Raw genomic sequence first — 57671 nt, forward strand, 5'->3', positions numbered from 1 at the left:
CTGCCATTTTGTGTTTTAAGCACCCGACATAAAGTCGGTGCGACCGAATTGTGGATACTGTAGCAGCGATTTCACATCGCGTATTTTTATCTTAATTTTTAGACTTTAAACGTCAGTAACAAACCAGATATTTTGTTGGCACTTTCTACCAACTTAGCTGCATCTTCCGCGACTTTATAACTTAAGGTTAAATTCTCGCTGCCGTGATGGGTGATGGTGGTGATGTTGTCGTTAATCTCCACACTCACCATTTGTTGTTGCTCTGCAGCAGTTGAAATACCTTGCGCAGCATTAGCTATTTCACTGATCTGCTCAAAAATCACTTCTAAGGCCTGTTGGCTGGTTTGGCTTGCATCGGCGCAGTTAGATGCCCTGTCTTTGGTACTTTGCATCACTTCGGACCATTTATACAAAGTATCTTGTATCTCTTTAATTGATGCATAAATATGGCTGGTGGCACTTTGTGTCCGAGATGACAGAGCACGCACCTCATCGGCAACCACAGCAAAGCCTCGGCCATGCTCACCCGCTCGAGCAGCCTCAATCGCTGCATTCAGTGCTAGTAAGTTAGTTTGCTCCGCAATACCTTCGATTTCAGTCATGACTTGGCCAATTTTATCGGCTTCTTGAGCCAGAGAGTTTGCTGTTTGTGCAGCTTCATCTACTTGCGTGGCAAGCGAGCTGACCATATCAACGTTTTCGAGCATGGTATTTTTAATTTCTAAACAATGATGCTGCGTACTATCGACTTTGTTGGCGGTATCGGCGGTATTGTTTGAAATCTCACCAATGGTTTGGCTCATTTGTGACATCGCTGCAGCCATAGAACGCAAGCGTTCACTTTGCGCTTCAATCCCCTTTTCTGTATCGGAAGACTTTTCATCAAGTCCGGTTGCGATATTTTTGAAAGTAGACGCAGAATCTTGCATACGGCCTAAAACAGTTCGAAGCTTGGCTTGTAGCATACCCAAATTAAATTCAGCGATAGAAAAGGGCGTCGCTTCGCAGTAGACATAGCGAGAGACCGAATCGAATTGCTGTTGCTGTAATTTGAGCTTGGCAGGTACCACAAGCAGTTCATCATAGTTAATGAACAAAATTGCCAACATGGTGACCATCGCTGCAATACCGAGTTGCCAACCGGCAAAAACAAAGCAAGCGAGGGTAAGCAATAACGCAATAATCGTTGAAAGGGTTTGCCTCAGCGCAATTTTTTCACGCCAGTGCCACACCTTTTTACCTTGATTTATTGCATCATAAAGAGATTGCGCTCTTTTCTTAAGTTGTTCAGACGGCTTAACTCTCACCGATTGATAGCCAACGAGCTGACCATGCTCAAAAATAGGTGTGACAAATGCATCTACCCAGTAATAGCGGCCGTCTTTACAGCGGTTTTTTACCACCCCACGCCAAGAGTGGCCTTGTTCTAACTTATCCCAAAGTTCTTTAAACGCCGCTTTTGGCATATCAGGATGGCGTACAATATTGTGGTTTTTCCCTACTAGCTCTTCGGCACTAAACCCTGAAACTGCACAAAATGCTGCATTTGCATACGTAGTGACACCGCGTAAATCGGTAGTAGAGACAAGCTGTTGCGAGTCATCAAAGGTGACTTCTTCATTGATAATTGATTGGCCACGACGCATGATTTTCTCCATAGGGTTCAGTGTAAAACTGTGTTAGATTATAAGGCTATAATGCTTTGTGTAATAGTAGGAATATAGTATGCCTGTGCAAGCAATTAAATATGGAATAGATGAGTTTGGTGCTGCGGATAAAATTCAGGCAAAAACATGTGTTCTACCTGAGTTAAATGACACTCAAGTGCTTATTAAAGTATATAGCAGTGCAATTAATCCTATCGATTTGAAAACGCGTGCAGGTTTAGGTTTTGTTGCTCAAGCAAAAGAAGCTGATGAGTTTTTATCTTTAGGCTATGACGTATACGGTGTTGTAGAGCAGTGTGGCGTTCAAGTCTCTGACCTACATGTGGGGCAATTTGTCGCAGGTATGGTGGGATTTGCCAAACAGCCGGGCTGTTACGCTGATTATGTTATTGCTGAAGCAAACGAATTAATTGCATTTGATGTGCAACAAAAATCAGAAGTAGCAGGTCTATGTTTAGCAGGTTTAACTGCAATTCAGGCCCTGAAAAAGTTTTCAAGCTCACAGTCAACCCTTTACATAAATGCACCTACAGGTGGTGTGGGTCATTTAGCAACCCAACTAGCCCAATTACAAGGTAAAGAAGTGGTTGCAGTAAGCAATCGTCCTTCACATGAACTGTTACAAAAGTTAGCTGTAAAGGTTGTTGATTATGAGACATTCTTTTCACAAAAGCGCCAAGCACAACTACTCGATTTAGTCGGTGGTGAAATCGGCGAGAGAATGGTCGCGAATTTAAACTCAGGCAGTGAAGTAGTGACTGTACCAACCATCAGTGCCCAGCAGATCGTTGCAGCTGCACAGCAAAGTGACATAACGGTCTCTGGTATTGTAGTTGAAAAGAATAAAGCTGATCTAAATGAACTGATGACTGCGTATCGTGGTGGCGATTTATTTATCCATGTCGATTCGACTTTTGCGTTGCAAGACATCCAGCAAGCGCATGAATATATGGAAGCGGGGCAGCATGCCGGCAAGATAATTATGAGTCATAGTTAATAAATATTGCTTGAGTATTGGGGATGTGCCCCCATTGATTGAACATTGCCTATTGGCTTGAGGATAATTTTTTGAATACACCAGAATTAAAGACTCGCTTAGAAGCACTCTCTGCAGCAGAACACCAGCAAGCCATTAAGGGCATCAAGCGTGGTATTGAGCGAGAAGCATTAAGGATCAACCCAAATGGCTCTATCGCTAAAACGCCTCATCCACAAAACGCTGGGCATCCGTTAACGAACTCGCATATCACCACTGACTTTTCAGAATCATTACTCGAGTTCATTACCCCTGTCAGTGAAGATCCAAAAGAGACGCTAGCGCAACTGCAAGACTTACAGAAATACACCCTGAGTAAAATGGGCGACGAGCTATTGTGGCCTATGAGTATGCCTTGCTTCATTGAAAACCAAGATGATATTGCCCTAGCGTATTTTGGCGAATCAAACATTGGTAAAATGAAAACTCTGTATCGCGAAGGTCTAAAAAACCGTTATGGCAGTATGATGCAGGCTATCGCCGGTGTTCATTTTAATATTTCATTCCCAGATACCTTGTGGGATAGCCTACAAAAAATTGAACAAAGCACAGCTGAGAAACAAGCCTTTATTTCTGAGAAATATTTAGGCCTTATTCGAAACTTTAAGCGTGAGCTTTGGTTAATCAGCTATTTATTTGGCGCTTCTCCAGCGCTGTGTAAATCATTCTTGCAGGGTAATAAAAGTGATCTTCCGTTTGAAACTTTGGGTAAAGGCACGCTTTACTTAGAGCACGGTACGGCATTACGACTAGGTGATTTAGGGTATACCAACAGTGCTCAGTCGTCTTTAAAAGTGACCTATAATAATTTAGATGAGTATATTGCGGGCTTACGCGAAGCAATTGGCTGTCACTCTGACTTGTACGGTAATTTAGCTGACTATAAAGCAGAAACGCCGCAGCAGCTAAATAAAAACATACTGCAAATCGAAAATGAGTTTTACTCGCCGATCAGACCAAAGCGTAATGCACAGAGCGGGGAGACTCCGACTCAAGCTTTAGCAAGAGCAGGTATTGAATATGTCGAGATCCGCGCTTTAGATGTTAATCCTTTTTCACAGACGGGGATCAGTCTAGAACAAATTCATTTCTTAGATGTGTTTTTAACCTATTGTCTGCTGAAAGACGCACCAGCATTAAGCTGTGAAGATCAAAGGTCAACAGAAGCCAATTTACAAGCTGTGGTGAACTTCGGCCGTAAGTCGGACCTTGAGCTGCAACGTGACGGTTCACCTGTTTCTTTGCAAACATGGGCAGACGAGATTTTTGCAGAGTTAGTGCATGTGGCTCAGTATATGGACAATGCAAATGACTCGAATGTCTATCAAAATGCAATCAAACTATGGCGTGAATGCATTTCTGATCCGAATAAGACACTTTCAGGTCAGTTCTTATTTCAGCTTAAGCAAAACCAACAAGATGGTGGAAGCTATGCAATAGAGTTGGCGAATGAGTATAAGTTAGCGCATCAGTCTCAGACATTTGTAACCTACTCAAACTCAAGTCTAGATGCAGATGCAGACGCTTCTCACGAAGCACAGCTGCAAAAAGTGGCAGAAGATGATTTGACTTTTGTGGCATTCTTAGATGATTATTTTGCCAACGCTTAGGCAAAAAAAAGCGCAGCTAAATTAGCTGCGCAAATATTAAATCAGGGATGAAACAATGCTAAACCACTGCATTCATAAACTAAGACTTGTGAAATCTAGATAAGTTCACTAAAAAATGAAAAAAATAAAAAAAAGTTTTCTCACCTTATCTTTTGCTGCTGTTTTGAGCGGTTGTGCTACTGCGCCTCCGAAACAACCAGACAATATTTGTAAGATCTTCGAAGAAAAAGAAGATTGGTATTACGATGCGCGAGATGCCCAAGATAAATGGGGCTCACCTAAGCATGTTCTGATGGCAATGATGTATCAAGAGAGCTCGTTTCGACATGATGCAGCGCCACCAATGGAATACTTTTTAGGATTTATTCCAATTGGCCGAGCAAGCTCTGCATATGGTTATTCTCAAGCTAAAACGCCCACATGGCAAGATTACATTCGAGAAACAGGTAATTCAGGCGCTGACAGAGATGACTTCGAGGATGCCATTGATTTTATGGCTTGGTTTGTTTACAAAACACATAAAGTGAATGGTATTTCTAAATGGGATGCCTATGCGCAGTATCTTAACTACCATGAAGGATGGGGTGGATATAAGCGTGGTACTTATCGAAAGAAAAAGTGGTTGATGGCTGTAGCAAACAAAGTGAAGCATCGTGCTGGACGCTATGGTGCGCAATTAAAAAGATGTGAAGCTGAATTAGATAAGTCTTGGTTTGAAAGGCTATTTAGCTAAATTAGTAAAAGAATTAATAAATTAAAAAAGCCGCGAATGCGGCTTTTTTAATTTTTAAAATTTATAAAATCAAAGTTGTCATTTTCTTTGTTCAGGAAACACCTTAACCTGCTTTATCATGTTTTCTTTGATTTCGATAATTTCAATCGGGTAGCCTGCAATCCTCATTCCCTGAGGTTTTTGAGGAATATCTTCTAAATACTCAACAATTAAACCACTGAGTGTTTTAGGGCCTTCTGTTGGTAACTCCCAATTCATTTCTTTGTTGATATCACGTATGTTTGCAGTACCATCAACCAATACTGAGCCGTCAGACTGTACGTCAACTTCTTCACTCGGCGCTCGGGTTTGTGTTGTTGTGAAGTCTCCCACCACTTCCTCTAAGATATCTTCAAGTGTAACTAAGCCTTGAATATCACCATACTCATCCACAACTAAGCCAATACGTTCTTTGCTTTGCTGAAACTTTAACAGCTGGGTATTTAATGAAGTACCTTCTGGGATATAGTAAATTTCGCGAACGGCGCGCAATAAAGAGGGTTTGTTGAACTGCTCTTTAGTCAGTAGACGCAGTGCATCACGAGAGTGGATAAAACCAACGGCATCATCAATCTGGTCACGATACAGTAATACTCGAGTGTGCTGTGCATTGGTCAAATGTTTAGAGATGTCTTTCCAATCGTCATTAATGTCAATGGCGTTGATTTCATTACGCGGGATCATAATGTCTTCAACTGTGACATGATCTAAATCGAGAATAGACGTCAGCATGTTTTGGTGATTGCTAGGCAGTAATGCACTGGACTCATTTACCACGGTTTTAAGTTCTTCTTTACTTAAACTGTGCTCTTCAATGTCTTGGTTTGAAATGCCAAACAGTTTAAGAATGCCATTGGTGATCCAGTTTAATCCAATTACAAATGGGAACATCAACTTTAAGAGACCTTTCAATATTACAGAACTAGGAAAGGCAACTTTCTCTGGATGCAATGCTGCAAGTGTTTTGGGAGTGACTTCAGCAAAGATTAGAATTACGAACGTGAGCGCTATAGTATTGACAAGAGGGCCCCAAACATCGCCGAAGTACCTTTCTGTAATAATGGCAGCAACTGTAGCAGCAGCAATATTAACGAGGTTATTACCAATTAGGATGACACCAATTAATCTATCAGGACGTTGTAGCAAGCCACTTACGCGTTTAGCACCTTTGTGGTTTTCTTTTTCTAAGTGTCTTAGTCGATATTTATTTATCGACATCATGCCAGTCTCTGAGCTTGAGAAATAAGCTGAGAGCAAAATGAGTAAGCCCAAAATTGCAAAGAGCGTACCGGTTGATATGTCGTCCAAAAGAGGATCCCTTTTCTAATATTGAATAGGTATTAAGCGTTACTGAAAGTACTGAGTCAAGTTAAAACTTTACTAGAATCACTTCTTGTATGAATCTGCTACCAAAGTAGGCCAAAGTCACTAAACCAGAGGCACCTATAATAGCAAAAACCACAGGCTTTCCACGCCAACCAAAGCGATGATGACCTAGGGTTACAATTGCAAAAACTAACCAAGCGATAATAGACAGAACGGTTTTGTGGATGACTTCTTTAGCAAACATGCCTTCAAGAAAGATAAATCCAGACATAAGCGCCAATGAAAAAATACCTGTGCCCACAGTTAGCAGTTGGTAAAGTTGTCTCTCTACTAACATAAGTGGCGGTAGATGACTGTTCATAATGGCTAGGTCTTTCTCTTTAAGACGTTTATCTATATAAAAGAATTGTACCGCATAAAGTGTGGCAATGATTAAAATACAATAAGCGAGCAGTGATAGTGAGATATGTACAACCAGCCCTAAATCCACATTAATACTTTGCATAATAATATGATGTGGAATGAATAGACTGGCGATTAATAAAATAGCAGCAAAGCCATAGACAACAGGGAGCAGTAAAGTTGCAGGGAACTTCAATGATACAGTTGTGACACTCACGACAATCACCCAGCAAGTTAATAACGCTACATTAACGGTACTTAAATCCTGGCCTTCTTGCGTAAACACCGAATTCACGAGCACCAGCATGTGCGCCAAGATTGCGCCTGTGCTGAGCAAGACAGTTAGCTTGTGACTAGGACCTTCTTTATGAAATAGACGTGACAATACATGCCCAGTGGCAAGAACATATAAAAGACTGGCAAGTAAAGACAAGCTAATGATCAACATATTAAATATGGTCCAGAGGTTAGAATCCTTGTTACAGGCTATTGTATTTTAAGCCACCGTTCTTGCAAAGAGGTTATAAAAAGAAACTTTGTCTTTACTTGAATACTGTATTAGTCGCCTGCATATCAGTATAATGCGCTTAATTACGACTTATTGGAACCTAATACATGTTTGAAAATCTCCAAGAACGCTTAGGTAAAACGTTAAAAAACATCAGTGGCCGCGGCCGACTTACCGAAGACAATATTAAAGAAACCCTCCGTGAAGTGCGTATGGCACTGCTTGAGGCTGATGTTGCATTACCGGTTGTTCGTGAGTTTGTTAAACAAGTAAAGGAACGTGCGGTTGGTGTTGAAGTAACGAAGAGCTTAAGTCCGGGACAAGTCTTCATCAAAATAGTACGTGAAGAACTTGAAAAGGCTATGGGTGAAGCCAATGAAGAGCTTAACCTAGCTGCGCAGCCGCCAGCGGTATTAATGATGGCAGGTTTACAAGGTGCGGGTAAAACCACCAGTGTTGGTAAACTGTCTAAGTTCTTAAAAGAGCGTAAAAAGAAATCTGTACTTGTGGTGAGTGCGGACGTTTATCGTCCTGCGGCGATTAAACAGCTTGAAACGCTAGCTAACGAAGTTGATGTTGAGTTTTTCCCAAGTGATATTTCACAGAAGCCAGTTGATATCGCCACCAATGCTATTAGTCATGCGAAGAAGAAATTCATTGATGTTGTGATTGTCGATACTGCAGGTCGTTTGCACGTAGATAGCGACATGATGGACGAGATCAAAGATCTTCATGCAGCAATTAACCCAGTTGAAACCTTATTCGTTGTTGACTCTATGACGGGTCAAGATGCGGCGAACACAGCAAAAGCTTTCGATGAAGCGTTACCACTAACTGGTGTTATTCTGACTAAGACCGATGGTGATGCGCGTGGTGGTGCGGCATTATCAATTCGTCATATTACGGGTAAACCAATTAAATTTATCGGTGTGGGTGAGCGCACTGATGCACTAGAACCTTTCCACCCAGATCGTGTTGCTTCACGTATTCTAGGCATGGGTGACGTACTTTCATTAATTGAAGAAGTTGAAATGAAAGTCGATAAAGACAAAGCAGCAAAAGTTGCTGAAAAGGTCTTTAAAGGTGACGGCTTCACGTTAGAAGATTTTGCAGAGCAGCTTCGTCAAATGAAGAACATGGGTGGCATGATGGGGATGCTTGATAAGCTACCTGGTATGTCTAACCTACCAGATGCAGTTAAAGATCAGGTAGGTGACAAAACTTTCAATCAAATGGAAGCGATCATCAACTCAATGACACCGAAAGAGCGTGCTCGTCCTGACTTAATCAAAGGGTCTCGTAAAAAGCGTATTGCAGCAGGTTCTGGTACTCAGGTACAAGACGTCAATAAACTGCTTAAGCAATTTACCCAGATGCAAAAGATGATGAAGAAGATGAAGGGTAAAGGCGGCATGATGAAAATGATGCGCAATATGAAGGGGATGATGCCACCAGGCATGATGGGTGGTGGCCCTAAGTTTTAATTAAAACTTTCTAATTGTATTAAAAAAGGAAGCGACGAGAGGCGCTTCCTTTTTTTAAGCTTGCAGGGCGTAACTAGGCGCTTACAGCTTCTGCTTGTGATCTTGCTGCGTTTGTTAATCTCACTAGCTCTTTACGTACTGACATACCATCATGACATGGTGTTTCAAATTGAATGAAATAGTTTTTCTCATTTGCTCTTAGGTAACAGCCATCCGATACGAGCGTTGTCATCACAACATCATCGGCTTCAATATTATGCATGAGCTTAAGAATGAGTTGGTTGGCATCGCGGTGATCTTCATTCATGTGCTCTACCATGCGAGCTTCGTCTTCAAGCGAAAATTGTGGCGCTTCTAGTTGCCATTCATTTTGTTCAATCCAGAAGATATGGCCAAAACCCCCGATGTAGCGAACACGCTTTACTTCCATTCTCCAAAGCTGAAAATCATGAGCTTGTCGGTACGATATGGCTTCTGGATATTGTCGTTCGTATCTCGCCAGTAGCAATTCAGATTCTTCTGTTGGTACTGGGGCTGCATCACCGACCACTGTAACGCGGGCATGAGCATTCTGATCACCTTGTTCTGCAGCATCAAATACAGTGGCACACATTCTACTATCTTCACTTAAGTTTCGTGAGTGTTGCGCAATCCCTGCAATATAAAAAATAAGCCTACCTTGATTGTCTGTCATGAATGGTGATACAGACCCAAAAGGATAACCTTGCAGGTTTTTTGAAATTGTTGAGATCACACAAACATGTGACTGTCTGACTAAAGTGCGTGCTTCAAAAGCTGCCTGTTCACGCATTTTGGGCTCCTGTAAGAGGTTCTGAAAAAATCATAGGAATTGAAAAGCTGGGATGTTGGTTAATTTGCATGCCAGCTCTATATATAGGTTGTAGTATGTCTGTTTTAAGGACATGTTGCGGACTACCATCTTGATGGATATATCCATCGTGCAGTAATAAAACCCTATCCGCATATAATGACGCGAGGTTTAAGTCATGCAATACAGCAATGACGGTATTGCCTTGCTGTGCAAATGCTTTCGCTTTACCTAACGTACAATGTTGACGGTGTAAATCTAATGCAGAGGTCGGTTCGTCAAGCAACATGAGTTTGCCTTTGGTATCCGTTTTATGTGCGTTGAGTTGCGCCAAGCATCGTGCAAATTGCACTCGTTGAAATTCTCCACCCGATAACACAGTGACATCTCTATTTGCTAAATGAGCCAAAGAGAGCATCTCAATGATTTGACTTACGGTGTCGGCCTGCTCTTTGGTACTTTCTTGATACGGGTAGCGGCCCATGGCAATCAATTCGGCTGCACTAAACGCAAAATTGACGCGATTATTTTGCAATAGCATCGCTCTTTGTTTTGCCAATGTATTTGGGTCAAAGTCAGATAACAGCTGATTGTATAAGGTCACCTGACCAGTAAAAGATAAATCATCACAAATTGCACTCAACAGTGTTGATTTTCCTGCGCCATTTTCACCCAGTAATACAATAAATTCGCCTTGCTTTGCGTTAAACGACAAGTTCTTAATAATATGTTTATTGCCGCGTGTAACATTAAGGTTATGACATTCAAGCATGCATACCTCGTTTTTGTTTAATTAATTGATAAATGAAAAAAGGTGCGCCAAATAATGCGGTCACAATGCCGATTGGTAACTCAGACGGAGCAACAATTAAACGTGCTATCCAATCAGCCAGTAGCATTAACAAACAACCTAGCAGCATACTCAGTGGCAGCATTTTTCTGAGATCTGGACCAACTAGTAGTCTTGCGATATGCGGCACTACCAGACCAACAAAACCAATCATGCCACCCATAGCAACAGCACCACCAACGCCGAGTGCTACGAAAAAGACGACTTCTGTTTTCAGACGTTTTACATTGACGCCCAAATGTCTTGCGTCACGTTCGCCCAGCATAAGGGCATTAATTTGTCTTTTTTTCATAAGTAAACAGAGTGTGCTTACTATAATAAGTGGTGCACCATAGGTAATGGCTGACCAGCTCGCACCACCTAGAGAACCCATTTGCCAATACGTCATCAATCGCAGTGCACTGTCATCGGCAAAGAAACTAAAGAGTCCAATTATCGCCATGGCTATCGCATTGATGGCAACGCCGGCAAGTAGTAGTGTTGTTATTTGTACTTGCCCTTGGTGGTTTGCCAGGCGGTAAATAATACTTGTAATCGTCAATGCTCCGATAAATGCAGCTGGCGCAATCATGGCTTCATTAATGAAACTGACCTTTGGCGCGAGTGCAATGACGGCAATCGCTGCGACAGCCGCACCGCCAGTCACCCCCATTAGACTCGGATCTGCGAGTGGGTTTCTACATAAGGCTTGCGTAGCGGCCCCACTGCAAGCTAAAACCGAGCCGATCAGAATGGCCAGAATAAGCCTTGGTAAGCGAATTTGCGATACTACGCTAAGTTGTAATGTGTTGATGTCGGTTACAAAACTATCGGGCATTAACCAAGCAATTGGCATTTTCCAATCCCAACCCACTGGCCCCGTGCTTAATGAAAGCCAAGCCAAAAAAAAGAGTGAGATGGCACTGAGCCAATACCATTTTAAGTGCTGGTTAGAGTGTAGTGTAGGGAGCGCAAGACCGGTCATAGTGCATTTTTAAGGTGAAATTTATTTAATGTCGCGATGGCTTCAGGTAAGCGTGTTGTCATACCCAGTGCCATTAAAGAATCCATGATAAGAAGCCGACATGCTTTTGCTGCAGGAATTAACGCAAGAGCAGCCTGTTGGCAGAACTTTTCAGCGCCGCCCGCCCCATTTACAACATGGCTAGGTGCTACCAAGAAGTCAGGGTTACTCACTACTAAAGATTCGCGGTTAAAAGGTTTAAAACCTTCGTGTTGAGCTAGATTACGCACGCCTGTATAACTAAAAAGTAAATCAGGCACCGTTTCTTTACCTGCGACCATCAATCCTCGTTCACCAGCTGAAAGAATAAATAATGCTTTAGATTCAGAAATGGGGGCTTTGACTGGCAATGCTTTTTTTAGTTGTGCAATAAGCTTTTGCGCGCTTTCTTGTTGGTTTAAATCAGCGGCGACTTGAGAGATTAATTGAAAAAGCCCATCTACATGCTTAGGTTTGTTATAAAGCTTAAGTGCAACACCTGTACTCTTTAATTGCGTAAGTACTTCGGGGCGACCTGTACCTTCTAAGGCCAGTATAATTGTTGGTTGTTTTGATAAAACGCCTTCGGCAGCCAGATCTCGATAATAACCTACTTTAGGTAAAGCAACTGCTTTAGGTGGCCAAGTACTTGACGTATCTACAGCGACGACTTTCTCTCCAGCGCCAAGTGCATAGACAATATCTGTGATGGTGCCACCTGCAGTTACAATTCTTTGTGCTGAGCTATTAAAGCTAATGGTTAAAAGCAGTAAACCAATAGAAATAATGTGTTTCATTGTTTTCTCTTGTTTATAAATTTTAATAGCACTCATAGCCATAGCTTTGGCTCTATGAGCAAATTGCTAAATCCCTCTACGTTACTTCATCCTCGTTTGCTGATAATACCTATCAGAATTCTTAAAATCTATATAATAATAAAAACAATTATCATTTGTGATCAATTTAAAATGTGATTATAGTGCTCTCGAAATTGATTCGTTCTTCCTGTTTGAGGTAAAAAAATGTTTAAGAAGACACCCATTTCGATCAGTATTACTGCAGCTGTATTAACTGCATCATGTTCGTTTATTACTGCGGCTGAAGAAGCTCGGTTTGAAAAGCAAAGTGAAGTTATTGTTGTATCAGGCTCTCGAATTGAGCAAAAACTGGTTGATGTTGCGGGCTCAGTGAATGTCGTTACTGAACAAGAAATTGAACGTGAGTTGGCAGTGGACTTAAATACCGCATTTAAGTATCAAACAGGGATTACAACATCGGGCTCTACAGGTGAAGCTCAAGCGCTCAATATTCGAGGTATCGGTGGAAACCGTGTGGTATATATCAAAGATGGCCGTCGTGTAAATGATGCTTATGTAGGTGGAGCTGGCTTACTTATTGGCCGTGGATACTTTGATATCGATAATGTTCAACAAATTGAAGTTGCCAAAGGTGCCGCGTCCTCTTTATATGGTTCTGATGCGCTTGGCGGTATTGTTGTTATCTCAACCAAAGACCCATCAGATTATTTGGCGAATGACACCGCATATGCGCAATTAGGGTTGGGTTATTATGGCGTTAATTCTGAAAAGAGTTTTTCAGCTACGTATTCTCAGAAAGTAGGTGAGATGAATGCGACATCAATTCAATTAACGAGAAGAGATGGTAAAGAAGCGCAAAATTACCAAGAAAATCTACCTGGCTTTGATTACACCTCGAATGCTGTGTTGATCAAATCAGAATTTGATATTTCAGACAACGAACGTTTATTGGCAACGGTTGACTTTTTTGACCAAGAAACAAAGCAAGTAATAGCAGCCACAATTAATGAGACAACGGATCAGAATGAAAGCCTATCTGTGTCTTTAGCATTTGATAGCGCGAGTGCGACTGCTTTTTACGATAATTTAAAGGCACAAGTCTATTACACCGACTTTGAGCAGAAGAGTGACCAATTGCGCGCAAATGACGGCAGCCGCAGTAGAACAGGTCCTTATACCGATTACAATGACTATCGATTCGAGCAGTCTATTTTGGGGGCTCGAGTTGTATTAGATAAAAACTTAGAAGTAGCAGGGCTAAACCACCAATTCGTTTATGGTTTTGATTACGATAGTTACGAGACAGCTAGACCACGATATAAAACACGACTTGATGCGCAAGGGAACAAACTACTTGATAAAGAAGGACAGAAAACCTTCCCTGGTGCAGATACAAGTATGCTCGGGATATTTGTTCAGGACAACATAACGCTTATACCTGATTCTTTAGACCTTAATGCGGGTATTCGTGTAGACAGATATGACATGACGCCTAAAAAAGATGCCTTGTATGAGGGGGCTGAGTTTTCTGATATTACAGAAACGGCCTTATCACCAAAACTTGGTTTAGTTTATGCTTTTTCTGACAACCTTAATCTTGTTGCACAATACGCTCGAGGTTTTAAAATTCCACCGCATGACCTTGCATATCAAAGCCATGGTGTTGAGCCGTTTTACCAGATTTTACCAAATTCAGATCTAAACCCTGAAACCAGTGACAGTGTTGAGTTTGGCGTTAAAGGTGATTTTGAATCACATGGCTTTACTATTACCTTGTTCAATACAAAATTCGAGGACTTCATAGGTAATAAGGTTGTGCGTGTGGAACCAAGTACCATTCCAAACATGCCACCAAAAACGTATTACCAATATCAAAATATCAGTGAAGTTGAAATAAAAGGGGTTGAGACAACTTATACAGTGTGGGTTAACGATAATGTCTCGTTTGATACAGGCCTTACTTTTATAAATGGTAAAGATAAAGAAACCAATGAGTACTTAAATTCAATTAGTCCGCTAAATGGCTTTGTAAAAGCACGTTATGAACAAGGCGATTGGTCAGTTACGGGAGCATTTAAGTTTGCCAAGCGTATGACAAAGGTACCAAATAACGACATGGTTCAAACGTCAGGGTGGGGGACCGTTGATTTATTTGCTGATTATGACTTTGGTGTAGTGAAGTTGAATGCCGGCATATTCAATTTATTTGATAAAGCATACACCCCTTATGAAAGTGTTGCAGGTCAAGCTGCAGACGCTGATTTAACACAATTTACGCAGCCGGGAAGAAACTTTGCTCTCAATGCAAAAATGACATTTTAAGGCTGCTCTTCGTCACTAGATTTAAAAAACGGATGTGAGTTTTTACATCCGTTTTTTGTTCGTATGACAAATTTATTAAGCTTTTCAACTACCAAGCAATTACAGGGAAGGTGCCTAAGAGAATAAAATCCAAAACAAACTTGCATTGTTGAAAAAAACTCGTACAATTCCCCAGCTTCCCAAATTGGGAAGCAAATCTTATTAATGAAAACAGTCAACTAATTGAGGACGGTATGGTAACTATTCGTTTGCAACGTGGCGGCGCTAAAAAGCGTCCATTCTATCAAATCGTGGTTGCGGATAGCCGTTTCTCACGTGACGGTCGTTTCATCGAGAAAGTAGGTTTCTTTAACCCAATCGCTGCGGGTCAAGAAGAGAAATTACGTTTAGATTTATCACGTGTTGAACACTGGGTAGGTCAAGGCGCATCTCTTTCAGATCGCGTAGCTAAGTTAGTTAAAGACGCTCGTAAAGCGGCTTAATAGGCGTAAGTGTAACCATGAGTCAAGAAAACACCTCGATTATTGTAGTAGGTAAGCTTGGTGCCCCTTATGGTATTAAGGGCTGGCTTAAGGTGCATTCATTTACTGATGATCCCCAAGGGATCTTCGAATTCAGCCCATGGTTGATAGGGCAACAAGGTAAATGGCAATCTCTTGAAGTGAGTGACTGGCGTCGCCACAACAAGGGCTTTATCGCCAAGTTTGCGCAAGTAAACGACCGAGATGAAGCAATGGCTTTGACCAATGTGGAAATTTCAGTTGATTCGGCGCAACTTCCTGAACTCCCTGAAGGTGAGTTCTATTGGCGAGATCTTATCGGCATGTCTGTTGTAACTGATAAAGGTTATAACTTAGGCACAGTCGATGACTTGATGGAGACTGGTTCAAACGACGTTTTAGTTGTGAAAGCAAATAAAAAAGATGCGTTTGGCCAATCAGAACGATTAATTCCGTTTTTAACTGATTCAGTTATCAAGGGTGTTAATCATGAAGAAAAAGTAATTACTGTAGACTGGGATCCAGGCTTTTAAATGAGCCAGCAAAAACCATTATGGGTCGGTGTTATTTCACTGTTTCCCGAAATGTTTGATGCGATTACCCAGCAAGGCGTAACGGGACGCGCTGTTAAAAACGGTTTAATCGAGTTTAACAGTTGGAATCCTCGTGACTATGCAACTGATAAGCATAGAACCGTAGATGACAGACCTTATGGTGGCGGTCCGGGCATGTTGATGATGGTTAATCCATTAAAACAAGCCATTCTTGATGCCAAAGCGGCAGCAGGAGAAAACGCTAAGGTAATTTATATGTCCCCTCAAGGGCGAAAACTAGATCAGCAAGGTGCAGCTGAATTAGCAGCATCAGAAAAGTTGATATTAGTTGCGGGTCGTTATGAAGGTATTGATGAGCGGATCATTGAGTCTTATGTAGACGAAGAATGGTCCATCGGCGATTTTATTCTCAGTGGTGGTGAACTACCAGCCATGACACTAATCGACGCAGTTGCGCGTTTGGTGCCAGGTGTTTTAGGTCACAACCAATCAGCTGAGCAAGACTCCTTTTCGGATGGCTTGTTAGATTGTCCTCATTATACACGGCCAGAAACATTGGATGGCAAGCAGGTGCCTGCTGTATTACTCAGCGGAAACCATAAAGAGATAGCCAAATGGCGGCTTAAGCAGTCATTAGGCAGAACTTGGCTTAGACGTCCTGACTTGTTGCGTAACCTAGCTCTGACTGAGGAGCAAGCCATGTTACTTGCTGAATTTCAGCGAGAACATGAACAAGCTTGTGGCTAGAAGACAGTTACACCTAGGAATGTGAGAAATAAAATGGCAAAAGTAAACCAAAATATTATTAAAGAGCTTGAAGCTGAACAGCTTAAGCAAGACGTACCTGCGTTCGGCGCTGGTGATACAGTTGTTGTACAGGTACGCGTTAAAGAAGGTAACAAAGAGCGTCTACAGGCCTTTGAAGGTGTTGTTATCGCTAAGCGTAACCGTGGTCTACACTCAGCTTTCACAGTTCGTAAAATCTCGAGCGGTGAAGGTGTTGAGCGTGTATTCCAAACGCACAGCCCACTAGTAGATAGCATCACAGTTAAGCGTCGCGGTGCAGTTCGTCGCGCTAAGCTTTACTACCTACGTGAGCGTTCAGGTAAATCAGCACGTATTAAAGAAAAACTTAACTAATACGCGCGTTTTACTACGCTTTAAAAACAGGCCACTCTTTGAGTGGCCTGTTTTGGTTTATATACCCAAAAAAACCATATCGCACTTTGTGATGTCATAGTCTAAATTTAATTCATCCCTTCACTTTTATCTGTCATACCATCCTGTTAGACTAGTTGTAATTATTTATTTACTGGTGTTTATAAAAGTTTACAGTTATGACGGGTGAGCAAACATTAGCACAACTTCGAGCCGGCATTGATGAATGCGACAGTCAGCTCGTACAACTTCTTGCTAAACGCAACGCATTAACATCTCAAATCGGTGCTATCAAACAAGAGATAGGTGCACCTTTACACGCCCCTGACAGAGAAAGCCTTTTGATCGAAGCGAGAAGACAGCAGGCTGAAGAGCACAACGTAAACCCAGATCTAGTTGAAGATATGCTTAGGCGCATGATGCGTGAAGCATACGAAAATCAGCAAAGTAAGTTAGCCTGTAAAGCGCCTGAGTTATCTCCTGTCGTGATTGTCGGTGGTGAAGGGGCGATGGGCCAGTTATTCGCTAAGCAGCTTACTCGCTCAGGGTATGAGATTCGTATTTTGGACCGAGCGCAACAAGCCGATGCCGAAACAATATTAACTGGGGCTAAATTGGTGCTTGTGAGTGTGCCAATCAATGCCTTAGAAGAAGTGGTTTCGTCATTGCCAGCTTTACCTGATGACTGTGTCTTAGTTGATATTACCTCCGTTAAGCAAGCACCTTTGAAGGTTCTTATGGATAAGCATACTGGTCCTGTTGTTGGTCTTCACCCAATGTTTGGCCCTGATATTTCTCATTGGGTAAAGCAAACTGTTGTGGTCTGTGAAGGGCGAATGCCAGAAGCATGTTCAGATCTACTAGAGCAGTTAAAAGTATGGGGTTGCCAGCTAGTCGAAATGGATGCGAAAAAGCATGACCAAGCCATGCAGATTATTCAGGTGATGCGTCACTTAACCACGTTCGTCTATGGCCAGTTTTTGGCGAAGCAATGCCATACATTAGAAGAACTTCGAAGCTGTTCTTCACCTATCTATCAGCTTGAGTTAATGATGGTTGGCAGGCTATTTGCTCAGTCTCCTGAGTTATATTCAGACATTATGTTAGCGCAATTTAATGATGTAGAAGGGTTATTAGCGAGTTACCAAGAAACCTTTGAATTGACACTGGATAAACTGAAAGCGGGTGACAAAGCGGCATTGATTGATTCGTTCTCAGAGGCAAAACATTATTTCTCGGGCTGTGCAGAGCAGTTCTTAAAGCAAAGTCGTGGTTTGCTTAATAAAGCGAATGATGCAAAGGTGTTAGATATATAGCGCTTAGATGATAGTTCCTTTATAACGATTAAGATATAAAAAAGGCACTTCAAAAAAGTGCCTTTTTCAGTTAACTTAATCGTTTAATTTTAAACTTCAACGGCTTGCATAGACTCGCTTTGATAGCATCCTAAAATACGCACAAATTGAGTATGATCTTTAAGCTCTTCTAAGGCATTTTGCACATGCTTTTCTGCCGTATTGGCAAGTAAGTCAACATAGAACACTTCTTCCCAAGGGTTGCCAGGCACAGGGCGTGATTCTAACTTCACCATATTGATGTTATGGGCTTTGAAAACCATTAGTGCATCGGCCAATGAACCAACTTGCTGCTTGGTTGCCATAATCAGGCTTGTTTTGGTTGGGATCTGAGTTGATACTTGCAATGCTTTACGCGCCACAACAATGAAGCGACTGTGGTTTTCTGTTTGATTGGCAAGTCCTGTTTTGATTACTTCTAGGCCGACATTTTTACCGGCTTGTGCGGAGCCAATGGCAGCGCCATTTGGTGTTTCTGATGCTTGCTTTAAGGCACTTGATGTCGAATCACATGTTTCATGCAATACATTATCTAGTCCTTGAATGAAGCGGCTGCATTGCGCAAATGGCTGAGGGTGAGCAAAGATTTTTTGAATGTCGCTGAGTTCAGTACCTGGTGCTGCCAATAAGCAATGTTCAACTGAGTGAGTTACTTCACCGACTATGGTGACTTGCGCGTGTTGAAGTAAGTCGAATACTTCGTTGATACTGCCTGAACTGGTGTTTTCAATTGGCAGCAGACCATAGTCAGCTTGGCCTTTCTCAACATGTTGAGTGATTTGTTCAAAGCTCTGGCAGCCCATTTCAACTAACTTACCAGGGCGGCGGCTGAAGTATTTATGACAAGCAAGTTGGCTATAAGAGCCTTGCCCGCCCAGATAAGCAACACGATGCGTGTCACTCAATGAATCGGGGTTCAGGCTCTTTTGTAATAACGCCTGTTGATTTAAAACTGAATCTTCTAAGATAGTTTGAAAAACACTGTTTACATAAAACGCATCAAGACCGAGCGATTTACCATAGTTAATCAGTTTTTCTAGCAAAGCTTGTTCGCGCTCTTCGTCACGAACCGGTTTATTGTTCGCAATTTTATATTCCAAAACGCTATGGCTAATGCGACGGCGTTTTGCTAATAACACCATTAAGTCTGAATCGATTTCATTTATATCTTTGCGTAAAGCATTTAAAGTATTTTCTGTCATAGGTCCTCACTCCCAGCGGCAAAAAAAAACCTCCCAGTTGGGAGGCTTATCTATTCGTAATCACGCGCAAACAGGTAAGCCTCTTCATCTAAAAAAGAAGCTAAAAAAGAAATAAGTTTTGCGAGTAATAGAATTTGTCATTGTTTAATTAAGAATTACTTAATAGATTGAATACATTATTAACACAGGGGGTAAGTGCATACAAGCACTACCTTAGTCTTTACTGGTAATTTTTTCTCATTTGTTGCGAGATTGTAGGCCCCTAACTTGGCGAAAAGGAAAACATTCTGATATATTGGGGAAACGATATCGATATAAAAATAACAATTTTAATAAGGGTTTAGCAGTGGTCAATCGTCGACCCCCTTCAAGGTTTGGTTTTAATTCTTTAAGCGTCAAACTATCGATTTTAATTTCGGCGGTGTGTTTGGTTGCGGGAATTTTTGCTGCTGCTTTCATGTTAAAGTCAGAAGAAAAGCAGCTTGTATTTGAAGAATATGCAGATCTAAAGCGCTTTAGTACCCAAGTCATAAATCAATTCTCTAACTATCTTGAATTAAAAAAGAGTCTGTCTGAACAAACTGGTGCTGTTGTAACTAAACATCTTTTTTATGATGAACAGACCATTCAAAATCATTCACCATCTCCAATACAATTTAGAGACGGTGCTTATCGAAGCACAGCGTCAAATGGTTTAACGGCTGCCTATTTTACCGGAGAGTCTTTAGATGAAGCGCATAAGCAGTTTTTTGCTCGCTCAGAAGCACTATGGGATATTATTGCGCCGCCGTTATTACAAGACTTTTTTAACTTTTACATGGTGACGAACAATCAGTTTGTCAGAATATCTCCACCTAATACGCTATTGAACGCGGCCCCTAAAAAAGGCTTGTTCGATGGCCAAACTATTGCTCAACTTAAACAAGAGCTAAACCCGACACGAGAAGCGGTTTGGTCAAAAGTGCACTACGACGATGTATGGAGCAAATGGGTCATCAGTATTCTTGTGCCTCTGTACTTTGAAGAAGAATATCAAGGTTTCGTAGGGACAGATATTAGTATGGTAGACCTACTTAAGCACCTGCCAGTGCCAACTTCGAATCAGGGATACTTAATTTTTGATGGTCAGGGCAATATTCTTGCTGCGCCAAATCTACAAAAAATCTTTAATACGGGCTCTGCTATTAGTCGCAATGAATTAACGCCAGAACTTGCAAAGGTTGTTGATGATACATTGAAGTTAAAATTGCCAGATAGACAGTCAATCTTTGACTTAAAAGGTGAAACACATCTCATCAATGTTACTCAACTCACAGAGTTAGGTTGGTATGTTGGTATTTACAAAAAGCGTGATTCGGCGCTTGCTGCACTAGAAGAGCTAAAAGTTAAATTCTTTGGTTTATTTGTTTTATATGCGATGTTCGTTGCTCTCTTACTGCATCAAGTGCTTTATAAACTGGTGCTACAGCGTATAAATAATACGGTCAGTGCAGTAAAAGACTTTGGTCGAGGCCAATGGGATATGCCCGCAATGCCTAACAATAATGATGAAATTGGCCTCCTAAATGCCACTTTCAATGATATGGGTAAAGAAATTAAAACCTTAGTAACGGGTTTAAACAATAAAATTACTGAAAAAGAAATAGCGCAAAAAGCGGCTGATAGATTATCTAAAGCAGTTGAGTTCTCGGGTACTGCGGTGGTGATCACCAATGAGCATTTTCAAATCGAATACGTAAACCCCAAAATGCAAGAAATGACTGGCTACAATGAAGCACATTATGCCCGACAGCCTTTATTGAGCATTATTTCCAAAGAGATGTCGATACTAATTGAAGATATAGACCTTGATTTGCGAAGTCGAAATTATTGGCGTGGTGATACCATACTCCAAGGAGTGACAAATGAACCGATTTGGGTGAGCTTGAGCATTTCTCCTATTCGTGATGAAAGCGGTCACATTTCAAGCTATGTGGCGTCAGCTCAAGATATCTCGTTTGTTAAAGAGAGTCAGCGTAAGATGGAGGAGTTGGCTTACTTTGATACCCTAACAGGCCTCGCCAACCGCACCTTCTTTAGAATGCAGTTGAAAAAGTCGATGGCATTGGCTGAACGCGGTCATTACGCATTTGCGTTATTCTACTTTGACTTAGATGAATTTAAACGTATTAACGATACTTTGGGTCATGACGCAGGCGATCGCTTACTGGTGGAAGTAGCCGACCGACTTAAAACCCGTCTAAGAGCTGAAGATACGATAGCACGATTAGGTGGTGATGAATTTGCCGTACTGTTAAGTGGCATTGAGAAACGAGATAATGCGATGGATGTGGCTCAGATGATCCAACGCACACTGAATGTGCCGATTAAACTTGGCAATAATGAAGTGATTGTCAGTGCCAGTATTGGTATTACGCTTGCGCCTTTTGACAGTAAAGAAGAAGAGCAATTACTTAAACACGCTGACTTAGCTATGTATGAGGCAAAGGCGAAAGGGCGAAACACGTTCCATTTCTATTCTCAAGAGTTAGATGAAGCAGCAAACGAGCGCTTGTATATAGAAAATGAACTGCGCTCGGCTATTCGCGAAAATCAATTCACTTTGCATTACCAACCACAAGTTGATTACCGTAGTAATGAGGTGGTTGGGTATGAAGCCCTAATTCGTTGGGAGCATCCAGAGCAAGGACCTATCCCACCAAGTAAATTTATTCCAATAGCTGAAGCTACGGGTTTAATCGTTGAGCTGGGAGAGTGGGTACTCGAGGCAGCATGTCGCTTCTCGGTGAAGTTACAGCAGCAAGGCAAAGTTGGTAACATGTCAATCAATCTGTCAGCGAGACAATTTAAAGACAGCAATATGAAACGCGTGTTGTCTGATGTGCTAGCTCGTACAAATATGCCACCTAAATTACTTCACCTTGAGCTGACTGAGAGTATGCTTATGGGAGATGTAGAAGCAGCAATTTCTCAGTTACACCAAATTAAGGCCTTAGGTGTTTCTTTATCTATTGATGACTTTGGTACGGGCTATTCGTCTTTAAGTTATTTAAAACGCTTCCCAGTTGATATTCTTAAAGTAGATCGCTCATTTGTGAAAGATATTCCTGAAGACCCAAATGATATGGAAATTACTGCTGCTATTATCGCGATGGCCCAAAAGCTTAATCTTGAGGTTGTTGCTGAAGGAGTTGAAACGAAAGAGCAAGTAGATTTCTTAGCGAATAATAACTGTTATGTAGTACAAGGTTACTACTACAGCCCACCTATCCCTGAAGAAGCTGTTGAAGTCTTTAAAGTACAATAACAAAAGGGGGTTATTAGCCCCCCGCAATTTTGACCTTGAACTTCATCGCTTCTAGTATTTGTTTAAGCTTGTCTCGGTCATCTCCCTGTATTTCAATGACGCCTTCTTTTACTGCACCGCCTTGACCCATTTTACTTTTTAGTGTTTTAGCGAGTTTCTTTAAATCATGCTCAGACGGGTCAATACCAACAACCAGCATCACGCCTTTCCCTTTACGGCCTTTAGTTTGCCTTTCAATGCGGACTGCCCCATCTTTAAATAGACGGACTTCAGGTTCATTGTTTTCGCTCTCAGGTTTAATTCGGCCAAATTCAGTTGAATAAACAAGATTATTTTCAGACATTTTTCAGTGCTCTTTTGTTTCCATCCCTGAATAATAGCAGTTTCGTAGAGTGCATTGAACATATCTTGATAATGGTATGATTTTTATACATTTAAATAAATTTTGATAATAAGCTCGATATTTTTTGGCGATTATTTCTAAACAAGTTATATTTAAGAACAACGGATGAATAACAAATTCGAACCATATTAGGAGGTTATAATGAGTTTGAGCAAGAGCGCTTCTGCCGATGGCAAAACGTTGACGATACAGATAAAAGGAAAGTTTGATTTCAATTTGGTTCAGTCTTTCCGTCAAGCGTATGCTGAGGTAGATGGGCAAACGGATAAGGTGATTATCGATTTGCGAGAGACTGATTATATGGATAGTTCTGCCCTTGGTATGCTTTTAAATATGAAGAAAACGTTGGGTGAATCTGTGTCGAGTATTACAATTAGTAACTGTCGTCCTCAACTAAAGAAAATATTGCAAATCTCGCGTTTTGATAAAAAGTTTGATATTGACTGATTTAGATTAGACCCTACATTGCGTATTTTAGTCGTTGATGACCAACCCTTAAATTGCACTTTGCTTAAAGCCATGCTCGAGCAACAAAATTATCTGGTCGAGCTTGCAAGCAACGGGCAACAAGCGCTTGAAAAGTTAAACGAGCACTCTATTGATATCGTTTTGCTTGATGTCATGATGCCTGTAATGGATGGTTTTGAAACGGCACCACTCATTAAGCAGAAAGCTGGGGATGTTTACTTACCGATTATCTTTATTACTGCGCTTGAAGATCACCAAAGTTTTGAAAAGTGTCTTGAGGTGGGTGGTGATGACTTTATCCACAAACCCTTCGATAAAATCATTCTCTCAGCCAAAATTAAAGCGCATGCAAGAACTCGTCGTTTAAGCCAAGAAGCTAATAGGCAGAAGAAAGAACTCGAATACCATTATAATCAAACTGAGCGTGAGCATGAAATTGTGGAGCACATCTTTAGCAATGCGCTCTCGCAACAGAAAAGCTTTCCAAACATTTGTGACTTCCACCTATCCCCTGCGTCTATGTTTAATGGCGATATGTTCTTAATGGCACAGAGTCCGCTCGGTGGTTTCTATTGTCTGCTGGGGGATTTTACTGGTCATGGTTTAGCTGCTGCAGTAGGGGCTTTGCCAGCCTCTCGTATTTTCTATGCGATGGTGGCTAAAGGCATGGCTGTGAGTGACATCGCTTATGAATTAAATAATGCACTGGCAGAGTTATTACCTGGTCATATGTTCTGTGCTGCAGCAATCATAGAGTTAAGTGAGTCTGGTCGAAGTGTATCTGCTTGGCTTGGTGGCATACCTGATATTTATTTAATAGATAAAAGCGGTGCGGTAATTAAAACCCTTGAGTCACAGCATATGGCATTGGGTATTCTAGAAGCTGATGAGTTCGAGAGGAATATTGTTCATTTTGAGGTTAATGACGCTCACCGTCTTGTTATGGCAACAGATGGCATTGTCGAGACAGAAAGTAAACAAGGTGAAATGTTTGGTGAAGAGCGTTTAAAAGCGACGCTGGCAAGTAAATCAAATATCGGTACCGAAGATATTATTGCTCAAGTACATCAGTTCTCTGGTCACAGTGAGCAACAAGATGACTTGAGTATCGCAATTATAAATTGTGTTGCGAATCCGCTGATTATTAATTCGGAGGTGAGCTACTCTCAGCTGCCATTTGACTTTCACGTTGTGCTAAACGCAGAACAAATGAAACGAAATGATCCCATTTTAGAATTAGTAAATATGTTAAGTACGGTAGAAGGGGTTGATAATCACCGTTCAAATATTTTTCTTCTGCTTTCTGAAGCTTATAACAATGCATTAGATCATGGGGTGCTGGGGTTAGATTCAGACATCAAAAATCAAGAAGATGGATTTTTTATTTTCTATCAAATGCGTGAAGAAGCATTGGCAAAGTTGCAAGCAGCTCGGATCGAAATAAGTGCAAATTACGAACCTCAGCATCAACACATTAGATTTACCATTACTGACTCCGGCACTGGCTTTCATGTTAAAGAAGATAGCACAGCTTCTTTGTGTCAAGAGCATGGTAGAGGTGTTGGCTTACTAAACGAAATAGCTCATTCGGTGTCTTATAATGAAACTGGCAACTGTGTTGAGCTTATATACTCATTAAATAACAACCCTTATATTTCTTGATTGAGTATTTAGGCGATTACTGAATAGTTTAATTTAAGTGTATAAAACTTTAGCTTAGAAAAAGTCATATCTCAAAGTCAAATAACCCCTACCATAGCTAATATCGACCAAAAAATTTTTAACCGAAATTAAATCTTACTTCCGCAGGTCTTTAATGTTTCTTACTGAATTGGCTTTGTACCTTTGCAAAGCTAATTTTGTGTGTTAAGTTTCGGGTATCTGGATGTTTGGATGGCTAAAATGATTTCTTCTTATCTTTCACTGTCGGGCGTAACTACATCGCCTTCACTTGTAGAACAAGTGCTAGCAGAATTAGATACATTTCTAAATTCTGAACAAGGCACTGCGGATGCGGTTTGGTCTTATTTGATCCCTGAATTAGGGGAAGGCGGAAGCTGTAGCTTATTTGGCCAACTACAAGATGCACCTTTTGAGTTAGAAAGCTACATCAACAATAACCAAGAAAATAAAGTGTTATTGGCAAAGCTGAATGCGATTGTGCAATTCGTTGTTGATAAAACACAGGTCGACTGGTTTGGTATATATGCAAATACCTTAACCCCTGAAGGTGAGCAGTTACTTAAATTGGCTTATCACGGTGCACCAAGCCGTCCTTTATTCCCGCTTACAGAAGACTTTGCAAAGATAAGTAATAACGTACAAGTTGCCTTGTCTTCTAAAGGGCGAGTTGTGAATGATGTCGCTGAATATGTAGCACAAGGTGGTGAGTATTATACCTGTGATCCTAAAGTACAGTCTGAAGCATGTTTACCTATGTTTGATAACATTTCAGGTTGCACAGGGATCATCGATGCCGAGGCGTTCTCAACTGGCATTTTTGATGAACAGGTGTTGGCAGTTTTAGTTGCCGCCTGTATTAGAATTCCTCAGTATTTACCGCGTTCGTAGCACTCGAGTTCTTAAAATTTTATGTTACTATTAACGCAGTTTTAATATCAATTGCATTGAATTTATGTTCATTTCTTGCGACTGAAAAATGGTCAAAGAATGAGAAAGAAATGACGTGATATAGTTATTCTATATGAGAAGTTTCTGACGAAATTATTGGACCATTTAGCTCGCTAGAATGAACACTTAGTTGATAAAATTGATATCACCCGGGTTATGCCTTGTAAATACTCTGCGCGTTTATAAGGCACACTGACAAATAACTAAATTAAGAGATGACCTATGTTCTCAGAATTAAAACCGTTACCAACTGATCCAATTTTGGGTCTTATGGCTGCTTACAAACAAGATACTAACCCTAATAAAATCGATCTTGGCGTTGGTGTTTACAAAGATGAGCAAGGTAATACCCCTGTACTAAGAGCTGTAAAGAAAGCTGAAGCTTTTCGTTTAGAAAACGAAACCACTAAGTCTTACATTGGTCTTGCTGGTAATTTAGATTTTTGTCAGAAAATGGAAACCCTGTTATTAGGTGAGCACAGTACATTACTTGCAAACCGTGTTCGCACTGCACAAGCGCCAGGTGGTACAGGTGCACTACGTGTTGCTGCTGAATTCATCAAGCGTTGTAACACAGATGCGACAGTATGGGTAACAACACCAACTTGGGCTAACCACATTAGCTTATTTGAAGCTGCGGGCCTAACAGTTAAAGAATACCCATATTATGACTACGAAAATAAAGGCTTGTTGTTCGATGAAATGATCGACACGCTTAAACAAGTACCTAAAGGCGACGTGGTTCTTTTACATGCTTGTTGTCACAACCCAAGTGGTATGGATTTAAACGAGGAGCAGTGGAAAATAGTTGCTGAACTTGCAAAAGAAGTGGGCTTCACACCGTTAATCGATATTGCTTACCAAGGTTTTGGTGCAAGCCTTGACGAAGATGCAAAAGGCTTGCGTTTACTAGCAGATGCAGTTGATGAGCTGATTATTTGTTCTTCATGTTCTAAGAATTTTGGTCTTTACCGTGAGCGTATCGGTGCATGTTCAATCATTGCTAAAGACAGCGCAAATGCTGATATTTCTAACTCGGTATTATTAAGTGTTGTTCGTAGTATTTACTCAATGCCACCAGCACATGGTGCAGATATCGTAAATACGATTTTAGGTAGTACAGAACTAACACAAGAGTGGCATGATGAGCTTGATGAAATGCGTAACCGTATCAATGGTCTACGTACATTAATCAAAGATAGCCTAGCAGCTCAAGGTGTAGCGCAAGACTTCTCTTTCATTGATAAGCAAAATGGTATGTTCTCTTTCTTAGGTATTAATAAAGATCAAATCGAGCGCCTACAAAAAGAATACGCGATTTATATTGTAGGTTCTAGCCGAGTAAATGTTGCAGGTGTGAGCCAAGAAAATATTGAGTACTTCTCGAAAGCAGTTGCTGAAGTACTAAAATAATTAAGCATTACGCTTAAGTAAATGCCACTTTTGATAAGTGGCATTTTTGTTTCTAGATTGTGCTTTCATTTGCTCTGAAGTGGATAGCGAATCTCTCGCAAATTGCTTGTTTTAGTGCAGTTTGTTATAAGTAAGTAGAAGATGTTCCCAGCATTTTCTGGTCGTACGGTTTATGTAACCGTTACAATCCGCCCAATGTCAGTCTGTAAGGTATGTTTATGCGTCATGAAATTTGGCAGCAGCTTCGCCAAGAAGCAACAGAGTTAGTAAGTAGAGAGCCTCTTTTGGCAAGTCATGTTTACTCGAGTGTGTTAAATCACGAGTGTTTAGGCTCTGCGTTAAGTTTTATTGTTGCAAATAAGCTTGCGGATGCGGTGGTATCGGCTTTTACAATTCGTGAATTGTTTGACCAAGCCTTCGTTGACTGCGACAGAATGTTGACCCATGTTGCTCATGACATAAAAGCAGTTAAAGATCGTGACCCAGCTGCCGATAGTTATTTAACTGTTATTTTGAACTTGAAGGGTTTTCATGCAATCCAAGCACACAGACTTGCACATTGCCTCTGGCGTCAGAACCGCAAAGAGCTCGCACGTTTCATCCAAAGCCGTACCTCTGAAGTTTTTGGCGTTGACATCCATCCTGCTTGTAAAGTCGGTCATGGCATTATGTTTGACCACGCTACTGGTATCGTAATTGGTGAAACCGCGGTAATCGAGGACAATGTTTCAATCTTACAATCTGTAACACTCGGTGGTACAGGTAATGAACAAGGCGATCGTCACCCAAAAATCAGAGCGGGTGTATTGATCGGGGCTGGTGCAAAAGTATTAGGTAACATCGAAGTCGGAGAAGGCGCACGCATAGGTGCAGGTTCTGTAGTGTTAAACCCGGTGGCGCCACATACAACAGTCGTGGGTATTCCAGCAAAAGTGGTTGGTAAGCCGAATTGTCCTTGTCCTGCAGAATCGATGGATCAAAACTTCTTAGAAGATGAAGTGTCTTTAGAAAACGAATCGTATACCAGCGCTATGCTATAAACAGCATATAAATGGAAATTAAGGCTGCTACTGTGCAGCCTTTATTGTTTCTAGAGTGTGTTTCACTGTGGTGTGAATTTCACCATCATGGACTTGAGTGACAAGTGTTTCTCCCGCTTTTACTTGTTCAATCGATTTAACTACATGTTCGCCTTTCTTGGTGATGGAATAGCCTCTCGCTAATACTCCCAACGGGCTAATGCTTTCAAGTCTTGCCGCTAGCATGGCTAATTGTTGCTTCGCAGACTGTTGGTTTTTATTTTGTGCATTTAATAATCTTTGCTCTAACTGCTGTAGCGCATCTTTTGATTGAGAAAGTCGACGTTCAGGGTGTTGATGTTGAAACCTTTGTTGCAGCAAACTCAGTTGGTTATTTTTTTGATTGAGCTGAGCATGCACGCCACGTTGCAATCGCATTGAAAGTTCGTCTAAACGCTGAGCTTGTTGCTGCAGTTGGCTATTTGGATGCTGTAGCTTGAGCCGTTGTAGTAGCGCATTGTTAGTTTGCTTCGCTTCTTTGATTTTACTCAGCATTAAATGACTTAAGCGTGCGTACTTTTCAATAATATGCTTTTTAATCGCATGCTGATCAGGGCTGACTAGTTCAGCGGCTGCTGATGGAGTAGGGGCTCTTAAATCAGCAACATAATCCGAAATGGTGGTATCTATTTCATGACCCACAGCACTAATAATAGGTAAACGACTGGCAAATATCTCGCGGGCTAGATGCTCTTCGTTAAAGCACCATAAATCTTCTAATGAGCCGCCGCCACGGCCCACAATCAGTACGTCGACTTCATTTCGGATATTTGCCAAACGAATTTTCTCTGCAATTTGCAGGTGAGCATCGCTGCCTTGAACTTGAGTCGGATAAACGATAACTTCAAGTTGTGGAGCTCGACGCTTCATTACTGTCAAGATGTCTTTAATTGCAGCGCCAGTGGCAGAGGTAACCACACCTACTTTTCTTATTTGTGTTGGGAGAGGTTGTTTATGTGCACTGCTAAATAGCCCCTCTGCAGCAAGTTGTAACTTGAGCGCTTCAAATTGTTGTTTCAGTTGGCCTTCACCAGCAGGTTCCATATGTTCAACAATCAGTTGATATTCACCGCGGGGTTCATACACTGAGACGCGTGCTGTGACAACCACTTGGGCACCATTATTAGGCTTATATTTGCTGTAGCGGTTGTTTCCTCGCCACATGGCAGCCTTAATTTGTGCTTTGTCATCTTTTAAAGAGAAATACCAATGGCCAGATGCCGGTGCAACAAAGTTGGAGATTTCCCCGGTTAACCTTAAAGAAGCAAAACCTTGCTCTAAAATGCCGCGAATTTCTTTATTTAGCTTTGAAACTGAATAAACTTTGTGTTTTGGAGCTGAAGAAACTGAGAATGTCATCATTGGCCTCTGAAAAAATTACCGCGAAACTTTAGCATATTTTTTGAAAAAAAGATTTACTCACTACTACAACGCTGATAAAATTCGCACGCAATTCCTATTACTCAATTCCACGTGAGAGATACCGCAAACATGCTAAGAATTGCAAAAGAAGCCCTAACTTTCGATGATGTGCTACTCGTACCAGCACACTCTACCGTATTACCTCATACCGCTGATTTAAAAACGCGTTTAACGCGTGGTATTGATTTAAACCTACCTCTTGTTTCTGCTTCAATGGATACTGTAACTGAAGCGCGTCTTGCTATTGCACTAGCACAAGAAGGCGGCATTGGTTTTGTGCACAAGAACATGACAATTGAAGAGCAAGCGAGAAATGTTCGTAAGGTTAAAGCTTACGAAGCGGGTATTGTGTCTTTCCCTGTCACTGTGACAGCTGACCTGACAATTGAAGGTGCACTTGAGCTTGCACATGAGAAAGGTTTCTCAGGTTTCCCTGTCGTTGATGAGAATAATAAACTAGAAGGCATCGTAACTAGCCGCGACTTACGTTTTGAAACGCAACTAGATAAGCCTGTTTCTTCAGTAATGACGAAAAAAGCCGATCTTGTGACGGTAAAAGAAGGTGCTGCACGTGAAGAGATCTTAGGTCTGATGCACGAGCACCGCATTGAAAAAATCTTAGTGGTTGATGATGCGTTTGCATTAAAAGGCATGATCACAGTTAAGGATTACCAAAAAGCACAAGAAAAGCCGAATGCATGTAAAGACGAGCAAGGTCGTTTACGTGTAGGTGCTGCTGTTGGGGTTGGTGCTGGCACTGATGAGCGTATCGCAGCGCTTGTTGAAGCAGGTGTTGACGTGTTACTTATCGATACTTCACACGGTCACTCTCAAGGCGTAATTGACCGTGTTAAAGCCACACGTGAAACATACCCAGATTTACAAATCGTTGCAGGTAACGTTGCTACAGCTGAAGGCGCGATTGCGCTAGCTGATGCCGGTGCTGATGCAGTTAAAGTTGGTATTGGTCCTGGTTCAATTTGTACTACTCGTATCGTAACAGGCTGTGGTGTACCGCAAATTACTGCTATCTCTGATGCTGTTGAAGGCTTAAAAGGTCGTGACGTTCCTGTGATTGCTGATGGTGGTATCCGTTTCTCTGGTGATATCGTAAAAGCACTTGTGGCTGGTGCATCATGTGTAATGGTTGGCTCTATGCTTGCTGGTACTGAAGAGTCTCCAGGTGAAGTTGAGCTTTACCAAGGCCGTTACTACAAGTCTTACCGTGGTATGGGTAGCTTGGGTGCGATGAACCAAAAAGAAGGTTCGTCAGATCGTTATTTCCAAAAATCAAATGAAGCAGACAAATTGGTACCAGAAGGTATCGAAGGTCGTGTTGCATATAAAGGCCCTATCGCAACGATTATTCACCAACAAGTGGGTGGTATCCGAAGTGCAATGGGCTTAACTGGCTGTGCAACGATTGCTGAGCTAAATACAAAACCTCAATTCGTTAAAGTTACGTCTGCAGGTATGGGTGAGTCACACGTTCACGACGTACAGATCACCAAAGAAGCGCCTAACTACCGTATGGGTTAATGCGCAGCGCATTTTAAAAATTGGGCTAGCTTAGGCTAGCCCTTCTTAATTTTAGGTAAAGTTCGTTTTTGTGCTTTACTAAACTTATCGTTTTCTAACCAACGAGATTATCAATGAGCAAAGACATCCACGATTCCCGCATTTTGATCTTAGATTTCGGTTCTCAGTACACGCAGCTTATCGCGCGCCGTGTTCGTGAAATCGGTGTTTACTGTGAGCTTTGGGCTTGGGACGTAACGGAAGAGCAGATCCGTGAATTCAACCCTCAAGGTATTATTTTATCTGGTGGCCCAGAGTCAACGACTGAAGAAAACAGCCCACGTGCACCTGAGTTTGTATTTAATGCTGGCGTGCCAGTATTAGGTGTATGTTACGGTATGCAGACTATGGCGATGCAGTTAGGCGGCCTAGTTGAAAGCTCAGACAAGAAAGAGTTCGGTTACGCACGTGTTGAAAAACTAGGTAACTGTAAACTATTTGAAGACATTCAAGATCACATCGAGAATGGTTCAGACTTCCTAGACGTGTGGATGAGCCACGGCGACAAAGTAATTGAAATTCCAGAGACATTTGTAACATCAGCTAAAACTGATACATGCCCTCACGCGGCTATGTCTTGGGAAGAAAAGCGTTTTTACGGTGTTCAATTCCACCCTGAAGTAACACACACACAGCAAGGTCAGCGCCTTTTAGAGCGTTTTGTTATTGACATCTGTGGCTGTGAAAAGCTGTGGACTCCATCGCAAATTATTGAAGATGCCGTTGCTAAGATCAAAGAAAAAGTGGGTGATGACGAAGTTATCCTAGGTCTTTCTGGTGGTGTTGATTCATCAGTAGTAGCCATGCTTATCCACCGTGCGATTGGTAAGAAGCTAACTTGTGTATTCGTTGATAACGGTCTACTTCGTTTAAACGAAGGTCAGCAAGTAATGGAAATGTTTGGTGATAAGTTCGGTCTTAACATCATCAAAGTAGATGCTGAAGAGCAGTTCTTAAATGACCTAGCCGGTCTTTCAGATCCAGAAGATAAGCGTAAAGCAATCGGTCATACGTTCATTGACGTGTTTGATGCTGAGTCTAAAAAGCTGAAAAATGCAAAATGGTTAGCACAAGGTACAATTTACCCAGACGTGATCGAGTCAGCGGCTTCTAAAACGGGTAAAGCGCATGTGATCAAGTCTCACCATAACGTAGGTGGTCTTCCTGACGATATGGAAATGGGTCTAGTTGAGCCGCTTCGTGAGTTATTTAAAGATGAAGTACGTAAGATTGGTCTTGAGTTAGGTTTACCTTACGACATGCTTTACCGTCACCCATTCCCAGGTCCAGGTCTAGGTGTACGTGTACTAGGTGAAATCAAGAAAGAATACTGTGATTTACTTCGCCGTGCAGACGCTATCTTCATTGAAGAACTACATAAAGCAGACATCTACCACAAAGTATCGCAAGCATTCACGGTATTCCTACCGGTTAAATCGGTTGGCGTAATGGGTGATGCACGTAAATACGACTGGGTAGTATCACTTCGTTGTGTAGAAACAATCGACTTTATGACAGCGCGTTGGTCACACCTACCTTATGATTTCTTAGGTCTGGTATCAAACCGCATCATTAACGAGATCGATGGTATCTCACGCGTGGTTTACGATATTTCTGGTAAGCCACCAGCAACCATCGAATGGGAATAATGAGCAAGTAGTTCATTGCTAATTTGATGATTAAAAAGGCGAATAGGTAAAATATTCGCCTTTTTGTTTATTAAAGCCGCAGTTAAACGTTTTTTTGAAATTTTTACTTTACCTTTATAAAAACCTCTCTATAATGCGACGTCATTGCAGGGGCGTAGTTCCAATTGGTAGAACAGCGGTCTCCAAAACCGATGGTTGCGGGTTCGAGTCCTGCCGCCCCTGCCACTTCTTACTTTGCTTTCTCTGCTACAAACCTTTATATTCTCAAAAAAAATTCTTCAAGATTTAACTATGCGCGCATTGCATGCTGATGTTTTAGGTATTACACCACTTAAACTCAATTCACATTTTGCTCCAGAGACATCTGAGTCTGAAATGACTTCGGCTGATCACAGTGATATGCCTTCTGAGCAACATGAGTTACTAACCTTGCCTTATCAATTACATGCTGATTTATTATTGCTACAGCCCGCAGGCTTTGCAGAAATAATAAAGGGCGATAGCGTCAAGCTGCAGAACAACGTTCTTACTCTGCCTTCGGTGAACCTCAGGGTTGAGCACAAACGTGCGTTATGGAAGTTATTACATGACAAGTAAAATAGTTGCTAGCTTGCTTAATGATATGCCGCTTGAAACCATTATGGATATTGAACAGGCATGCCATAGCTTTCCTTGGAGTGCTAAAACCATGCAATCCTGTTTAGGAGGCAGATACTACAATGCAGGTTTATTGTTAGGTGATGAACTCGTTGGCTTTTATGTCGCTGAGCAGGTTGGGCCTGATCACACCTTAATGGATATTTGTGTTGCCCCTAAGTACCAAGGGCGAGGCTATGCAAAACAACTTATGGCGCATTTGCTAGAGCAGGCGCAAACACTTGAAGCCGAAAACTGTTTCTTAGAAGTAAGAGAATCAAATTTAAGTGCAATAGCGGTTTACCAAAAATTTGATTTTTCAGAGGTGGGTGTCCGTAAAAACTATTACCCAGCCAAAGAGGGTAAAGAGCACGCAGTATTAATGGCGAAAAGCTTCTTTTAAAAGCGCTAATGCCATTTAATTCACAGTTTGCTGCTGTTGTGCCAAGGTGTACTTGATGGCTTCACATAGATTCAATTGCGTATACTGCCACTGAGCCTGCTGATTGGTCATTAAGCTATTTTCAAGCTCCTCAGCAGCGCTGTGAATGTTCATAAAGCCAAAGCAGCCGGCACTACCTTTTAAGCTATGAGCAAGCGCTCTGAGCGACTCCCACTCCTGATTATCATAATAGTGTTGCACTTGTTTAAGATAGTCAGGCAGCTTTTCCATGTAATTTTTGTTGATTTGTACAAACTTTTCACTGGCTAATAGAGAATCCCACTTAGATTGACTCGCGGCCTGGATCTGTAGGTGCTCTAAAAGTACTTGGCCAAGTTGCTTCTTATCGATTGGTTTTGCCAAGGTTGCATCACAGCCAGCAGCAAGGTAAGACTCAACATCATGCTTCATGACATTCGCAGTGAGGGCGATGATAGGGCCATCATAGGCCGCATGCCGGAGCATTTCTGTGGCTTCTAGGCCACCCATGACAGGCATTTGCATATCCATCAAAATAAGTTGGTAATCATTAACTAGCGCTTTCTCAACTGCTTCAGCGCCATTATTAGCTATGTCTGGCTTAATTCCCCATGCATCAAGCAGTAGACAGATCAGCTCTTGGTTATCAGGGTTATCTTCGGCCAGAAGAATGTTGGCATCAAACTGGGTTGCTGCAAGCTCTTGTGAGGCATCAGGGATGTGCGCTGACTCCTCCAATTTATTGATAAGTTGATAATCGCCATTCGGGAAGTGCGCTAAAACACGAATGGTAAACTTACTGCCCACACCTTGCTCACTTAATACTTCTACATCACCACCGAGTAGCTGTGCTAAATTCTTAGAAATACATAGGCCCAAACCTGTTCCACCAAAGCGGCGTGTGGTGGTGCTATCAGCCTGCTCGAAGGGTTTAAAGACACGTTTTATTTCACTGTCAGACATGCCGATACCGGTATCTTCAATAATAAACTCGACACTTTGACTCTGGTGAATAAATCGCACGCTTAAACGAATGCCACCGTATTCGGTAAACTTCACGGCGTTGGTGGTAATGTTTAATAATATTTGTTTTAAGCGAGTGATATCGCTGTAAATGGAGCGCGGCAACGGAAATTGGTAGTCCATAGAAAAAGATAGCTGTTTTTCTTGTGCTAGTGGCGCGATGATCGACTCAACATCTTCAAGTAAAGGCTGAAGTTTGAATGGGCGATGCTCTACATCAAGCTTTTCAGCTTCGATTTTTGATAAATCGAGTATGTTATTTATCAGCTCTAACAAGTGCTTTGAGTTTCGCAGTACCGTGCTTAAGTGGTTTCGATTCGCGGTCGCTTGCGGGTTGATAATCAACTGCTCGGTGAAACCCATAATCGCAGTCAGAGGGGTGCGGATCTCATGACTCATATTGGCTAAGAAACGACTTTTTAAATCACTCGCTTGCTCAGCTTCCCTAATAGCAATTTCGAGTTGTTGATTTGTTTGTTCAAGTTCCTCAGTACGAACATCAACCATTTCTTCTAGGTGTAACTTATAGGTTTTAAGTTCAGATTGAGAATCTCTGATCTGTTTTACCATGTGGTTGAAGTCTCTAAATAAAAGTCCAACTTCATCGTTGCTTTGTTCAGGTAAAGAGACTGATAAATTACCATCACCGACCTTATGGCTGGCAGCACCAAGTAATTCAATTGGGTTTAAAAGTAGGTTCCTTACCACTATAAAAATCAAGATAGGGAGAGTTATCACCGACAAAATGACAATCAAAGCAGTGATCAAACTAATTGCTTTACCTGATTGATACAGCAGCGCTTTCGGAATGCTCGATAAATAATAATAACCGCCACTTAATTGCACCGCATAAACCATACGTTCGATGTTATCTACACTCGACAATTTAATTGATTTCAGCGTACTTCGCTCAGCGGTTTCTTGTATTTTTTGAGTTTCTTCGACGTTCAAAGATTGCGCATACAGACTCGGATCTGAGCTGAATAAGATTTCACCCTGCTGAGTGATCAATAAATTTAAGGTATTATTGTATGGAGACTCTAAGATACTTGAGTGAATTACCGAAGGGTCAACTTGAACTATGATGTAACCTTGTTGTTTTGGTCTTTTGAGCTGGTAATCAACACTGAAAATTTGCTGTACAAGATAAATATGTGTGGTGTTGTTTGCAGTCGGCACCATGAATTTCTGCTGCCGCATACTGCTACTTTTTACTTGCTCAAAAAACGGATAACTTTGTGGTGCCTGATTTAAATTATTCGCATAGTATGCTTTTGATTCACCCTCTGGTGAAACTAGGTTAATGCTTAATATGTCAGGGTAGGCATCACTGTAACTTGCAAATACATCCATTAAAGCGCCAAGCCGAGCGGTTTTTTCAAAAGGTGTTTCAAAATCTATTGCGAGAAAATCGCTTAATACAGGAGAAGTTGAGAGTAGTTTGGTGGTTGACTGATAAATCTCAATATAGTTGAACATCTTCTGATGCTGCTGTTCAACAAATCGACTTACAGTGAGCTTTGCTTGTTTTTGTGTTGAACTAGTAACGTTAGTCAAGGTGAAACCACCTAAAAACAGCAAAGGTAAAATCACTAATGGAGTGATGTACCATAATAATTTTATACTTAACTTGCTGGTTTTCATGCGATTTAAATAACGTCCTAAATGTTCTTCTTGTTAGCATAATGGAACAAAGCCCAAGTATCTAATCCTAAGACAATGCAGCTTTTTTAACAAGTCATATGCGCTATGTTCATACTTGTTTAATAAAGCAACTATTTTGCTTCAAATAAACATTGAGTGAATACAAGGTCATCTATAATTTGATAGTGAACATTAACTTCTAAACCTGTTTGTACTTGTTTGCTTAAGTTATGCATTATTTTAAAAGTTAAAATAGTATCGTTAAATGCAATTAACTTTGCTTTATCGAAGCCAAAATATTTTTTCACAAAAGGGTAGAGGGCTTTATAAATACTTTCTTTGGCAGAAAAAATAACACTTAAGGGGTGTGTTACTTGCTTACCAAGTTCATGAAATTGCGTTTTTTCGTCATCTCGTAATATGTGTGTTTGCAGTTTTGTCTCTTGACTATCTTTCATCAATTTTTCGACATCAATACCTACGGCTGTGGCGCGATCTTGCAAGCCAGCTATCGCACCAGCAATGCCCTTGGTATGGGTAATTGAGCCAAATGTACCTGCCGGCCAAATTGGTACTCTATCATCAGCCGTGTGAACTATCGGGTTATCAATGTTTAGTGCTGTTAATGCCTGAGTGGCACATAGTCGGCCTGCCAAATATTCAGCTTGGCGTTTATGAACAGCTTTTTTTATGCGTTCAGGGAGAGGCTGTTTAAATTGTTCGAAACTATGAGGCACAAAGCTCTCAGCATCGAACTCAAGCACCACGAGTTCAAGCGCGAGACGATTTTCAAAAATAGACGATTTAGTGACTTGCATAGCGCACTCCTTTTAAGGGGGCTGAGTGTCATTTATTTGTATTTAAATCGCAAGCTTTTCTAAGCAGGTTAAAGATCGACTATTTAAATGGCTTATAAGTTTTACAAAAGTTTACCTGCTTTATTTTAATCCAGCTTTTAGGATGACACTAAAGTAATTAAACGACTTAGCTAGGTCACTAAGCACATACTTTGTTACAAACGCCGAAAGTTATTTTGTAATAAAAGCCATGGGTTGAGGTCTTAGTTTAAGACGTATGAAATGGATTGATACTATGCAGCAGAGTCAAACTTTGTGTTATCTAAGTGCATCGCCTTGGCAGCTATTAAGAAAAACCACCGCTATTTTATTGCCAGCGATTTGTATTCTATTGGCTTACGATCTAGCCGAATCGTCGGTGATAGCCAATACCAATGAGCAACTTCTACAACTCTATGGGTATGCTCAGCCTTTGCTTGTAACCTTGATGGCATTTGCTGTTGCCTTGTCGGTTCGAACGAATATGGCCATGGTGCAATTGGTTGAGCAGAAAAATAAAGGATTGTTTGCTCATATTCGCTTTGGTGTATTTGTCAGTGTCGCTGTATCTATTTTCTTACTACTCACATTAGATGAAATACTGGCCTTATTCGGTTTAGCTGAGTGGTTGAGTACTTTATCGGACGTGCAGTCTGTCGAGTTTACTTCAGAGATCATGTCGTTTTTAACAGTGCGGATCAGCACACTCTTTGCTCTAGTGATTATTTGGCAAGTTAGCAGCGCGCTCAGAGCATTAAACGATTGTTGGTACTCGGCACTGTATTTATTGCTTTGGATGATGTGTAAATCAATTGGGTTGTTAGTGTTAGCTCAGCACAGCGAGCTTCATTTGCTGAGTTCTCTAGCCCAGTTGCATGCTTTTGTTGATGTTTTATTTGCAGCGATAGGTTTAAGCCTTGTATTTATGAGGCATAAATCGAGTTTATTTACATCAAGCAAATCAGTAAATGGAAATTTAGATACGATACTCATTATTTGTCAGCAGTTAATACCTGCATGCTCTCTTGCGCTATTAACTTATATCGCCAGCCAGTCTGATACCGCTTTTATCGCAGTATTTGCTTTAACCTTTAAGATAGAAGCATTGGCTTTATTGATCCCTATGGTGCTGACCGCTTCATTACCTGCAATAGTGGGCGTCAATTATTGGTCGAACAATAAAAAACGTGCTGTGAGTATCTTAAAAAGTGCGTTTTATCTCATTATTGCTATGCAATGTGTGATAGCCGCTTTACTTTATTTATTTCAGTCACAGCTGTTTGCTGGGATCTGCCCCGATTGTCAGCAAATTACTTTGTTAAAATACTTCATTCAATTCTTACCCATCAGTTATGCCGGCTTAGGTATGGTTATGGTGTATGTTTCTTGTTTGAATGCCATGGGCAAGAGTAAACAAGCCATGGTGTTTTTGGCTTTCCACCGTCTATTGCTTATCCCAATTTTGGCTGTGTTGGGGCTTAATCTATTGGGCAATATGGGGTTGTTTATTGGCTTAGCAGTATCGCATTTCATTATGGGTGGTTTTGTATTTTATCAGATCACTGTTGTTTACAGCCGTTCAAGTGATGAACAAAACGACATGGTGCAATTAGATTTGCAAACAGAAAAAACTTAACTATTTGAGAAGAAAAAGTTGTTATAAAAACCGCTGTACGATTGAGTATCTTGGCAAGATAAGCGAAAATAGTCGATTAACTGATATTCATAGCCTGAGCAGGACAGTAATTTCATTTTACTTGTGCTGTGCTCAACTTAAGAGAAGATTTTAATCGATGTCAAACGCTTCAATTCCTCAGGAAGTCTCGAAAAGACGGACTTTCGCGATTATCTCGCACCCGGATGCGGGTAAAACCACCATCACAGAAAAAGTACTTTTATTCGGAAAGGCCTTACAAAAAGCCGGTACGGTAAAAGGTCGTGGTTCAAACCAGCACGCTAAATCTGACTGGATGGAAATGGAAAAAGAGCGTGGTATCTCAGTAACAACCTCTGTGATGCAGTTCCCGTATAACGATGCTTTGGTTAACTTACTAGATACCCCGGGACACGAAGATTTCTCTGAAGATACTTATCGTACACTGACAGCCGTTGACTCATGTCTGATGGTGATCGATGCAGCAAAAGGCGTAGAAGACCGTACACGTAAACTAATGGAAGTAACGCGCTTACGTGATACGCCAATCGTGACTTTCATGAACAAGCTTGACCGTGACATCCGTGACCCTATGGAAGTGATGGACGAAGTTGAAACTGAACTTAACATCATGTGTGCGCCGATCACTTGGCCAATCGGTTGTGGTAAAGAGTTTAAAGGTGTGTATCACATTCACCGTGATGAAACGATTTTATACGCAACTGGTCAAGGCCATACTATCCAAGAAAAGCGCATCATTAAGGGCTTAGATAACCCAGACTTAGATGCAGAAATCGGGGATGAATTAGCAGAGCAACTTCGTGAAGAGTTAGAGCTAGTAATCGGTGCATCAAACGAATTTGATCACGAGCTATTCCTATCAGGTGAGCTAACGCCTGTATATTTTGGTACAGCATTAGGTAACTTCGGTGTTGACCACATGCTTGACGGTTTAACTGAGTGGGCGCCAACGCCTATGCCACGTCAAACAGAAGAGCGTGAAGTAAAAGCCGAAGAAGAAAAGTTCTCAGGTTTCGTATTTAAAATCCAAGCTAACATGGACCCGAAACACCGTGACCGTATCGCTTTCATGCGCATTGTATCGGGTAAATATACCCAAGGTATGAAAATGGACCACGTACGTATCGGCAAAAAAGTCAGTATTTCTGACGCGGTTACTTTCATGGCCGGTGACCGTGAACGTGCGCAAGAAGCGTTTGCAGGTGACATCATTGGTTTGCATAACCACGGTACAATCCAAATCGGTGATACTTTTACTCAAGGTGAGAAGCTTAAGTTCAGCGGTATTCCAAACTTCGCGCCAGAGTTATTCCGTAGCATTCGCTTGAAAGATCCTCTTAAGCAAAAGCAGTTATTAAAAGGCCTAGTTCAGCTTTCAGAAGAAGGTGCAGTACAGGTATTTAGACCTCTGCAAAATAATACCCTAATCGTTGGAGCGGTTGGTGTGCTGCAGTTTGATGTGGTTGTTGCCCGTTTGAAAGCAGAATATAACGTAGATGCAATCTACGAGAGTGTGTCGGTACAAACTGCGCGTTGGGTAACCTGCGACGACGATAAGAAAATGGCTGAGTTTAAACGTAAGTGTGAAGCAAACTTAGCCCTTGATGGTGGCGATAACTTAACTTACATTGCACCAAGCCGTGTAAACTTAAACTTATCAATGGAACGCTATCCTGATGTTCAGTTCCACCATACACGTGAACACTAATAAACGCTTAAATTGAATCGAATTTAACCTTGCTGGCATTGAAGGCTGGCAAGGGTTACAGGATAAAAAATGAATATCAAAACTCTATTAATTGAAAAAGCTAACGCGGCGATGCACGCTGCGGGTATTCCTGAAGGCACAAACCCAGCGGTTACACAATCTACTCGTCCGCAATTTGGTGATTACCAAATCAATGGTGCAATGGGCGCTGCAAAAGCATTAAAAACTAACCCGCGTGAACTTGCACAAAAGATCATCGACAATTTAGACGTTGCAGACCTTGCTGCAAAAACTGAAATTGCAGGCCCGGGTTTTATCAACATTCACTTAAAGCCTGAGTTTTTAGCTGCAAGCCTAGAAGCGGCAAACCAAGATGCAAAACTTGGTGTTGCTGAGCATGCAAACCCGCATAAAGTTGTGGTTGATTACTCTTCACCAAACCTTGCAAAAGAAATGCACGTAGGTCATTTACGTTCTACCATCATTGGTGATGCGGTTGTACGTGCCCTTGAGTTCCGTGGTGATACCGTTGTTCGTCAAAACCACATGGGTGACTGGGGTACTCAGTTCGGTATGCTTATCGCACACCTTGAAGACTTACTTGAGCAGGGCGTAGATCTTGAAAAAGTAGCACTTGCTGACCTTGAAAGCTTCTACCGTGATGCGAAAAAGCGTTTCGATGATGAAGAAGGCTTTGCTGACAAAGCCCGTGACTACGTCGTTAAACTACAAGGTGGCGACGCGCACTGCAAAAAGCTTTGGCAGATGTTTATCGATACTTCGGTTAAACACTCTGAAGAAGTTTACGCGAGATTAAACGTTACCCTTGGCCGTGATGATATTAAAGCAGAAAGCGCTTATAACGACCGTCTTCAAGGCGTGATTGATCTGCTTAAAGAAAAAGGCATCGCAGTTGAAGACCAAGGTGCGCAAGTAGTATTCCTTGATGAGCTTGCGAACAAAGATGGCGAGCCATCAGTGTTTATCGTACAAAAATCAGGTGGCGGTTTCTTATATTCAACCACTGACCTTGCTGCTTGTGACTACCGTTCAAATGAACTAGACGTAGACCGTATCTTAATTTTCGTAGATGCACGTCAGGGCCTACACTTCAACCAAGTTGAGATCACAGCACGTAAAGCGGGTCTGTTAAAAGACAAAACCAGCTACGAGCCAAGCTTATTCGGTACTATGATGGGTGACGATGGTAAACCATTCAAAACTCGTACTGGTGGTACAGTTAAACTAGCAGACCTACTTGAAGAAGCGGTAAGCCGTGCAGCAGATAAAATTGCTGACCGTACAGCTGAATTAAGTGAAGAAGAGCGTAGTGAGATCGCCCGTAAAGTGGGTATTGGCGCAGTTAAATACGCTGATTTATCTAAGCACCGTACCAGTGACTACATCTTCAACTGGGATACAATGTTGAGCTTCGAAGGTGCAACCGCACCTTACCTACAATACGCTTACACGCGTGTAAGTGGTATTTTCCGTAAAGCTGGCGTAGACAGTGCAAATCTTGCTGGTAGCATCAACATTGTTGAGCCACAAGAAAAAGCATTGGCGTTAAAACTACTTCAGCTTGAAGAAGTACTCGATCTGATGATCAGCGAAGCGACTCCGCACGTATTATGTGGTTACTTATATGAGCTTGCGAGCCTATATATGACATTCTACGAAGCGTGCCCAATCTTAAAAGATGATGTGGCAGCTGATGTACGTGAAAGCCGTTTACTACTATGTAACTTAGTGGCTAAATCGCTACGTACCGGTCTAGACCTTCTGGGCATCGAAGTGATGGAGCAGATGTAATCTGTTTCATTAACTAAATGAACTTCATAGGCCGCGCAACAGCATGTTGTTGCGGCCTTTTTTATACCCAATTAAGAGCAGATTGTTATTAACCTAAGCTCAGGTTAACGAGTAAGGAACGAATATGAAATTAGAAGACATTCGCCGCGAGTATACCCAAGGTGGTTTGCAGCGTGACACGCTAGCAGATGACCCTATTGTGCAATTTGAGGCTTGGCTAAAACAAGCGGTTGAAGCCAAGTTTAGCAATGATCCGACAGCCATGGTTGTAGCAACGGTTGATGAAACCGGCCAGCCTTCACAGCGTATCGTGCTGCTTAAACATTTGGATGAAAATGGCTTCGTATTTTTCACTAATACGGGCTCACGCAAGGCACAAGAGTTAAAGAGCAATAACAAGATTTCTTTGCACTTTCCTTGGCATGCGATTGAGCGCCAAGTAATCGTGTATGGTGAAGCAAAACCACTGCCAACCAGCGCTGTAGCAAAGTATTTCTTATCTCGTCCAAAAGAGAGCCAACTCGCAGCTTGGGCGTCACAACAGTCTCGTCCGGTGTCATCGCGTCAAGCGCTAATGCAAACCTTTAACAGCATGAAGTCAAAGTTTGCTAAAGGCGATATTCCACTGCCAGACTTTTGGGGGGGCTATTGTGTTGAGCCAACTAAAATTGAATTTTGGCAAGGTGGCGAGCACCGCTTACATGATCGCTTTATGTATGTAAAGCAAGCCGATGGTCGTTGGGCTGTTGAAAGGTTAAATCCTTAAGCTTTTATTTAGGTAAGCTCTTACATTAGTGGCCCTTTATTACAAAGAGCCACTTTGGATACTAATTAATTACACACGTCAGTAAGGCGACAGTTTTGATCATTAGTAAAGTTACCTGTGCGACACCTCCAGTGATCATCACAAGTATAATCCCAGCTAAAACCAGGGCCAGTACCACCACCGACTTGTGGCGTAGCATTTACTGGTAAAGCATTTTTGTCTGAAGAAAGACTCTTAATTTTCTTTTTATTTAGTTTTAATTTCATTTTTATTCCTTAAAAATTAATATGTTTGCCATGGTTGGCGTTTTCCAAACTAATAGAAAAGATTGTTGTGGTCAATACTTGTTCGGCTTGTTCTTTTTCAAAAATACATGCTAGGTGCAATACAAGAGGGTGTTAAAAATGGTATTTATTGATACACATTGTCACCTTGACTTCGACGAGTTTAAAGGTGACTTTCAAAACTATGTTTACCGTGCAACTCAACTCGGTGTTCATGGCTTTGTTGTACCTGGGATCACACTCGAGCAAAGTCAAGCTTTAGTGGGTTTTAAACAGCATAACCAAGGTGTTTATATTGCTTTTGGTCTTCACCCATATTTTATGGTTGAGCATCAAGATGGCGATTTTGAACAGCTAAAAAGCTTAGCCTTTGAGCATCGTGAGCAGCTGGTGGCCATTGGCGAGTGTGGTATCGATGCCAGTATTGAAGATATTGAAAAGCAACAAACGCTATTTGTTGAACATATAAAACTTGCGAATGAGCTGTCATTGCCGCTTATTGTGCATCACAGACAAAGCCATCATTTGATCATGCAAGCATTTAAACAAGTGAAACCCAAATGGGGTGGGGTGATCCATGCTTTTAGTGGTTCACTGCAACAAGCTCAAGCGTATATCAAACTGGGTTTTAAACTTGGCGTGGGGGGCACGATAACCTATGAACGTGCCAACAAAACCAAACAAGCTTTAGCACTAGTACCACTCGATAGCTTAGTGCTTGAGACTGACGCACCTTCTATGCCGCTTGCGGGTTATCAAGGGCAGATAAACTTACCTGAACGCCTTAAAGCAGTATTTGATTGCCTAGTAGCAATTCGCAGTGAATCAGAGTCTGAGATTGCCAAACAAGTTTATTCGTCGTCTTGTTCGCTTTTTAATATTTGACGCTTTACTTCCCAACGTTTTAACGCGCGCCCTAATTGCCAAGTGAATACACAGGTAATGATCAACATCAGCAACACCATACGACCGAGTTCGTGAAAGTGATGATGACTTTCACTCATAGCGTCTTGGGTTAAGTACACCATATTTACAAAGCCAAGGGGCTTGTCGTCCGCATCGGTAATGGGTAACACGATGGCATCTTTTAATTTGCTGATCCCTGGTAACTGTTTGGCAATGCCTTGATTCAGTGGCTCAGCTTGAAACCCTGCGGTTTTAGTCAAGAGTTGCCCTTGATGGTCGTAAATCGCAGCACCTAACACATAAGGGTCTTTAGCTAAGTTTTTAGTGAGTTTTTCTAACTTATCGAGCTCTTGGCTTTGCATTGCAAAGCTGGCGTTCCATGCTGTTTGCTGTGCCAAACTTCGGGCTGCTTGATGCGCTTGATTATGTAACAGTTGGTGAGAGCGAAAACTGGTATTAAAGGCAATCCAAGTCAGTGTGACAAAGCAAGCCGCGGCAATGATTAAACGGATCAAGCGTCGGTTTTTCGAAGACGTTATCAAATCAAGTGCTTGTGTATTTTTCATAGTATCCATATTGAGTGCTGACAGCCTTTTGGAATGATGTTACAAATGCATTGTTACTATATTTGGAGCTCACAATGGCTGGTATTCGCTTTAACCTTACACCGCAACTTCCACTCACCGATTTATGCACCTTAGCAAAATGGTATCAGATTGAAAATGATCACTTAGTCGAGCAAGCGTCTGAATCATTGCCATTGGGTGAAGATTTTATCGTGTTTTTTGGTGCTCAAGCGAACACACATTTCTTGCAATATGCCATTGAGTTTATTGGTAAGACGAATATCAATGCAGTAAGCCTATATCAGCCTGCAGCGCAATTAGCACCCGCGTTAGCGTTTAACGTTAAAGCACAGTTTGATGACTCGAAAGAATATAAAAAACAGCTGCGTAGTTTTGCTGTCGAGCATGGTTTTGAAGGTGCTTATTTATCAAAGCCAGCCAGTTTGAGTCAGCCAGGTTTACTCATCATGGATATGGACTCTACGGCGATAGAAATTGAGTGTATTGATGAAATAGCACGTTTAGCCGACGTTTATGACGAGGTTGCTAGCGTGACTGCCATGGCAATGGCTGGGCAATTGGGTTTTAGCGAAAGTTTGTATCAGCGCGTGGCGAAACTTGAAGGTATTGAACTGTCTTTGATCCAACAGTTAAAAGATAACCTACCGCTGATGGAGGGCATTCAAGATCTTTGTCATACATTAAAAGCCCATAACTGGCAGTTAATAATCGCATCGGGTGGCTTCACTTGGTTTGCAGAAGCACTGCAAGCACCACTGTCGCTAGATGCTTTTTATGCCAATGAGCTGGAAATAAAAGAGGCCCGCTTAACAGGTAAAGTATTGGGCGATGTGGTCGATGCTCAGAAAAAGGCTGATATTTTAGCAAAGACACGCACGCAGCTTGGTTTAGCGAAACAACAAACCATTGCCATTGGTGATGGCGCCAATGATTTAGTGATGATGGCTGAAGCGGGAACAGGGGTGGCTATTCATGGTAAACCCAAAGTGGTTGAAAACGCCGATGCAGCCATTTGTCGTGGCTCATTATTGCAATTGTTATATTTTCTTGCCCTATCAAAATAATCAGTTTGCCAGTGATTAATTGTTCGAAAAAAGGAAGTCGCTGAGACTTCCTTTTTTGTGTATGAAAAGGTTACCTTCGACATGCGTCCACATTTTCACAGGTAGGGAAATAACTCATAGGGCAAATACCTTGTGGCGTTGAAAAACCAAACCCACCTGCAATGTTAGGAGTCGCAACGTTATCAATGGTTTTTGCATTCGATAAGTTCTTTAACTTCTTTTTATTCAATTTCATGATCAGTTTCCTTCTAAATAAAGCCGAAATAGGCTTTTTCATGTTAGGTGGTAAAAAAGTTAGGAACAAGTTTTTACTCAGAGTAAAAAATTATAAAAACAGTTTGTTCAAACGATTAAGTGCTATTGAAATGCCTGCACTATTTAGCTCTATAGAATGATTGTTTAACCTTCATAGGGGCGAGCTTGTGAAGATTAAACATTATGGTGCTAAGTAAGTGGTATAAACGAATTCATCGCAATCTAGAAATCTCATAAAGGAGCTTCATAAAAGCCGAGCAGAGCTTATTACTCTGCTAAGAGGCTAGTAAATCTGACACAGTTTTGGCATTGTGAGATAGCATGTTAGGAGGTAATAAGCACTATGGCCCGTTTTTGTTCAGCAATTTTTTGTATGTTATTAGCTACACTTTCTAATAGTGTGCGGTCTTCAGAAACCTTACGTTTTGTTGCGGAAGATCTTTACCCCCTTCATTTCACTGACGATAAAAAGCAGCCAAAAGGGTTTTTAGTTGAGTTAGTCGAAACGGTATTGCTCGAGTGTCAATGTAAAGGACACGTCGAAATAATGCCTCAGGCACGCGCTTTCAAAGAGTTTAAGTCAGACAAAAATACTTTGATGATCTCCTTATTAAAAACGCCACAACGTAGCAAAGAGTTTAATTTTTTAGGCAGTGTTTATTTCGCAGATGCTTATCTGATTGGACTAAAGAAAAAGTCGTTCTCATTATTAGATTTAAAGAGTGCACATGGGTTAAGAGTCAGTACGGTGAGGGGATACTTTAGTCACCATTACTTAGAAAAATCGGGGTTTTCAACTGAACATGATTTAGTGCTTGCGCCAGATCCTGAGAGCCTACTCCAAATGCTTTATAAAGAAAGAACAGATCTTGTGTTAACAAATACTTTGTCGCTTGATAAAGAGCTAAGAAACATAGGACTAGACCCTGATAAGATAGAAGAAAAACTAAGTTTAAAAGACTTCCCTAACGAGTTACATTTTGTTGCCAATAAACAGCTCGATCAAGAGATAGCTCGGAAGCTAAAGCAAGGACTGGAAAAAATTAAGCTGACAGGGGAATACACAACCCTATTGAATAAATGGCAGTTACTTCAAGGAAAGTAAGTGAGCAATTTTGCTAAAAATGAGAACTAATAGAGTTGTTACTGGCAGACAATTGAATAATATATAGGATCTGTACATCTCATTTCTTCCCTAAAAAACCAAAATATCGATTAGTTACATTTTTTAACTTGTGAATGTACTGCCTACTCCCTCAAATTTTAGACTGTCCAAGTACTGGAACAGTAAAAGTAATCTTTAATGGTCAGACCACTTTAATTTGTACTGTGGTTTTTCCTAAAGTTGTATAAAGTTTAGACTTTGGTTGTAGAAAAGCTGTGGTTAAACCGTGCAGAATTTTGACAGTATCACGGGTTTTTGATAGTGTAATGCGCAAATTTGGTATTACCAATTTACCTTTTGGTTAAGATTACCTAGCAATAAGATGTTAGATGGTCTTTTCAACATGCTTAAATTCGGCGTTTGATCAATGTCTTTAAAGATAAAAGCAGCAAAATTATCTGATGTTATTTTAGAGCAACTTGAGAATATGATCCTCGAGGGCTCTTTAATGCCAGGTGAAAAGTTGCCTCCAGAAAGGGAGCTTGCGAAGCAGTTTGAGGTTTCACGACCTTCTCTTCGAGAAGCAATTCAGAAGCTTGAGGCAAAAGGACTCGTGACACGTCGTCAAGGCGGCGGAACGTATGTAAAAAATCAATTAGAACAGGGGCTCACTGATCCGCTGTTTGACTTGATCAGTAAGCATCCAGAATCACAATTTGATTTACTGGAGTTTCGTCATGCACTAGAAGGGATCGCGGCATATTATGCAGCGCTTCGCGGTACAGATACTGACTTTGAGAAAGTTCAACAAAGTTTCGACAATATCGCCGATGTGCACGGGGACCTAGAGCAAAAAGCACAAGCAATTAATGCATTTCATTTTGCAGTGGCTGAAGCGTCACATAACGTGGTGTTGCTACACCTTGTTAAAGGCATGCAGTCTTTGCTGGAGCAAAATGTATTACAAAACTTACAAGTTTTGGTGCAAAAGAACAACGTGAGTGAACAGCTTGCTGAGCACCGTAAATTGTTGATGGATGCTGTTATAGAAGGTAATCCAGAACAAGCACGATTAGCCAGTAACGCGCACTTAGCGTTTATTGAAGAAGCATTACTTGAAGCGGACAAAGAACGTTCGCGGATCGCACGTAGTTTAAGACGTACCAGTAACAATCGAGTTCGTTAAGATTAACCAGAAGTAATTAAATTCGTATTTTAAACATAAGGAACACTCCATATGTCTGAAGTCAATAAAATTGACGTAGACGCGTTAGAAACCCAAGAGTGGTTACAAGCGCTTGAGTCTGTAGTAAAAGAAGAGGGCGTTGAACGCGCTCAGTTTCTATTAGAGCAAGTATTAGAACAAGCTCGTCTTGATGGCGTTGATATGCCAACAGGTATTACTACAAACTATGTAAATACTATTCCAGCAGATCAAGAACCTGCATACCCAGGTGACACAACAATTGAACGCCGTATTCGTTCAATCGTTCGTTGGAATGCGATCATGATCGTTTTACGTGCGTCTAAGAAAGACTTAGAGCTAGGCGGCCACATGGCGTCTTACCAGTCTTCGGCTGCATTCTATGAGATGTGTTTCAACCACTTCTTCCGTGCACCAAACGAAAAAGACGGTGGTGATTTAGTTTATTACCAAGGTCACATTTCACCTGGTATCTACGCACGTGCTTTCTTAGAAGGTCGTTTAACTGAAGAGCAACTTGATAACTTCCGTCAAGAAGTAGACGGTAAAGGTATCTCTTCATACCCACACCCTAAGTTGATGCCTGAATTCTGGCAGTTCCCAACTGTATCTATGGGTCTAGGTCCAATTGCATCAATCTACCAAGCACGTTTCCTTAAGTACTTAGAAGGTCGTGGTCTGAAAGAGACGAACGAACAACGCGTATATGCGTTCTTAGGTGACGGTGAAATGGATGAGCCAGAATCACGTGGTGCAATTTCTTTCGCTGCGCGTGAGAAGCTAGATAACCTTTGTTACCTAATCAACTGTAACCTTCAGCGTCTAGATGGCCCAGTAATGGGTAACGGTAAGATCATTCAAGAACTTGAAGGTCTATTCAAAGGTGCTGGTTGGAACGTAATTAAAGTTGTTTGGGGTGCAGGTTGGGATGCATTACTAGCGAAAGACACAACGGGTAAGCTATTACAGCTTATGAACGAGACAATCGACGGTGACTACCAAACATATAAAGCGAAAGATGGCGCATATGTTCGTGAGCACTTCTTCGGTCGTTACCCAGAAACAGCGGCACTTGTTGCAGATATGACTGATGACGAGATCTTCGCGCTTAAGCGTGGTGGTCACGATACATCTAAGCTTTACGCAGCTTACAAAGCAGCGCAAGAGACAAAAGGTCGTCCAACTGTAATCCTAGCTAAAACGGTTAAAGGTTACGGTATGGGTGAAGCAGCTGAAGGTAAAAACATTGCGCACCAAGTTAAGAAAATGGACATGACGCACGTTGAACATCTTCGTTCACGTCTTGGTCTTGAAGACTTGGTATCTGATGAGCAAATCAAAGATTTACCATACCTGAAGCTTGAAGAAGGTTCAGCTGAATATGAGTACCTTCACTCACGTCGTAAAGCGCTTCACGGTTATACACCGCAGCGTTTACCTAACTTCACGCAAGCACTTGAGCTACCAACTTTAGAGCAGTTCAAGCCACTACTTGAAGCACAAAAGCGTGATATCTCTACAACAATGGGTTACGTACGTGCACTAAATATCTTATTAAAGGATAAAGGTGTAGGTAAAAACATCGTTCCTATTATTGCGGATGAAGCGCGTACTTTTGGTATGGAAGGTCTATTCCGTCAGATCGGTATTTATAACCCGCATGGCCAGAATTACACACCTCAAGACCGTGACATCGTTTCTTACTATAAAGAAGCAACATCAGGTCAGGTACTTCAAGAAGGTATCAATGAGCTAGGTGCAATGTCTTCATGGGTTGCTGCTGCAACGTCATACTCGACAAATGACCTGCCGATGATCCCATTCTACATCTACTACTCTATGTTCGGTTTCCAACGTGTTGGCGACATGGCGTGGATGGCGGGTGACCAACAAGCACGTGGTTTCTTACTGGGTGCAACCGCTGGTCGTACAACCCTTAACGGTGAAGGTCTACAGCACGAAGACGGTCACTCGCACATTCAAGCGGGTACTATTCCTAACTGTATTTCTTACGACCCAACATTCGTATTTGAAGTAGCGGTAATCCTACAAGACGGTATTCGTCGCATGTACGGTCCTGAGCAAGAAAACGTGTTCTATTACCTAACGCTAATGAACGAGAACTACGCACAACCTGCAATGCCAGAAGGTGCGGAAGAAGGTATTCGTAAGGGTATCTATAAGCTTGAAGACAACGCTGGTGACAAAGCACACGTTCAGCTAATGGGCTCAGGTACTATCTTAAACGAAGTACGTAAAGCAGGTCAGATCCTAAGCGAAGACTATGGCATTGGTTCAGATGTATTCTCTGTAACGTCATTCAATGAGCTTGCACGTGACGGTCAAGATGTTGAGCGCTTCAACATGCTTAACCCAGCAGCAGATCAAAAAGTACCTTACATCACATCTGTATTAGGTGAGTCTCCAGCAATTGCTGCAACTGACTACATGAAGAACTATGCAGAGCAAGTACGTGCTTATATGCCAAGCGCTTCTTTCAAAGTACTTGGTACTGACGGTTACGGTCGTTCAGACAGCCGTGAAAACTTACGTCGTCACTTCGAAGTAAATGCAGGTTACGTAGTAGTCGCTGCACTTACAGAGCTTGTTAAGCAAGGTAAAGTTGACGCATCAGTTGTTGCTGACGCTATCAAGAAGTTTGATATCGACACAACGAAAACTAACCCACTATACGCATAAGAGGCAGATATAATGGCAATCGAAATTCATGTTCCAGACATTGGTGCAGATGAGGTTGAAGTAACTGAGATCCTAGTTAACGTAGGTGACACAGTTGAAGTTGATCAATCTCTTATCACTGTTGAAGGTGATAAAGCTTCAATGGAAGTGCCAGCTGCGCAAGCGGGTACAGTGAAAGAAATTAAAGTAGCTGAAGGCGACACTGTTGCAACTGGCTCTTTAATTATGATTTTTGATGCTGCGGGTGATGCACCTGCAGCAGCCGAGCCTGAAGCACCAGCAGCCCCAACGGCTGCACCAGCTCCAGCAGCGGCATCTGAATTAAAAGAAGTTCACGTACCGGATATCGGTGGTGACGAGGTTGAAGTAACTGAGATTATGGTTACCGTAGGCGACGTGGTTGAAGCTGACCAATCAATCTTAAACGTAGAAGGCGACAAGGCTTCTATGGAAGTACCAGCACCATTTGGCGGTACAGTTAAAGAAATCAAAGTTGAAGTTGGCGGCAAAGTATCAACGGGCTCGTTAGTATTCGTATTTGAAACTGGTGCATCTGCGCCGGCAGCTGCTGAAGCGGCTCCTGCGGCAGCGCCTGCTCCTGCAGCGGCGGCAGAACTGATCGAGGTTCACGTACCAGACATCGGCGGTGACGAAGTTGAAGTAACTGAAGTTATGGTTGCGGTAGGCGATGCGGTTGAAGCTGACCAATCAATCTTAAACGTAGAAGGTGATAAGGCTTCTATGGAAGTACCAGCACCATTTGCAGGTACTGTTAAAGAAGTGAAGGTTGAGGTTGGCGGTAAAGTGTCGACTGGTTCATTGGTATTTGTATTTGAAACGCAAGGTTCTGCACCAGCTCCTGTAGCGGCGCCAGCAGCTGCACCAGCTCAAGCGGCTCCGGCAACACCTGCGGCAAAACCAGCGCCAGCATCGGCACCTGCAGCTTCAGCACAAAAAGATGAATTTGTAGCGAACGACCAATACGCACATGCATCACCTGTAGTTCGTCGTCTAGCGCGTGAGTTTGGTGTAAACCTAGCACGTGTTAAGGGCACGGGTCGCAAGAACCGTGTACTTAAAGAAGACGTACAAAACTACGTGAAAGAGTTAGTGAAGCAAGTTGAATCAGGTCAGCTATCTAAAGGTGGCAACACTGGTGGTGGCGAGCTAAACTTAATTCCTTGGCCAAAAGTAGACTTCAGCAAGTTTGGTGAAGTTGAAGAGAAGAAACTTTCTCGTATTCAAAAGCTTTCTGGTGCAAACCTTCATCGTAACTGGGTACAGATCCCACACGTTACGCAATTTGACGAAGCGGACATCACCACGCTAGAAGCATTCCGTAAAGAGCAGAATGTACTGGCTGAGAAGAAGAAAATGGGCGTGAAGATCACACCACTAGTATTCGTAATGAAAGCAGCGGCTAAAGCACTAGAAGAGTTCCCAACGTTTAACTCATCACTGTCTGAAGATGGCGAAAGCTTAATTCTTAAGAAGTATGTAAACATTGGTATCGCAGTAGATACACCAAATGGTCTAGTTGTTCCTGTTGTTCGTGACGTGAACAAAAAAGGCATCATTGAGTTATCTCGTGAGTTGATGGAAATTTCTAAGAAAGCACGTGAAGGTAAACTAACTGCATCTGATATGCAGGGCGGTTGTTTCACTATTTCTAGCCTAGGTGGCATCGGTGGTACTGCGTTTACACCAATCGTAAATGCACCAGAAGTTGCCATCTTAGGTGTGTCAAAGTCAGACATGAAGCCGAAGTGGAATGGTAAAGAATTTGAGCCGCGCCTAATGGTGCCGCTAAGCTGTTCATACGACCACCGTGTAATTGACGGTGCGTTAGCAGCACGCTTTACTGCAACACTGGCAGCTTACCTAAGCGACATTCGTCAGCTGGTAATGTAAAACTCAAAAATCCCACTGATTTTCAGTGGGATTTTGTTTGTATCCTCTGATACAATCGACGCACACTTTTTTAGTCTGCCCCTTGTTCCTCCTGACAAATGGATGACATGGCAGTGAGTATAACGAGTAGGGCAACGCCAATTTGGCATAACCCGTTCGCAAAATATTAAGGTTAAAACATGAGCAACGAGATCAAAACTCAAGTTGTTGTACTAGGCGGTGGTCCTGGTGGTTACTCTGCAGCTTTCCGTGCTGCTGATTTAGGTTTAGACGTTACACTTATCGAATCACGTAACACTCTAGGTGGTGTTTGCTTGAACGTAGGTTGTATCCCTTCAAAAGCATTACTTCACGTTGCTAAAGTAATCGACGACGCGAGCGAAATGGCATCTCACGGTGTTACTTTCGGTGCTCCACAAATTGACCTAGACAAAATCCGCTCTTGGAAAGAGTCTGTAATCGGTCAATTAACTGGTGGCTTAGACGGCATGGCGAAGATGCGTAAAGTTAACGTTGTTAACGGTTACGGCAAATTCACAGGTGCTAACACTATCGCTGTTGAAGGCGAAAACGGTACTACAACTGTTACTTTCGACAATGCAATCATTGCAGCGGGTTCTCAGCCTGTAAACCTACCTTTCATCCCAGAAGATGAGCGTGTAATCGATTCAACTGGTGCACTTGAACTTAAAGACGTACCTGAGAAGCTACTTGTATTAGGTGGTGGTATCATCGGTCTTGAGATGGGTACTGTTTACCGTGCGCTAGGTTCACAAATTGACGTTGTTGAATTTGCTGATCAACTAGTACCAGCAGCTGATAAAGACATCATCAAGATTTACCAGAAATACGTTAAGAACAAGTTCAATGTAATGCTTTCTACGAAAGTAGTGGCTGTTGAAGCGAAAGAAGACGGTCTGTACGTATCATTCGAAGGCAAGAACGCTCCGGCTGAGCCAGTACGCTACGACAAAGTATTAGTTGCTGTAGGTCGTACGCCTAACGGTAAACTACTTGACGCTGAAAAAGCGGGCGTAGCTGTTGACGAGCGTGGCTTCATCAACACTGATAAGCAAATGAAGACAAACGTAAACCATATCTTCGCGATTGGTGATATCGTTGGTCAGCCAATGCTTGCGCACAAAGCGGTTCACGAAGCACACGTTGCTGCAGAAGTTATCTCTGGTCAGAAGCATTACTTCGATCCTAAGTGTATTCCTTCAATCGCATACACAGATCCAGAAATCGCTTGGGTTGGTGTAACTGAGAAAGAAGCAAAAGAGCAAGGCCTTAATATTGAAACTGCGGTATTCCCGTGGGCAGCATCTGGCCGTGCAATCGCTTCAGCTCGTACTGAAGGTTCAACTAAGCTTATCTTCGATAAAGACTCAGGTCGTGTTATCGGTGGTGCTATGGTTGGTATCAACGCAGGTGAAATGCTTGGTGAGATCGGCCTAGCGGTAGAAATGGGTGCAGACGGTGAAGACCTAGCGCTTACTATCCATGCTCACCCAACTCTGAACGAGTCAATTGGTCTAGCTGCTGAAATTTTTGAAGGTTCAATCACTGACCTACCAAACAAAAAAGCAGTTAAAAAGAAGAAGTAATTCTCTGATTTAAAGCTTTAAAAAAACCCGCTTCGGCGGGTTTTTTGTTATCTGCTACATTAAAGTGTCACTTTTACATATTCTCCGGGTGCATCATAGATACCCGGCTTTTCATCAGTATGCGTTGCTCTGGCGTCTACTTTTGTGTCGTTGAGGTTGTTAAGCCACTGGTGCCAGTGAGGCCACCAAGACCCCGTTTGATGCTTAGCTTTATCAAACCATTCTTGCGCTTCACCTTTGGCCTCTGGGCCATAAAAGTAACCGTACTTATTTGCCTCAGGCGCATTAATTACACCGGCAATGTGGCCACTCTCACCCAGCACAAATGTCACTGGGCTTGCGGTATTTTGCACACCTTTAAATGTGGCTTGCCAAAGCGCAATATGATCATCACGCGTAGAAAGCATATAAATCGGTGTTTTTACCTTGCTCAAATCAATTTTAGTACCACGAATACTGATTGCTTTAGGCTCTACCAGCTTGTTTTCTAGATAGAGGTTACGCAGCATAAAATTATGACATGCTGCAGTAAGATTGGTACTGTCACCATTCCAATAGAGCAAGTCCATATTCATAGGTGCTTTGCCTTTGAGGTAATTATTCACATAATAATTCCAGTACAGGCTGTTTTCTCTGAGCATACTGAATGCGGTGCCGAGTGAGTGACCATGCATGACCCCATTTTCAGTATTATAAGCTTCAAGCGCTGCAATTGTTGACTCATTGATAAAGACACCAATCTCTCCAGGCTGAGCAAAATCGAGTAATGTGGTTAATAAGGTCGCACTTTTAATGCGTTGTTTCATACGCTTCGCTGTGAAATAAGCCAATGTTGTGGTCAGCAAAGTACCGCCAATACAATAGCCCATGGCATTGACATAAGTTGTGCCTATATGCTTTTCGATGGCATCAAGGGCTGCTATCACGCCATCAACCACATAATCTTCAAAGCTGATGTGTGCCATACTTGGATCTGGGTTTTTCCACGACATCATGAATACGGTATGGCCTTGATCGACAGCCCATTTCACCATTGAGTTTTGTTGTTGCAAATCTAAGATATAGTACTTGTTCACATAAGGTGGAATGATTAATAGCGGTGTCTCGAGTACTTGTTCTGTGGTTGCACTGTATTGGATTAATTCAAATAAATGGTTTTGATACACCACACGACCCGGTGTCGTCGCTAAGTCTTCACCGAGTTTATAAGCTTGCTCTTCAGTCATGCTAATACGCAGCATGTCTTGGCTTTTGTCTAAGTCTTTTTTAAGCAGTTCAAAGCCTTTTACTAGGTTTTCACCTTTTGACTCTAGGGTGAGTTTGAGTAGTTCGGGATTAGTGCTGATAAAGTTGCTGGGCGCAAGCGAATTAATAGTTTGTCTGGCAAAAAACTCAAGGCGCTCTTTTTGTTTTTCGTCTAGCCCTTGGGTATCACGAATGTTCTGCAGCAGCGATTCGCCAAATAATAAGTAACTTTGTTTGATGTAGTTAAACCATGGATTTTGTTGCCATTGCTCGTCTTTAAAACGGCGGTCGCCACGCTCTTCAGTGATGACAGGCGCAACGTTTTCATCACCGGCTTGCATCGCATTTTGCATTATCTGCAATTGCTGTTGCCACCAGTTCGTTTGATTCTTTATTAATGTCTCAGGCTGCTGGCTTAGCGCTTGCAACCAGGTAGTAAAGTCTTTGCTGTTTTGCTCATTTAAAGCTTGTTGTACAGGGCTTTGTTGGCTCAGGCTTTGGGTAAAGGAGTTAAAAATTTCTTGGTTTTGTTGCCACCAAGATTGCATCGTAGCATTTAAGGCGTCGTTATCCATCTTCATCATGATTGTCCTAATGACACAACTAGACGCTGCTTGGGTGTCGCAGCATGAAGGCAAGAAGAGCAGATAGCGGCAGAAATACCGCTACCTAAATAAGTCTTAAGCTTGAGCAGTTTGCATTTGCTCTTTAGTTAGAGTTTCAAGGTTGTCTTTAAACTCTTGACCTAGTTTAGTTAGCTTTTGACCGTCTTCGATCATTTGCTGGCTTAGTTGGGTCATCGCTGAAACTTGGCTTAAGTTAAAATCGATTGCCGATTTCACATCTTGTACTTCAGTCGCAGCTTTTAATTGCGATACAGAAGCATTTGAGATGTTTTGTACTGCATCAATTTGAATGCTCGCTAGCTGCTCAATGTTCTTTGCAACTAGTTGGTTG

Annotated in this window: 48 protein-coding genes and 1 tRNA gene (1 of these 49 running past the window's edge); 32 read left to right on the top strand and 17 right to left on the bottom strand. The window is 41.8% G+C overall.

Translation table 11 applies throughout. From position 1 onward, the window contains the following. Positions 1-98: 98 nt before the first annotated feature. Positions 99-1646, bottom strand: coding sequence for a methyl-accepting chemotaxis protein (locus C1E24_RS14355; RefSeq protein ID WP_138482591.1), 1548 nt, complete (start codon positions 1644-1646; stop codon positions 99-101). A gap of 79 nt (positions 1647-1725) precedes the next feature. On the opposite strand from C1E24_RS14355, the gene C1E24_RS14360 reads away from it, so the two are divergent. The 3 genes from C1E24_RS14360 to C1E24_RS14370 all read left to right on the top strand — a co-directional run bounded on the left by C1E24_RS14360 (position 1726) and on the right by C1E24_RS14370 (position 5046). Beyond that, complete coding sequence (locus C1E24_RS14360) at positions 1726-2664, top strand: NADP-dependent oxidoreductase (protein WP_138482593.1); 939 nt, start codon at positions 1726-1728, stop codon at positions 2662-2664. A gap of 71 nt (positions 2665-2735) precedes the next feature. After that, complete coding sequence (gshA, locus tag C1E24_RS14365; RefSeq protein ID WP_138482595.1) at positions 2736-4313, top strand: glutamate--cysteine ligase; 1578 nt, start codon at positions 2736-2738, stop codon at positions 4311-4313. Positions 4314-4428: 115 nt separating this feature from the next. Beyond that, positions 4429-5046, top strand: coding sequence for a transglycosylase SLT domain-containing protein (locus C1E24_RS14370; protein WP_405127338.1), 618 nt, complete (start codon positions 4429-4431; stop codon positions 5044-5046). A 78-nt stretch (positions 5047-5124) separates the two neighbouring features. Here the strand turns inward: C1E24_RS14370 and C1E24_RS14375 are convergent, their stop codons facing one another. Then, a complete protein-coding gene (locus tag C1E24_RS14375; RefSeq protein WP_138482597.1) occupies positions 5125-6393 on the bottom strand; it encodes an HlyC/CorC family transporter in 1269 nt (422 codons plus the stop codon). Positions 6394-6454: 61 nt separating this feature from the next. Further along, the gene (locus C1E24_RS14380; protein WP_138482599.1) at positions 6455-7261 is read right to left on the bottom strand and encodes a cytochrome C assembly family protein; all 807 of its coding nucleotides are present in this window, start codon (positions 7259-7261) and stop codon (positions 6455-6457) included. A gap of 167 nt (positions 7262-7428) precedes the next feature. Here C1E24_RS14380 and ffh point away from each other — a divergent pair, with 167 nt between their 5' ends. Beyond that, positions 7429-8805 (top strand): signal recognition particle protein, encoded by a 1377-nt coding sequence (gene ffh / locus C1E24_RS14385; RefSeq protein WP_138482601.1) that lies wholly within the window; start codon positions 7429-7431, stop codon positions 8803-8805. Between the two features lie 73 nt (positions 8806-8878). On the opposite strand, the gene C1E24_RS14390 is transcribed toward ffh, so the two are convergent. The 4 genes from C1E24_RS14390 to C1E24_RS14405 are packed head-to-tail and all read right to left on the bottom strand — an operon-like array spanning position 8879 to position 12263. After that, positions 8879-9616 (bottom strand): HugZ family protein, encoded by a 738-nt coding sequence (locus C1E24_RS14390; RefSeq protein WP_138482603.1) that lies wholly within the window; start codon positions 9614-9616, stop codon positions 8879-8881. Then, positions 9609-10406 (bottom strand): heme ABC transporter ATP-binding protein, encoded by a 798-nt coding sequence (locus C1E24_RS14395; protein ID WP_138482605.1) that lies wholly within the window; start codon positions 10404-10406, stop codon positions 9609-9611. The genes C1E24_RS14390 and C1E24_RS14395 overlap by 8 nt, the downstream gene beginning before the upstream one ends. Next, the gene (locus tag C1E24_RS14400) at positions 10399-11448 is read right to left on the bottom strand and encodes a FecCD family ABC transporter permease (protein ID WP_138482607.1); all 1050 of its coding nucleotides are present in this window, start codon (positions 11446-11448) and stop codon (positions 10399-10401) included. The genes C1E24_RS14395 and C1E24_RS14400 overlap by 8 nt, the downstream gene beginning before the upstream one ends. After that, positions 11445-12263, bottom strand: coding sequence for a heme/hemin ABC transporter substrate-binding protein (locus C1E24_RS14405; RefSeq protein ID WP_138482609.1), 819 nt, complete (start codon positions 12261-12263; stop codon positions 11445-11447). The genes C1E24_RS14400 and C1E24_RS14405 overlap by 4 nt, the downstream gene beginning before the upstream one ends. Before the next feature lie 225 nt (positions 12264-12488). On the opposite strand from C1E24_RS14405, the gene C1E24_RS14410 reads away from it, so the two are divergent. The 6 genes from C1E24_RS14410 to tyrA all read left to right on the top strand — a co-directional run bounded on the left by C1E24_RS14410 (position 12489) and on the right by tyrA (position 18134). Further along, positions 12489-14606, top strand: a complete 2118-nt coding sequence (locus tag C1E24_RS14410; protein WP_138482611.1) for a TonB-dependent hemoglobin/transferrin/lactoferrin family receptor — start codon at positions 12489-12491, stop codon at positions 14604-14606. A 233-nt stretch (positions 14607-14839) separates the two neighbouring features. Then, positions 14840-15088: a 30S ribosomal protein S16 gene (gene rpsP, locus C1E24_RS14415; RefSeq protein WP_058030695.1), complete on the top strand. Its 249-nt coding sequence runs from the start codon at positions 14840-14842 to the stop codon at positions 15086-15088. 17 nt (positions 15089-15105) lie between these two features. Then, the gene (gene rimM / locus C1E24_RS14420; RefSeq protein WP_058030694.1) at positions 15106-15639 is read left to right on the top strand and encodes a ribosome maturation factor RimM; all 534 of its coding nucleotides are present in this window, start codon (positions 15106-15108) and stop codon (positions 15637-15639) included. After that, on the top strand, positions 15640-16407 hold the full coding sequence (trmD, locus tag C1E24_RS14425; protein WP_138482613.1) for a tRNA (guanosine(37)-N1)-methyltransferase TrmD: 768 nt from the start codon (positions 15640-15642) through the stop codon (positions 16405-16407). It begins immediately after the preceding gene. A gap of 33 nt (positions 16408-16440) precedes the next feature. Next, positions 16441-16800, top strand: coding sequence for a 50S ribosomal protein L19 (gene rplS, locus C1E24_RS14430; RefSeq protein ID WP_058030692.1), 360 nt, complete (start codon positions 16441-16443; stop codon positions 16798-16800). Between the two features lie 197 nt (positions 16801-16997). Continuing rightward, positions 16998-18134: a bifunctional chorismate mutase/prephenate dehydrogenase gene (gene tyrA, locus C1E24_RS14435; protein ID WP_138482615.1), complete on the top strand. Its 1137-nt coding sequence runs from the start codon at positions 16998-17000 to the stop codon at positions 18132-18134. Between the two features lie 89 nt (positions 18135-18223). On the opposite strand, the gene C1E24_RS14440 is transcribed toward tyrA, so the two are convergent. Then, positions 18224-19375, bottom strand: coding sequence for a chorismate mutase (locus C1E24_RS14440; protein ID WP_138482617.1), 1152 nt, complete (start codon positions 19373-19375; stop codon positions 18224-18226). 346 nt (positions 19376-19721) lie between these two features. Here C1E24_RS14440 and C1E24_RS14445 point away from each other — a divergent pair, with 346 nt between their 5' ends. Beyond that, entirely contained in the window at positions 19722-22682 is a 2961-nt protein-coding gene (locus C1E24_RS14445; protein WP_138482619.1) for an EAL domain-containing protein, read from the top strand. Between the two features lie 13 nt (positions 22683-22695). Here the strand turns inward: C1E24_RS14445 and yciH are convergent, their stop codons facing one another. Next, positions 22696-23025: a stress response translation initiation inhibitor YciH gene (gene yciH / locus C1E24_RS14450; protein ID WP_138482621.1), complete on the bottom strand. Its 330-nt coding sequence runs from the start codon at positions 23023-23025 to the stop codon at positions 22696-22698. A 201-nt stretch (positions 23026-23226) separates the two neighbouring features. Here yciH and C1E24_RS14455 point away from each other — a divergent pair, with 201 nt between their 5' ends. From C1E24_RS14455 to cysE, 5 genes are all read left to right on the top strand, one after another. Then, entirely contained in the window at positions 23227-23532 is a 306-nt protein-coding gene (locus C1E24_RS14455; RefSeq protein ID WP_058030687.1) for an STAS domain-containing protein, read from the top strand. An 18-nt stretch (positions 23533-23550) separates the two neighbouring features. Continuing rightward, positions 23551-25215, top strand: a complete 1665-nt coding sequence (locus C1E24_RS14460) for an ATP-binding SpoIIE family protein phosphatase (protein WP_138482623.1) — start codon at positions 23551-23553, stop codon at positions 25213-25215. 240 nt (positions 25216-25455) lie between these two features. Beyond that, entirely contained in the window at positions 25456-26124 is a 669-nt protein-coding gene (locus C1E24_RS14465; RefSeq protein ID WP_171040909.1) for a GAF domain-containing protein, read from the top strand. A 282-nt stretch (positions 26125-26406) separates the two neighbouring features. Continuing rightward, positions 26407-27597: an amino acid aminotransferase gene (locus C1E24_RS14470; protein WP_138482627.1), complete on the top strand. Its 1191-nt coding sequence runs from the start codon at positions 26407-26409 to the stop codon at positions 27595-27597. A gap of 218 nt (positions 27598-27815) precedes the next feature. After that, a complete protein-coding gene (cysE, locus tag C1E24_RS14475; protein WP_138482628.1) occupies positions 27816-28637 on the top strand; it encodes a serine O-acetyltransferase in 822 nt (273 codons plus the stop codon). Positions 28638-28664: 27 nt separating this feature from the next. Here cysE and xseA read toward each other — a convergent pair whose 3' ends face one another. Beyond that, a complete protein-coding gene (xseA, locus tag C1E24_RS14480) occupies positions 28665-30035 on the bottom strand; it encodes an exodeoxyribonuclease VII large subunit (RefSeq protein WP_138482768.1) in 1371 nt (456 codons plus the stop codon). A 132-nt stretch (positions 30036-30167) separates the two neighbouring features. On the opposite strand from xseA, the gene guaB reads away from it, so the two are divergent. The 5 genes from guaB to rimI all read left to right on the top strand — a co-directional run bounded on the left by guaB (position 30168) and on the right by rimI (position 34364). Next, entirely contained in the window at positions 30168-31637 is a 1470-nt protein-coding gene (gene guaB / locus C1E24_RS14485; RefSeq protein ID WP_138482630.1) for an IMP dehydrogenase, read from the top strand. A 113-nt stretch (positions 31638-31750) separates the two neighbouring features. Next, positions 31751-33325 (top strand): glutamine-hydrolyzing GMP synthase, encoded by a 1575-nt coding sequence (gene guaA / locus C1E24_RS14490; RefSeq protein WP_138482632.1) that lies wholly within the window; start codon positions 31751-31753, stop codon positions 33323-33325. A gap of 148 nt (positions 33326-33473) precedes the next feature. After that, positions 33474-33550: transfer RNA gene (locus C1E24_RS14495), tRNA-Trp, on the top strand. A 66-nt stretch (positions 33551-33616) separates the two neighbouring features. Next, positions 33617-33922 carry a hypothetical protein gene (locus C1E24_RS14500; protein ID WP_138482633.1) on the top strand — a complete coding sequence of 102 codons (306 nt, stop codon included), beginning with the start codon at positions 33617-33619 and terminating at the stop codon, positions 33920-33922. Further along, positions 33912-34364, top strand: a complete 453-nt coding sequence (rimI, locus tag C1E24_RS14505; protein WP_138482634.1) for a ribosomal protein S18-alanine N-acetyltransferase — start codon at positions 33912-33914, stop codon at positions 34362-34364. The genes C1E24_RS14500 and rimI overlap by 11 nt, the downstream gene beginning before the upstream one ends. Before the next feature lie 15 nt (positions 34365-34379). Here rimI and C1E24_RS14510 read toward each other — a convergent pair whose 3' ends face one another. Next, positions 34380-37049, bottom strand: coding sequence for a hybrid sensor histidine kinase/response regulator (locus C1E24_RS14510; RefSeq protein ID WP_138482635.1), 2670 nt, complete (start codon positions 37047-37049; stop codon positions 34380-34382). A gap of 131 nt (positions 37050-37180) precedes the next feature. After that, positions 37181-37867 carry a 4'-phosphopantetheinyl transferase family protein gene (locus C1E24_RS14515; RefSeq protein ID WP_138482636.1) on the bottom strand — a complete coding sequence of 229 codons (687 nt, stop codon included), beginning with the start codon at positions 37865-37867 and terminating at the stop codon, positions 37181-37183. Between the two features lie 274 nt (positions 37868-38141). On the opposite strand from C1E24_RS14515, the gene C1E24_RS14520 reads away from it, so the two are divergent. The 4 genes from C1E24_RS14520 to pdxH all read left to right on the top strand — a co-directional run bounded on the left by C1E24_RS14520 (position 38142) and on the right by pdxH (position 43846). Beyond that, on the top strand, positions 38142-39521 hold the full coding sequence (locus tag C1E24_RS14520; RefSeq protein WP_171040901.1) for an MATE family efflux transporter: 1380 nt from the start codon (positions 38142-38144) through the stop codon (positions 39519-39521). A gap of 157 nt (positions 39522-39678) precedes the next feature. Further along, the gene (gene prfC, locus C1E24_RS14530) at positions 39679-41268 is read left to right on the top strand and encodes a peptide chain release factor 3 (RefSeq protein ID WP_138482638.1); all 1590 of its coding nucleotides are present in this window, start codon (positions 39679-39681) and stop codon (positions 41266-41268) included. Positions 41269-41337: 69 nt separating this feature from the next. Beyond that, positions 41338-43080: an arginine--tRNA ligase gene (argS, locus tag C1E24_RS14535; protein ID WP_138482639.1), complete on the top strand. Its 1743-nt coding sequence runs from the start codon at positions 41338-41340 to the stop codon at positions 43078-43080. Between the two features lie 124 nt (positions 43081-43204). Beyond that, the gene (pdxH, locus tag C1E24_RS14540; RefSeq protein WP_138482640.1) at positions 43205-43846 is read left to right on the top strand and encodes a pyridoxamine 5'-phosphate oxidase; all 642 of its coding nucleotides are present in this window, start codon (positions 43205-43207) and stop codon (positions 43844-43846) included. A 65-nt stretch (positions 43847-43911) separates the two neighbouring features. On the opposite strand, the gene C1E24_RS14545 is transcribed toward pdxH, so the two are convergent. Next, complete coding sequence (locus C1E24_RS14545) at positions 43912-44112, bottom strand: hypothetical protein (RefSeq protein WP_138482641.1); 201 nt, start codon at positions 44110-44112, stop codon at positions 43912-43914. 138 nt (positions 44113-44250) lie between these two features. On the opposite strand from C1E24_RS14545, the gene C1E24_RS14550 reads away from it, so the two are divergent. Continuing rightward, the gene (locus C1E24_RS14550) at positions 44251-45015 is read left to right on the top strand and encodes a TatD family hydrolase (protein ID WP_138482642.1); all 765 of its coding nucleotides are present in this window, start codon (positions 44251-44253) and stop codon (positions 45013-45015) included. Here the strand turns inward: C1E24_RS14550 and C1E24_RS14555 are convergent. Then, positions 44982-45602 (bottom strand): AhpA/YtjB family protein, encoded by a 621-nt coding sequence (locus C1E24_RS14555; protein ID WP_138482643.1) that lies wholly within the window; start codon positions 45600-45602, stop codon positions 44982-44984. The genes C1E24_RS14550 and C1E24_RS14555 overlap by 34 nt on opposite strands. 74 nt (positions 45603-45676) lie before the next feature. Here C1E24_RS14555 and serB point away from each other — a divergent pair, with 74 nt between their 5' ends. Beyond that, entirely contained in the window at positions 45677-46687 is a 1011-nt protein-coding gene (gene serB, locus C1E24_RS14560; RefSeq protein WP_138482644.1) for a phosphoserine phosphatase SerB, read from the top strand. Between the two features lie 70 nt (positions 46688-46757). On the opposite strand, the gene C1E24_RS20965 is transcribed toward serB, so the two are convergent. Further along, on the bottom strand, positions 46758-46922 hold the full coding sequence (locus C1E24_RS20965) for a hypothetical protein (protein WP_171040902.1): 165 nt from the start codon (positions 46920-46922) through the stop codon (positions 46758-46760). A 363-nt stretch (positions 46923-47285) separates the two neighbouring features. On the opposite strand from C1E24_RS20965, the gene C1E24_RS14565 reads away from it, so the two are divergent. The 5 genes from C1E24_RS14565 to lpdA all read left to right on the top strand — a co-directional run bounded on the left by C1E24_RS14565 (position 47286) and on the right by lpdA (position 55469). Next, positions 47286-48047, top strand: coding sequence for a transporter substrate-binding domain-containing protein (locus C1E24_RS14565; RefSeq protein ID WP_138482646.1), 762 nt, complete (start codon positions 47286-47288; stop codon positions 48045-48047). 427 nt (positions 48048-48474) lie between these two features. Beyond that, on the top strand, positions 48475-49233 hold the full coding sequence (pdhR, locus tag C1E24_RS14570; RefSeq protein ID WP_058030666.1) for a pyruvate dehydrogenase complex transcriptional repressor PdhR: 759 nt from the start codon (positions 48475-48477) through the stop codon (positions 49231-49233). Positions 49234-49284: 51 nt separating this feature from the next. Next, entirely contained in the window at positions 49285-51951 is a 2667-nt protein-coding gene (aceE, locus tag C1E24_RS14575; protein WP_138482648.1) for a pyruvate dehydrogenase (acetyl-transferring), homodimeric type, read from the top strand. 12 nt (positions 51952-51963) lie between these two features. Further along, a complete protein-coding gene (aceF, locus tag C1E24_RS14580) occupies positions 51964-53862 on the top strand; it encodes a pyruvate dehydrogenase complex dihydrolipoyllysine-residue acetyltransferase (protein WP_138482650.1) in 1899 nt (632 codons plus the stop codon). Positions 53863-54041: 179 nt separating this feature from the next. After that, complete coding sequence (gene lpdA / locus C1E24_RS14585; RefSeq protein ID WP_138482652.1) at positions 54042-55469, top strand: dihydrolipoyl dehydrogenase; 1428 nt, start codon at positions 54042-54044, stop codon at positions 55467-55469. A 59-nt stretch (positions 55470-55528) separates the two neighbouring features. Here lpdA and phaC read toward each other — a convergent pair whose 3' ends face one another. Both phaC and C1E24_RS14595 read right to left on the bottom strand, forming a co-directional pair. Continuing rightward, entirely contained in the window at positions 55529-57295 is a 1767-nt protein-coding gene (phaC, locus tag C1E24_RS14590; RefSeq protein WP_431188331.1) for a class I poly(R)-hydroxyalkanoic acid synthase, read from the bottom strand. 99 nt (positions 57296-57394) lie between these two features. Continuing rightward, a protein-coding gene (locus C1E24_RS14595; RefSeq protein WP_058030660.1) for a phasin family protein crosses the window boundary here: on the bottom strand, positions 57395-57671 show its 3' portion. The gene runs 68 nt beyond the window's last position; only the last 277 of its 345 coding nucleotides appear in the window; its start codon lies off the right edge, out of view; its stop codon occupies positions 57395-57397.

This window comes from Pseudoalteromonas phenolica, from assembly GCF_005876835.1.
GTDB classification, from domain to species: Bacteria; Pseudomonadota; Gammaproteobacteria; order Enterobacterales; family Alteromonadaceae; genus Pseudoalteromonas; species Pseudoalteromonas phenolica_B.

Excerpts from the sequence above, each read along its gene's own strand:
- C1E24_RS14355 (WP_138482591.1), bottom strand. The coding sequence starts at position 1,646 with ATGCGTCGTGGCCAATCAATTATCAATGAAGAAGTCACCTTTGATGAC.
- C1E24_RS14360 (WP_138482593.1), top strand. The coding sequence starts at position 1,726 with ATGCCTGTGCAAGCAATTAAATATGGAATAGATGAGTTTGGTGCTGCG.
- C1E24_RS14370 (WP_405127338.1), top strand. The coding sequence starts at position 4,429 with ATGAAAAAAATAAAAAAAAGTTTTCTCACCTTATCTTTTGCTGCTGTT.
- C1E24_RS14380 (WP_138482599.1), bottom strand. The coding sequence starts at position 7,261 with ATGTTGATCATTAGCTTGTCTTTACTTGCCAGTCTTTTATATGTTCTT.
- ffh (WP_138482601.1), top strand. The coding sequence starts at position 7,429 with ATGTTTGAAAATCTCCAAGAACGCTTAGGTAAAACGTTAAAAAACATC.
- C1E24_RS14390 (WP_138482603.1), bottom strand. The coding sequence starts at position 9,616 with ATGCGTGAACAGGCAGCTTTTGAAGCACGCACTTTAGTCAGACAGTCA.
- C1E24_RS14395 (WP_138482605.1), bottom strand. The coding sequence starts at position 10,406 with ATGCTTGAATGTCATAACCTTAATGTTACACGCGGCAATAAACATATT.
- C1E24_RS14400 (WP_138482607.1), bottom strand. The coding sequence starts at position 11,448 with ATGACCGGTCTTGCGCTCCCTACACTACACTCTAACCAGCACTTAAAA.
- C1E24_RS14405 (WP_138482609.1), bottom strand. The coding sequence starts at position 12,263 with ATGAAACACATTATTTCTATTGGTTTACTGCTTTTAACCATTAGCTTT.
- C1E24_RS14410 (WP_138482611.1), top strand. The coding sequence starts at position 12,489 with ATGTTTAAGAAGACACCCATTTCGATCAGTATTACTGCAGCTGTATTA.
- rpsP (WP_058030695.1), top strand. The coding sequence starts at position 14,840 with ATGGTAACTATTCGTTTGCAACGTGGCGGCGCTAAAAAGCGTCCATTC.
- rimM (WP_058030694.1), top strand. The coding sequence starts at position 15,106 with ATGAGTCAAGAAAACACCTCGATTATTGTAGTAGGTAAGCTTGGTGCC.
- trmD (WP_138482613.1), top strand. The coding sequence starts at position 15,640 with ATGAGCCAGCAAAAACCATTATGGGTCGGTGTTATTTCACTGTTTCCC.
- rplS (WP_058030692.1), top strand. The coding sequence starts at position 16,441 with ATGGCAAAAGTAAACCAAAATATTATTAAAGAGCTTGAAGCTGAACAG.
- tyrA (WP_138482615.1), top strand. The coding sequence starts at position 16,998 with ATGACGGGTGAGCAAACATTAGCACAACTTCGAGCCGGCATTGATGAA.
- C1E24_RS14440 (WP_138482617.1), bottom strand. The coding sequence starts at position 19,375 with ATGACAGAAAATACTTTAAATGCTTTACGCAAAGATATAAATGAAATC.
- yciH (WP_138482621.1), bottom strand. The coding sequence starts at position 23,025 with ATGTCTGAAAATAATCTTGTTTATTCAACTGAATTTGGCCGAATTAAA.
- C1E24_RS14455 (WP_058030687.1), top strand. The coding sequence starts at position 23,227 with ATGAGTTTGAGCAAGAGCGCTTCTGCCGATGGCAAAACGTTGACGATA.
- C1E24_RS14465 (WP_171040909.1), top strand. The coding sequence starts at position 25,456 with ATGATTTCTTCTTATCTTTCACTGTCGGGCGTAACTACATCGCCTTCA.
- C1E24_RS14470 (WP_138482627.1), top strand. The coding sequence starts at position 26,407 with ATGTTCTCAGAATTAAAACCGTTACCAACTGATCCAATTTTGGGTCTT.
- cysE (WP_138482628.1), top strand. The coding sequence starts at position 27,816 with ATGCGTCATGAAATTTGGCAGCAGCTTCGCCAAGAAGCAACAGAGTTA.
- xseA (WP_138482768.1), bottom strand. The coding sequence starts at position 30,035 with ATGACATTCTCAGTTTCTTCAGCTCCAAAACACAAAGTTTATTCAGTT.
- guaB (WP_138482630.1), top strand. The coding sequence starts at position 30,168 with ATGCTAAGAATTGCAAAAGAAGCCCTAACTTTCGATGATGTGCTACTC.
- guaA (WP_138482632.1), top strand. The coding sequence starts at position 31,751 with ATGAGCAAAGACATCCACGATTCCCGCATTTTGATCTTAGATTTCGGT.
- C1E24_RS14500 (WP_138482633.1), top strand. The coding sequence starts at position 33,617 with ATGCGCGCATTGCATGCTGATGTTTTAGGTATTACACCACTTAAACTC.
- rimI (WP_138482634.1), top strand. The coding sequence starts at position 33,912 with ATGACAAGTAAAATAGTTGCTAGCTTGCTTAATGATATGCCGCTTGAA.
- C1E24_RS14510 (WP_138482635.1), bottom strand. The coding sequence starts at position 37,049 with ATGAAAACCAGCAAGTTAAGTATAAAATTATTATGGTACATCACTCCA.
- C1E24_RS14515 (WP_138482636.1), bottom strand. The coding sequence starts at position 37,867 with ATGCAAGTCACTAAATCGTCTATTTTTGAAAATCGTCTCGCGCTTGAA.
- C1E24_RS14520 (WP_171040901.1), top strand. The coding sequence starts at position 38,142 with ATGCAGCAGAGTCAAACTTTGTGTTATCTAAGTGCATCGCCTTGGCAG.
- prfC (WP_138482638.1), top strand. The coding sequence starts at position 39,679 with ATGTCAAACGCTTCAATTCCTCAGGAAGTCTCGAAAAGACGGACTTTC.
- argS (WP_138482639.1), top strand. The coding sequence starts at position 41,338 with ATGAATATCAAAACTCTATTAATTGAAAAAGCTAACGCGGCGATGCAC.
- pdxH (WP_138482640.1), top strand. The coding sequence starts at position 43,205 with ATGAAATTAGAAGACATTCGCCGCGAGTATACCCAAGGTGGTTTGCAG.
- C1E24_RS14545 (WP_138482641.1), bottom strand. The coding sequence starts at position 44,112 with ATGAAATTAAAACTAAATAAAAAGAAAATTAAGAGTCTTTCTTCAGAC.
- C1E24_RS14550 (WP_138482642.1), top strand. The coding sequence starts at position 44,251 with ATGGTATTTATTGATACACATTGTCACCTTGACTTCGACGAGTTTAAA.
- C1E24_RS14555 (WP_138482643.1), bottom strand. The coding sequence starts at position 45,602 with ATGAAAAATACACAAGCACTTGATTTGATAACGTCTTCGAAAAACCGA.
- serB (WP_138482644.1), top strand. The coding sequence starts at position 45,677 with ATGGCTGGTATTCGCTTTAACCTTACACCGCAACTTCCACTCACCGAT.
- C1E24_RS20965 (WP_171040902.1), bottom strand. The coding sequence starts at position 46,922 with ATGAAATTGAATAAAAAGAAGTTAAAGAACTTATCGAATGCAAAAACC.
- C1E24_RS14565 (WP_138482646.1), top strand. The coding sequence starts at position 47,286 with ATGGCCCGTTTTTGTTCAGCAATTTTTTGTATGTTATTAGCTACACTT.
- pdhR (WP_058030666.1), top strand. The coding sequence starts at position 48,475 with ATGTCTTTAAAGATAAAAGCAGCAAAATTATCTGATGTTATTTTAGAG.
- aceE (WP_138482648.1), top strand. The coding sequence starts at position 49,285 with ATGTCTGAAGTCAATAAAATTGACGTAGACGCGTTAGAAACCCAAGAG.
- aceF (WP_138482650.1), top strand. The coding sequence starts at position 51,964 with ATGGCAATCGAAATTCATGTTCCAGACATTGGTGCAGATGAGGTTGAA.
- lpdA (WP_138482652.1), top strand. The coding sequence starts at position 54,042 with ATGAGCAACGAGATCAAAACTCAAGTTGTTGTACTAGGCGGTGGTCCT.
- phaC (WP_431188331.1), bottom strand. The coding sequence starts at position 57,295 with ATGAAGATGGATAACGACGCCTTAAATGCTACGATGCAATCTTGGTGG.